Annotated in this window: 51 protein-coding genes, 1 tRNA gene and 1 other RNA gene (1 of these 53 running past the window's edge); 25 read left to right on the top strand and 28 right to left on the bottom strand. The window is 72.4% G+C overall.

What is annotated here, in order from left to right; all coding sequences use genetic code 11:
* Positions 1-29 carry the 5' portion of a winged helix-turn-helix domain-containing protein gene (locus tag PZ894_RS11575; RefSeq protein WP_275744897.1) on the bottom strand. It extends 583 nt beyond the left edge of the window, so the window shows 29 of its 612 coding nt (coding positions 1-29); the start codon lies at positions 27-29; its stop codon lies off the left edge, out of view.
* A 347-nt stretch (positions 30-376) separates the two neighbouring features.
* Between PZ894_RS11575 and PZ894_RS11570 the strand changes: the two genes are divergently transcribed.
* The 8 genes from PZ894_RS11570 to PZ894_RS11535 all read left to right on the top strand — a co-directional run bounded on the left by PZ894_RS11570 (position 377) and on the right by PZ894_RS11535 (position 11,467).
* Positions 377-4,459 (top strand): S8 family serine peptidase, encoded by a 4,083-nt coding sequence (locus PZ894_RS11570; protein ID WP_275744896.1) that lies wholly within the window; start codon positions 377-379, stop codon positions 4,457-4,459.
* Positions 4,460-4,632: 173 nt separating this feature from the next.
* A complete protein-coding gene (gene panB, locus PZ894_RS11565) occupies positions 4,633-5,487 on the top strand; it encodes a 3-methyl-2-oxobutanoate hydroxymethyltransferase (RefSeq protein ID WP_275744895.1) in 855 nt (284 codons plus the stop codon).
* Positions 5,488-5,566: 79 nt separating this feature from the next.
* Positions 5,567-6,472 carry an ABC transporter ATP-binding protein gene (locus PZ894_RS11560; RefSeq protein ID WP_275744893.1) on the top strand — a complete coding sequence of 302 codons (906 nt, stop codon included), beginning with the start codon at positions 5,567-5,569 and terminating at the stop codon, positions 6,470-6,472.
* Positions 6,469-7,266 carry an ABC transporter permease gene (locus PZ894_RS11555; protein ID WP_275744892.1) on the top strand — a complete coding sequence of 266 codons (798 nt, stop codon included), beginning with the start codon at positions 6,469-6,471 and terminating at the stop codon, positions 7,264-7,266. Before PZ894_RS11560 ends, PZ894_RS11555 begins: the two co-directional genes overlap by 4 nt.
* A gap of 19 nt (positions 7,267-7,285) precedes the next feature.
* Positions 7,286-8,389, top strand: coding sequence for a histidine kinase (locus PZ894_RS11550; protein ID WP_275744890.1), 1,104 nt, complete (start codon positions 7,286-7,288; stop codon positions 8,387-8,389).
* The gene (locus PZ894_RS11545) at positions 8,386-9,006 is read left to right on the top strand and encodes a response regulator transcription factor (protein WP_275744888.1); all 621 of its coding nucleotides are present in this window, start codon (positions 8,386-8,388) and stop codon (positions 9,004-9,006) included. Before PZ894_RS11550 ends, PZ894_RS11545 begins: the two co-directional genes overlap by 4 nt.
* Positions 9,007-9,033: 27 nt before the next feature.
* On the top strand, positions 9,034-10,200 hold the full coding sequence (locus PZ894_RS11540) for a PQQ-dependent sugar dehydrogenase (protein ID WP_275744886.1): 1,167 nt from the start codon (positions 9,034-9,036) through the stop codon (positions 10,198-10,200).
* A gap of 10 nt (positions 10,201-10,210) precedes the next feature.
* Entirely contained in the window at positions 10,211-11,467 is a 1,257-nt protein-coding gene (locus tag PZ894_RS11535) for a hemolysin family protein (RefSeq protein WP_275744884.1), read from the top strand.
* Positions 11,468-11,470: 3 nt separating this feature from the next.
* Here PZ894_RS11535 and PZ894_RS11530 read toward each other — a convergent pair whose 3' ends face one another.
* From PZ894_RS11530 to PZ894_RS11515, 4 genes are read right to left on the bottom strand one after another with little or no spacing between them, the layout of a single operon-like run.
* A complete protein-coding gene (locus tag PZ894_RS11530; protein ID WP_275744882.1) occupies positions 11,471-11,743 on the bottom strand; it encodes a hypothetical protein in 273 nt (90 codons plus the stop codon).
* Positions 11,736-11,909 (bottom strand): hypothetical protein, encoded by a 174-nt coding sequence (locus PZ894_RS11525; protein WP_275744880.1) that lies wholly within the window; start codon positions 11,907-11,909, stop codon positions 11,736-11,738. The genes PZ894_RS11530 and PZ894_RS11525 overlap by 8 nt, the downstream gene beginning before the upstream one ends.
* Before the next feature lie 15 nt (positions 11,910-11,924).
* Complete coding sequence (locus tag PZ894_RS11520) at positions 11,925-12,338, bottom strand: tetratricopeptide repeat protein (RefSeq protein ID WP_275744878.1); 414 nt, start codon at positions 12,336-12,338, stop codon at positions 11,925-11,927.
* Positions 12,339-12,355: 17 nt separating this feature from the next.
* Positions 12,356-12,916 (bottom strand): GNAT family protein, encoded by a 561-nt coding sequence (locus PZ894_RS11515; protein WP_275744877.1) that lies wholly within the window; start codon positions 12,914-12,916, stop codon positions 12,356-12,358.
* 42 nt (positions 12,917-12,958) lie between these two features.
* Here PZ894_RS11515 and rnpB point away from each other — a divergent pair.
* Positions 12,959-13,359: RNase P RNA component class A (gene rnpB / locus PZ894_RS11510), an RNA gene on the top strand.
* Between the two features lie 120 nt (positions 13,360-13,479).
* Here rnpB and PZ894_RS11505 read toward each other — a convergent pair.
* Complete coding sequence (locus tag PZ894_RS11505) at positions 13,480-14,370, bottom strand: RNA polymerase sigma-70 factor (protein ID WP_275744875.1); 891 nt, start codon at positions 14,368-14,370, stop codon at positions 13,480-13,482.
* Entirely contained in the window at positions 14,367-14,951 is a 585-nt protein-coding gene (locus PZ894_RS11500) for a carboxymuconolactone decarboxylase family protein (protein WP_275744874.1), read from the bottom strand. Before PZ894_RS11500 ends, PZ894_RS11505 begins: the two co-directional genes overlap by 4 nt.
* 96 nt (positions 14,952-15,047) lie before the next feature.
* Between PZ894_RS11500 and PZ894_RS11495 the strand changes: the two genes are divergently transcribed.
* The 3 genes from PZ894_RS11495 (at position 15,048) to PZ894_RS11485 (ending at position 20,096) form a co-directional block, all read left to right on the top strand.
* Positions 15,048-16,988: an ATP-binding protein gene (locus PZ894_RS11495; RefSeq protein ID WP_275744873.1), complete on the top strand. Its 1,941-nt coding sequence runs from the start codon at positions 15,048-15,050 to the stop codon at positions 16,986-16,988.
* A 214-nt stretch (positions 16,989-17,202) separates the two neighbouring features.
* Positions 17,203-19,566 (top strand): DUF4157 domain-containing protein, encoded by a 2,364-nt coding sequence (locus tag PZ894_RS11490; RefSeq protein ID WP_275744871.1) that lies wholly within the window; start codon positions 17,203-17,205, stop codon positions 19,564-19,566.
* The gene (locus PZ894_RS11485; RefSeq protein ID WP_275744870.1) at positions 19,563-20,096 is read left to right on the top strand and encodes a hypothetical protein; all 534 of its coding nucleotides are present in this window, start codon (positions 19,563-19,565) and stop codon (positions 20,094-20,096) included. The genes PZ894_RS11490 and PZ894_RS11485 overlap by 4 nt, the downstream gene beginning before the upstream one ends.
* Here PZ894_RS11485 and PZ894_RS11480 read toward each other — a convergent pair.
* Together PZ894_RS11480 and PZ894_RS11475 are read right to left on the bottom strand one after the other, a co-directional pair.
* Positions 20,044-22,116, bottom strand: a complete 2,073-nt coding sequence (locus tag PZ894_RS11480; protein ID WP_275744869.1) for a PhoX family phosphatase — start codon at positions 22,114-22,116, stop codon at positions 20,044-20,046. The genes PZ894_RS11485 and PZ894_RS11480 overlap by 53 nt on opposite strands.
* A gap of 69 nt (positions 22,117-22,185) precedes the next feature.
* Positions 22,186-23,634, bottom strand: coding sequence for an RNB domain-containing ribonuclease (locus PZ894_RS11475; RefSeq protein ID WP_275744866.1), 1,449 nt, complete (start codon positions 23,632-23,634; stop codon positions 22,186-22,188).
* Positions 23,635-23,653: 19 nt separating this feature from the next.
* On the opposite strand from PZ894_RS11475, the gene yaaA reads away from it, so the two are divergent.
* On the top strand, positions 23,654-24,412 hold the full coding sequence (gene yaaA / locus PZ894_RS11470) for a peroxide stress protein YaaA (RefSeq protein ID WP_275744864.1): 759 nt from the start codon (positions 23,654-23,656) through the stop codon (positions 24,410-24,412).
* Here yaaA and PZ894_RS11465 read toward each other — a convergent pair whose 3' ends face one another.
* From PZ894_RS11465 to PZ894_RS11450, 4 genes are all read right to left on the bottom strand, one after another.
* Positions 24,413-25,609, bottom strand: a complete 1,197-nt coding sequence (locus PZ894_RS11465) for a bifunctional RNase H/acid phosphatase (protein WP_275744862.1) — start codon at positions 25,607-25,609, stop codon at positions 24,413-24,415.
* Positions 25,606-26,094 carry a C4-type zinc ribbon domain-containing protein gene (locus PZ894_RS11460; protein ID WP_275744860.1) on the bottom strand — a complete coding sequence of 163 codons (489 nt, stop codon included), beginning with the start codon at positions 26,092-26,094 and terminating at the stop codon, positions 25,606-25,608. The genes PZ894_RS11465 and PZ894_RS11460 overlap by 4 nt, the downstream gene beginning before the upstream one ends.
* 276 nt (positions 26,095-26,370) lie before the next feature.
* Positions 26,371-27,501 carry a Nif3-like dinuclear metal center hexameric protein gene (locus PZ894_RS11455; protein WP_275744859.1) on the bottom strand — a complete coding sequence of 377 codons (1,131 nt, stop codon included), beginning with the start codon at positions 27,499-27,501 and terminating at the stop codon, positions 26,371-26,373.
* Between the two features lie 24 nt (positions 27,502-27,525).
* Positions 27,526-29,109 (bottom strand): AMP-binding protein, encoded by a 1,584-nt coding sequence (locus PZ894_RS11450; RefSeq protein WP_275744857.1) that lies wholly within the window; start codon positions 29,107-29,109, stop codon positions 27,526-27,528.
* A 75-nt stretch (positions 29,110-29,184) separates the two neighbouring features.
* On the opposite strand from PZ894_RS11450, the gene PZ894_RS11445 reads away from it, so the two are divergent.
* The 4 genes from PZ894_RS11445 to PZ894_RS11430 all read left to right on the top strand — a co-directional run bounded on the left by PZ894_RS11445 (position 29,185) and on the right by PZ894_RS11430 (position 32,813).
* Positions 29,185-30,270 (top strand): Vms1/Ankzf1 family peptidyl-tRNA hydrolase, encoded by a 1,086-nt coding sequence (locus PZ894_RS11445; RefSeq protein ID WP_275744855.1) that lies wholly within the window; start codon positions 29,185-29,187, stop codon positions 30,268-30,270.
* 89 nt (positions 30,271-30,359) lie between these two features.
* On the top strand, positions 30,360-30,746 hold the full coding sequence (locus PZ894_RS11440; protein ID WP_275744853.1) for a hypothetical protein: 387 nt from the start codon (positions 30,360-30,362) through the stop codon (positions 30,744-30,746).
* A 31-nt stretch (positions 30,747-30,777) separates the two neighbouring features.
* On the top strand, positions 30,778-32,160 hold the full coding sequence (locus PZ894_RS11435; protein WP_275744851.1) for a HAMP domain-containing sensor histidine kinase: 1,383 nt from the start codon (positions 30,778-30,780) through the stop codon (positions 32,158-32,160).
* A complete protein-coding gene (locus tag PZ894_RS11430; RefSeq protein ID WP_275744849.1) occupies positions 32,145-32,813 on the top strand; it encodes a response regulator transcription factor in 669 nt (222 codons plus the stop codon). Before PZ894_RS11435 ends, PZ894_RS11430 begins: the two co-directional genes overlap by 16 nt.
* A 6-nt stretch (positions 32,814-32,819) precedes the next feature.
* Here the strand turns inward: PZ894_RS11430 and PZ894_RS11425 are convergent, their stop codons facing one another.
* The 11 genes from PZ894_RS11425 to PZ894_RS11375 all read right to left on the bottom strand — a co-directional run bounded on the left by PZ894_RS11425 (position 32,820) and on the right by PZ894_RS11375 (position 43,417).
* Positions 32,820-33,677: a serine/threonine-protein kinase gene (locus PZ894_RS11425; protein ID WP_275744847.1), complete on the bottom strand. Its 858-nt coding sequence runs from the start codon at positions 33,675-33,677 to the stop codon at positions 32,820-32,822.
* Positions 33,677-34,063, bottom strand: coding sequence for a hypothetical protein (locus PZ894_RS11420; RefSeq protein WP_275744845.1), 387 nt, complete (start codon positions 34,061-34,063; stop codon positions 33,677-33,679). The genes PZ894_RS11425 and PZ894_RS11420 overlap by 1 nt, the downstream gene beginning before the upstream one ends.
* A 115-nt stretch (positions 34,064-34,178) precedes the next feature.
* Positions 34,179-35,108, bottom strand: coding sequence for a lysophospholipid acyltransferase family protein (locus tag PZ894_RS11415; protein WP_275744843.1), 930 nt, complete (start codon positions 35,106-35,108; stop codon positions 34,179-34,181).
* On the bottom strand, positions 35,105-36,685 hold the full coding sequence (locus tag PZ894_RS11410) for a lactate racemase domain-containing protein (protein WP_275744841.1): 1,581 nt from the start codon (positions 36,683-36,685) through the stop codon (positions 35,105-35,107). Before PZ894_RS11410 ends, PZ894_RS11415 begins: the two co-directional genes overlap by 4 nt.
* Positions 36,682-37,872: a zinc-binding dehydrogenase gene (locus PZ894_RS11405; protein WP_275744839.1), complete on the bottom strand. Its 1,191-nt coding sequence runs from the start codon at positions 37,870-37,872 to the stop codon at positions 36,682-36,684. Before PZ894_RS11405 ends, PZ894_RS11410 begins: the two co-directional genes overlap by 4 nt.
* A gap of 10 nt (positions 37,873-37,882) precedes the next feature.
* The gene (locus PZ894_RS11400) at positions 37,883-40,159 is read right to left on the bottom strand and encodes an HAD-IB family hydrolase (protein ID WP_275744838.1); all 2,277 of its coding nucleotides are present in this window, start codon (positions 40,157-40,159) and stop codon (positions 37,883-37,885) included.
* Positions 40,159-40,545: a phage holin family protein gene (locus tag PZ894_RS11395; protein ID WP_275744836.1), complete on the bottom strand. Its 387-nt coding sequence runs from the start codon at positions 40,543-40,545 to the stop codon at positions 40,159-40,161. Before PZ894_RS11395 ends, PZ894_RS11400 begins: the two co-directional genes overlap by 1 nt.
* 46 nt (positions 40,546-40,591) lie before the next feature.
* Positions 40,592-40,663, bottom strand: a tRNA-Val gene (locus PZ894_RS11390).
* A 178-nt stretch (positions 40,664-40,841) separates the two neighbouring features.
* Positions 40,842-41,315, bottom strand: coding sequence for a peroxiredoxin (locus tag PZ894_RS11385; RefSeq protein ID WP_275744834.1), 474 nt, complete (start codon positions 41,313-41,315; stop codon positions 40,842-40,844).
* A gap of 34 nt (positions 41,316-41,349) precedes the next feature.
* Complete coding sequence (locus PZ894_RS11380; protein ID WP_275744833.1) at positions 41,350-42,963, bottom strand: AMP-binding protein; 1,614 nt, start codon at positions 42,961-42,963, stop codon at positions 41,350-41,352.
* A 13-nt stretch (positions 42,964-42,976) separates the two neighbouring features.
* Positions 42,977-43,417: a DUF3052 domain-containing protein gene (locus tag PZ894_RS11375; protein WP_275744831.1), complete on the bottom strand. Its 441-nt coding sequence runs from the start codon at positions 43,415-43,417 to the stop codon at positions 42,977-42,979.
* A 242-nt stretch (positions 43,418-43,659) separates the two neighbouring features.
* Between PZ894_RS11375 and aceE the strand changes: the two genes are divergently transcribed.
* Entirely contained in the window at positions 43,660-46,395 is a 2,736-nt protein-coding gene (gene aceE, locus PZ894_RS11370) for a pyruvate dehydrogenase (acetyl-transferring), homodimeric type (protein WP_275744912.1), read from the top strand.
* 60 nt (positions 46,396-46,455) lie between these two features.
* Here the strand turns inward: aceE and PZ894_RS11365 are convergent, their stop codons facing one another.
* Complete coding sequence (locus PZ894_RS11365; RefSeq protein ID WP_275744830.1) at positions 46,456-47,391, bottom strand: alpha/beta fold hydrolase; 936 nt, start codon at positions 47,389-47,391, stop codon at positions 46,456-46,458.
* 136 nt (positions 47,392-47,527) lie between these two features.
* Between PZ894_RS11365 and PZ894_RS11360 the strand changes: the two genes are divergently transcribed.
* The 7 genes from PZ894_RS11360 to PZ894_RS11330 all read left to right on the top strand — a co-directional run bounded on the left by PZ894_RS11360 (position 47,528) and on the right by PZ894_RS11330 (position 54,643).
* Positions 47,528-48,718, top strand: a complete 1,191-nt coding sequence (locus tag PZ894_RS11360; RefSeq protein WP_275744828.1) for a helix-turn-helix domain-containing protein — start codon at positions 47,528-47,530, stop codon at positions 48,716-48,718.
* Positions 48,719-48,822: 104 nt separating this feature from the next.
* Complete coding sequence (locus PZ894_RS11355; RefSeq protein WP_275744826.1) at positions 48,823-50,007, top strand: acyltransferase domain-containing protein; 1,185 nt, start codon at positions 48,823-48,825, stop codon at positions 50,005-50,007.
* Positions 50,007-51,014 (top strand): beta-ketoacyl-ACP synthase III, encoded by a 1,008-nt coding sequence (locus PZ894_RS11350; protein ID WP_275744825.1) that lies wholly within the window; start codon positions 50,007-50,009, stop codon positions 51,012-51,014. Before PZ894_RS11355 ends, PZ894_RS11350 begins: the two co-directional genes overlap by 1 nt.
* A 66-nt stretch (positions 51,015-51,080) precedes the next feature.
* Positions 51,081-51,329, top strand: coding sequence for an acyl carrier protein (locus PZ894_RS11345; protein WP_082575284.1), 249 nt, complete (start codon positions 51,081-51,083; stop codon positions 51,327-51,329).
* Positions 51,330-51,362: 33 nt separating this feature from the next.
* Complete coding sequence (locus PZ894_RS11340; RefSeq protein WP_275744822.1) at positions 51,363-52,628, top strand: beta-ketoacyl-[acyl-carrier-protein] synthase II; 1,266 nt, start codon at positions 51,363-51,365, stop codon at positions 52,626-52,628.
* The gene (locus tag PZ894_RS11335; RefSeq protein ID WP_275744820.1) at positions 52,628-54,064 is read left to right on the top strand and encodes a carboxyl transferase domain-containing protein; all 1,437 of its coding nucleotides are present in this window, start codon (positions 52,628-52,630) and stop codon (positions 54,062-54,064) included. Before PZ894_RS11340 ends, PZ894_RS11335 begins: the two co-directional genes overlap by 1 nt.
* A gap of 57 nt (positions 54,065-54,121) precedes the next feature.
* The gene (locus PZ894_RS11330; RefSeq protein ID WP_275744818.1) at positions 54,122-54,643 is read left to right on the top strand and encodes a hypothetical protein; all 522 of its coding nucleotides are present in this window, start codon (positions 54,122-54,124) and stop codon (positions 54,641-54,643) included.
* A gap of 10 nt (positions 54,644-54,653) precedes the next feature.
* Here the strand turns inward: PZ894_RS11330 and PZ894_RS11325 are convergent, their stop codons facing one another.
* From PZ894_RS11325 to PZ894_RS11315, 3 genes are all read right to left on the bottom strand, one after another.
* Positions 54,654-55,187 (bottom strand): DUF3145 domain-containing protein, encoded by a 534-nt coding sequence (locus PZ894_RS11325; protein WP_275744911.1) that lies wholly within the window; start codon positions 55,185-55,187, stop codon positions 54,654-54,656.
* Positions 55,188-55,332: 145 nt separating this feature from the next.
* A complete protein-coding gene (locus tag PZ894_RS11320; protein ID WP_275744817.1) occupies positions 55,333-56,133 on the bottom strand; it encodes a protein phosphatase 2C domain-containing protein in 801 nt (266 codons plus the stop codon).
* A gap of 58 nt (positions 56,134-56,191) precedes the next feature.
* On the bottom strand, positions 56,192-57,154 hold the full coding sequence (locus tag PZ894_RS11315; RefSeq protein ID WP_275744815.1) for a tetratricopeptide repeat protein: 963 nt from the start codon (positions 57,152-57,154) through the stop codon (positions 56,192-56,194).
* Positions 57,155-57,296 lie beyond the last annotated feature (142 nt).

Here is a 57,296-nt window from a genome sequence, read left to right as displayed (position 1 = left end):
CCGGGCAGCGACGAGCGCTCCTCCGACACCACACGGACCGGTCTTTCTCCCCGAGCGAGAGACACACCCCGTCCTTTCGAAGGTAAAGACACCTTCGTGCATCGATTCCGGGGTCGTCAAGGAATGTCGACCGCAAGGATTCCCCGCGGCTGCCCCGAAGTCGCCGCAGGTTTGCCCGCGTTGCCCGCGGATCGCCCGCAAGTTGCCCACAAGATCCCGTTGTCGCCCGCGCGTCCCGCTCCCTAGCGTCATCGCTCCGGCCCGGGGACAACCCCGTCTCCGGGGTCCGATCTCGGGAGGACCAACACGCATGTCACCACGCCTGCCTGTACCCCGCTCGCGGGGCCGGGGCGCCGGACGATCCCGGCGCCACCTCGTGGCTCTGGCCAGTCTGCTGCTCGTCACGAGCGTCCTGGCACTCGCCGCACCCACCACCGCCGCCGCAGCACCGGGTGATCCGGAGCTCGGCAAGATCAAGCCGAAGCTCGCCCAGCAGCTGGACGAGAAGGGCTCCGCCTCGTTCTGGATCCGGTTCGCCGACCGTGCGGACCTGTCGAAGGCGCCCACCATCAAGGACCGCACCGCGCGCGGCCAGTTCGTCTACGACCGGCTGTCGAAGGTCGCCCGGGACAGCCAGGCCGACATCAAGGCGCTGCTCGACGGCGAAGGCACCTCGTACCACGCCTTCTGGGCCACCAACGCGATCCGCGTGCAGGGCGGCAGCCAGCAGCTGGCCGAGGAGCTCACCACCCACGCCGAGGTCGAGGCGCTCTACCCGACCTTCAGCTACAAGCTCCCCCAGCCGAAGAAGGGTGAGAACGTCCACTCCCCCAACGCGGTCGAGTGGGGCGTCGCGAACATCAACGCCGACGACGTCTGGAGCGAGTTCGGCGACACCGGCGAGGGCATCGTCGTCGGCAGCATCGACTCCGGCACGCAGTTCGACCACCCCGCACTGGTCAACCAGTACCGGGGCAACAACGGCGACGGCACGTTCGACCACAACTACAACTGGTTCGACGCAGCCGGCTCGTGCGGCGACGCTCCCTGCGACAACGACGGCCACGGCACCCACACGATGGGCACCATGGTCGGCAGCGACGGCGGGGCCAACCAGATCGGTGTCGCGCCCGGCGCGACGTGGATCACCGCCAACGGGTGCTGCCCCTCCGACCAGGCCCTGATCGACTCCGGGCAGTGGATGCTCGCGCCGACCGACCTCGAGGGCGAGAACGCCGACGTCAGCAAGCGGCCCGACATCATCAACAACTCGTGGGGCACCGAGCTCCCGAGCAACGACCCATTCATGGAGGACATCGAGGAGGACTGGGCGGCGTCCGGCATCTTCGGCAGCTGGTCCAACGGCAACAACGGACCGTCCTGTGAGACCAGCGGTTCACCTGGAAGCCGGATCCTCAACTACTCGGTCGGTGCCTACGACGTGAACAACGCCATCGCGGGCTTCTCCTCGCGCGGCGCCGGCCAGGACGGTGAGATCAAGCCGAACATCTCCGCTCCCGGCGTCAACGTGCGCTCCAGCGTGCCCGGCAACGGCTACGGCAGCGCCAGCGGTACGTCGATGGCCGCGCCGCACCTGGCGGGCACGATCGCACTGCTGTGGTCCGCCGCTCCGTCACTGCGCGGCGACATCGAGGGGACGCGCGCGCTCCTCGACGGCACGGCGGTCGACGTCGACAGCACGACCTGTGGCGGCACCGCCGACGACAACAACGTCTTCGGTGAGGGCCGGCTCGACGCGCTCGCCCTGATCGAGGCGGCTCCCGTCGGCGACACCGGCACCCTCGCGGGCACCGTGACCGACGCCGGGACCGGCGACCCGCTGGCGGGTGCGACCGTCGACGTGGACGGAGAGTTCGACCGCTCCACCACCACCGACGCCGACGGCAGCTACTCGCTGCGGCTCCCGACCGGCGACTACGCCGTGTCGGCCTCGGCGTTCGGCTACGGCTCGGAGGGCGCCGACGCCTCCGTCACGACCGGCACGACCACCACGCAGGACTTCGCCCTGACGGCGGCGCCCCTGGTGACCGTGCGCGGCACCGTGACCGACGGCGGTGGCCACGGCTGGCCGCTCTACGCGAAGGTCACCGTCGACGGACCGGCCCCGGACACCTGGACGGACCCGTCGACCGGCGACTACAGCCTCGAGCTGCCGAGCGGCTCGACGTACTCGGTGAGTGTCGACGCCGACCTGCCCGGCTACCTGCCGGCGACCTCGGACGTCGAGGTCGGCGGCGGCGACGTCACCCACGACGTCGCGGTGCCGGTCGACGCCAGCACCTGCATCGCCGCTGGCTACCGCTACAACACCGACGGCGTCACCGAGGACTTCTCCGGCGGGGCGCTCCCCGACGGCTGGAGCGTGACCGACGAGGCCGGCGCCGGCCAGGTCTGGGCCTTCGACAACCCGGGAGCCCGGGACAACCTGACCGGCGGCGAGGACGGCTTCGCGATCGTCGACAGCGACGAGTACGGCTCCGGTGGTGAGCAGGACACCTCGCTCGTCTCGCCGGTCGTCGACATGTCCGACCTGACCGCACCGGTCGTCGGGTTCGCGCAGGACTACAACAACCTGGGCGACTCCGCCGACGTCGACGTGAGCGTCGACGGCGGGGCGACCTGGGAGACGGTGCTGCACCAGACGACCGACGTGCGCGGCCCGCGCACCGACGTGCTCGAGCTGCCGATGGCGGCCGGCGAGTCCGCGGTGCAGGTCCGCTTCCGCTACTACGACGCGTCGTACGCGTGGTGGTGGGAGGTCGACGACGTCTTCATCGGCAACCGCACCTGCGACCCCGTCGAGGGCGGTCTCGTGGTCGGCAACGTCCGCGGGTCGACCGGTCGAGCCGGTGTCGACGACGCCACGGTCACCAGCCTCGACAACCCCGACGACACGGCCACGACGAAGGCGACTCCGGACGACCCTGCGCTCGACGACGGCTTCTACCAGCTGTTCTCGTCGCAGACCGGACGACACCCGTTCGAGGCCAGCGCCGAGCAGTACACGTCGCAGACCAAGACCGTGAACGTGCCGCGCAACCGCACGGCCACGGCCAACTTCCGCCTGGCGGCCGGTCAGCTGACCGTCGACAAGTCGAGCATCTCCGTCACGAGGCGGTTGGGCAACGGCACGGTCAACCGCACCCTCACGCTCACCAACTCGGGTACGGCGCCGCTGACTGTGGACCTGTCCACGGGCGGTGGCGACTTCGAGATGCTCGGTGGCGGCACGGGCACGGCGACCAGCCTGCGTCAGATGGACAACGTCGGCGCGGCGGCGACGGCGGCCCGGAGCAGCGACTCCGCGAAGTCGTCCGGGTCGAAGCTCGGCGGGTCCGCGTTGGGCACGTCGAAGGAGACGGGTCCACGGCTCGGCACCTCCGGGCTCGAGCCCGGGCGCTCGAAGACGCCGAGCCTGCCGAAGCGGCAGAACGACGAGGTGACCATCACCGAGTCGGTGTCGCAGGAGATCGCCTCGGCCAACTCGATCGCCTGCTCCAACTCGGCGACCGGCGAGACCCGGGACACCGGCTGGCTGCGGGTCTTCCCGCTGGAGGACTTCGACATCACCACGGACTTCAACGTGACCAACGTGTCCTTCGGGGTCGAGACCGTCCGCGGCGGCGACGTGGCGATGAACGTCAACCTCTACACGCTCGACGGTCCACTCGAGTACGCGAACATGACGCTGATCGGGAGCACCCAGGAGACGCTGAGCCCGCAGGACCTCACCCTGGTGACGGTCCCGGTGGAGGGCACGGCACCGGCCGGCTCCAGCCTGGTCGTCGAGATCGACGCACCCGACCAGGCGGGCACCGGACGGGCGTTCTTCGTCGGGTCGAACGACCAGGGCCAGACCGCTCCGACGTACCTGCGCTCGGAGACCTGCGGCACGCCCGAGCCGGTCGACGTCGCGGAGCTCGGGTTCCCCGACTTCCACATGGTGCTGAACGTGACCGGCGAGACGGGCAGCAGCGTTCCGTGGCTGACCGTCGAGCCGACCACGCTGACGCTCGAGCCGGGTGACAGCGCCGAGGTGATCGCGACGTTCGACTCCGCGGTCGAGCAGCCGGGCACCTACACGGCGCGGATCAGCTTCGCGACCGACTCGCCCGTCGACACGGAGCCGGTGGCGGCAACGATGAACATCACGCCGCCGCGCAGCTGGGGCAAGGTCCAGGGCACCGTCAACGGCACCGACTGTGCCGGCGCCGTGGCCCCGATCGACGAGGCGACGGTCCAGCTCGACTGGTGGTCCGGGGACCTCAGCCTCTTCACCGACGAGGACGGCGAGTACGCGTGGTGGCTCGACACGAGAGGCAACCCCTACTCGGTGATCGTGGCCAAGGACGGCTTCAAGCCGACCAGCCGCACCGTGCGCATCCTCAAGGGCCGCACCATCACCTCCGACTACAGCCTGAAGGAGGCGAGGTGCTGACCATCCAGTAGCCCGGGGGGACCCGCGGCGGGACCCGCTCCGATCCACGGAGCGGGTCCCTTCGCGTCCCGGGGTGACCAGGCACACAGCGTCACGGGCGCATCGCGGGGCTAGCCTGACAAGCGGTCCGTGGACTCCATCAGGGAGCCGCGAGATGACAGTCAGGGGAACCCATGAGCGAGGAGACCGCGCCGTACGGCACCGGTCCGGCGAAGGCCGAGGGAGCCGCCGCGATCAAGCGGGTCCGCACCCACCACCTGCGCGAGATGAAGCAGCGCGGCGAGCGGTTCGCGATGCTCACCGCCTACGAGCAGTACGCCGCCGAGACCTTCGACGAGGCCGGCATCGAGGTGCTGCTCGTCGGTGACAGTGCCTCCAACAACGTCTTCGGCAACGAGACCTCGCTCCCGGTGACGGTCGACGAGCTGATCCCGCTGGCCCGCGCCGTCACGCGGTCGGTCCGACGCGCGCTGGTCGTCGCCGACCTGCCGTTCGGCTCCTACCAGGCCTCGCCCGAGCAGGCCTACCTGACCGCCGTGCGGTTCATGAAGGAGGCCCACGCGCACGCCGTGAAGCTCGAGGGCGGCGTCGCGATGGCGCCCCAGGTGCGCAAGCTCACCGAGGGCGGCATCCCGGTGATGGCGCACATCGGCTTCACGCCGCAGTCGGAGCACAACCTCGGCGGCTACCGCGTCCAGGGCCGCGGCGACGCTGCCAAGCGGGTCGTCGAGGAGGCGCAGGCGATGGAGGACGCCGGCGCGTTCGCCGTCGTCATGGAGATGGTGCCCGGCGACGTCGCGGCCGAGGTCACCGCCTCGGTCGGCATCCCCACCATCGGCATCGGCGCCGGCGCCGGCTGCGACGGCCAGGTGCTGGTCTGGCAGGACGCCTTCGGCCTGCGCACCGGCCGGATGCCCCGCTTCGTGCGGCAGTACGCCGACCTCCACGGCGTACTCCTCTCGGCCGCGCAGCAGTACGCCGCCGACGTGCGGGCCGGCACGTTCCCCGCCGAGGAGCACACCTTCTAGCCGACCCGTGACAGCTGTCATGGTCAGGTCGTGACGGCCGTGTGAGGGTCATGGCGTCGGCCGCCGCGAGGCTGGAGCCATGACCACGAGCACCCTCACCCGGACCGCGGCCGTGCGGCTCTCCGGGGTGACCAAGACCTTCGGCGACGTGCCGGCCGTGCGCGGCATCGACCTCACCCTCGAGCAGGGCGAGATCGTGGCGTTCCTGGGCCCCAACGGCGCCGGCAAGACCACCACCATCGACATGGTCCTGGGGCTCTCGCAGCCCACCACCGGCAGCGCACAGGTGCTCGGCCTCGCGCCCCGCGAGGCGATCGCCCGCGGCCTGGTCTCGGCGGTGATGCAGACCGGCGGCCTGCTCAAGGACCTCACGGTCCGGGAGACCGTCGAGTACACCGCGAGCCTCTTCGCCGACACTCGCCCGGTCGACGAGGTCCTCGCCGACGCCGGCATCACCGCGATCGCCGACCGGCGGGTCGCCAAGTGCTCCGGCGGCGAGCAGCAGCGCCTCCGCTTCGCGATGGCGCTCCTCTCCGACCCCGCGCTGCTGCTGCTCGACGAGCCGACGACCGGCATGGACGTCGAGGGTCGCCGGGCCTTCTGGTCCGCGATCCGCCGCGACGCCGACCGGGGCCGCACGGTCCTCTTCGCGACCCACTACCTCGAGGAGGCCGACCAGTACGCCGACCGCATCGTGCTCATCAGCCACGGACGCATCGTCGCCGACGGCACCGGCGCCGAGATCAAGGCGCTCGCGTCCGGCCGCACGGTGCGGGCCACCCTCCCCGCCGCCGACACCGACGCGCTCGCGGCGCTCGCGGGCGTCACCGGGGTCGAGGTCCGCGGCGACACCGTGCTCGTCCACACCCGCGACAGCGACTCGATCGCCCGCCACCTGCTCACCCGGACCGCCGCCCGCGACCTGGAGATCACCGCCCACGGCCTCGAGGACGCATTCATCAGCCTGACAGGAGACGCCCGATGAGCTCACCCGCGACGAGCACCGCCACCATCGACCCGACCGCCCGGAGGGTCCCGCCCCTGGGCGGCTTCAACCTGACCGTCCTGCGCATCGAGCTGCGGCGGATGCTGCGCAACCGCCGTACCGTCATCTTCACCCTGGTCTTCCCCGCCGTGCTGTTCCTGTCCTTCGGCTCCACCGAGGGCTGGTCGGACGACGTCGGCAACGGCAACGTGGCGGCGTACATCATGGTGTCGATGGCGCTCTACGGGGCCGCGCTGACCGCCGCGTCCGGCGGCACCGCCGTCGCCCTGGAGCGGTCGCTGGGCTGGTCGCGTCAGCTCCGGCTGACGCCGCTCGACCCGACGGTCTACATCGTCATGAAGGCGCTCCTCGCCCTGGTCCTCGGCGCCATCGCGATCACCGTGGTCAACGTCGTCGGCGTCTTCCAGGGCAAGCCGGAGATGCCGGTGGACGTCTGGGTGGAGTGCGCGCTGCTCACGCTGGTCTGCACGCTCGTGTTCGCGGCGCTCGGCGTGTTCGTCGGCTACCTGGTGCCCGGCGAGAACGCCATGCAGATCCTCGGGCCCGGCCTCGCGGTCCTGTCCTTCCTCGGCAACGTCTTCATCCCGATCGACGAGGGCACGCTGATCTACTCGATCGCCCAGTGGACACCGATGTACGGCGTCGCCGAGATCAGCCGCTACCCGCTCACCGGCGACCTGGCGTGGACGGCCGTGCTCAACGCCGTCGCCTGGCTCGCGATCTTCGTCGCCGGCGCGGCCTGGCGGATGAGCAAGGACACCAGCCGGGTCTGAGATGGCTACCCTCAGGCCCATGAGCGAGACCGAGCCGGCCCGGGCGCACCGGCTGGACCGGCTCGGCCCGGTCTTCGCCTCGGTCTGGCTCTTCTTCCTGGTCGATCCGCTCCTCGAGGGTTGGGCCCATCGCGACGAGGCGCGCGGCATCGTCGGCATGGTCGCCACCGTCGCCTTCGCCGGCGTCTACATGACGCTGTGGCTCCAGGTCCGGTCGAACCGGCTCCGCCTCATCGACAACCCGTCGCCACGCGTCGCCCTGTCCTACCTGGGCGGACTGGTCGCGCTCGCCGCCGTCATGGTGGCCTGCCTCGGCGAGCAGGGGCTCGCCAGCCTGGTCTACATCGCGGTCGGCTGCGTGATGGTGCTGCCGCTCCGGGTCTCCGCGCCGGTCGTCGCCGTCCTGGCCCTCGGCGCGATCGCCCTCAGCGCCGTCGAGGACTGGGGCAGCCAGGCGGGCCTGGCCTTCGCGATCCTCGCGGCGTCGTTCGCGATCCTGGGGATGCGCACCGTGCTGCGCCGCAACGCCGACCTGCTGCGCGCGGAGCAGGAGAACGCCGGCCTCGCCGTCGAGAACGAGCGCACCCGCTTCGCCCGCGACCTGCACGACATCCTCGGCCACTCCCTCACGGTGATCACCGTGAAGGCCGAGCTCGCGCAGCGGCTCCTCGACGTCGACCAGGAGCGGGTGCGAGCCGAGCTCGCAGACCTCGAGCGGCTCAGCCGAGACGCGCTCTCCGACGTGCGACGCGCCGTCGAGGGCTACCGCGAGCTCACCCTCCCCGGAGAGCTCGCCCGGGCCCGCGCCGCGCTGGCGGCCGCGGAGATCGACGGCCGGCTCCCCAACTCCGCCGACGAGGTGCCCACGGAGCTGCGGGAGCTCTTCGCGTGGACGGTGCGCGAGGGCGTCACCAACGTGATCCGCCACTCCGGCGCGCGCCGCTGCGTCGTCAGCCTGTCGCCGACGAGCGCCGAGGTGCGCGACGACGGCGCCGGGAGTCCCGTCGAGTCCGCGGCCGGCTCGGGCCTGGTCGGTCTGCGCGAGCGCGCGTCCGCCGTCGGCGCGACCGTGGTCACCCGCGACCTCTCCCCCGGCTTCTCCCTCCAGGTGGTCCGGGCATGACCGACACCCCGGTGATCCGGCTGCTGCTCGCCGACGACCAGGCGCTCGTGCGCGGCGCGCTGTCGGCGCTGCTCGGCCTCGAGCCCGACCTCGAGGTCGTGGCCGAGGTCGGCTCCGGTGACGCCGTGGTGCCCGCCGTGCTCGAGCACCGTCCCGACGTCGCGCTGCTCGACGTCGAGATGCCCGGGATCGACGGCATCGCCGCGACGGCGGAGGTACGCCGTGCCGCGCCCGACACGCGCGTCCTCATCGTCACCACCTTCGGCCGGCCCGGCTACCTGCGCCGGGCCCTGCAGGCCGGCGCCGCGGGCTTCGTCGTCAAGGACACCCCGGCCGCGCAGCTCGCCGACGCCGTGCGCCGCGTGCATCGGGGCCTGCGCGTCGTCGACCCCACCCTCGCCGCCGACAGCCTGGTGGCCGGAGAGTCACCGCTGACCGCGCGTGAGACCGACGTGCTCCGGGCCGCCCGAGACGGCTCCTCGGTCGCCACGATCGCCGGCCGGCTCTTCCTCTCTGAGGGCACCGTCCGCAACCACCTGTCCTCGGCCATCGGCAAGACCGGCGCCACCAACCGCGCCGAGGCCGTGCTGACCGCCGAGGGCAACGGCTGGCTGTAGGACCTCGGGAAGCCTACGGTGGCTGGCATGCGCACCGTCGTACTCGGGCTGACCGCCGCACTGCTCCTCTCGCTGCCCGCCGCGCCGGCGGCCGCCACGACCCCGGACCATCGCCCGTCCGCGGCCGCCGACCGCGCGGCGTACCCCTCGCTGGCCGTCAAGCGCGTGGTGCGCGGCCTCGACCACCCGTGGGACGTGCGCGTGCTCGACCGGGGCGTCCTGATCTACACCCAGCGTGACCGCGCCCGGCTGAGCATCTGGGACCACGGCCACAAGCGCGCCGTCCGCTTCCCGAGCGACTCGGTGTGGGTGAGCGGCGAGACCGGCCTGACCGGGCTGGCGCTCGACCCGGAGTTCGCCCAGAACCGCCGCCTCTACACCTGCCAGGGCGGCTTCCGGTCGGGCGGGCGCCACGACGTGCGGGTGATGGCGTGGAGGCTCAACGCCAAGGCCACCCGCGTGACGCGGATCCGGCAGCTCGTCGGCGGCTTCCCCACCACCACGGGACGCCACGCCGGCTGCCGGCTGCTCATCGACAGCGAGGGCTCGCTCTTCGTCGGCACCGGTGACGCCGTCATCGGGACCTCCCCCCAGAACCTGAGGTCCTTCGGCGGCAAGACGCTGCGGCTCGACCGGTTCACCGGCAGGCCGTGGCCGACCAACCCGTACGTCGACGCGCGGGCCCGGGCCAAGCGCTACGTCTTCACCTACGGCCACCGCAACGTGCAGGGTCTGGCCCAGCGGTCGGACGGCACGCTCTGGTCGATCGAGCAGGGCACCGACTGCGACGACGAGGTCAACCGGCTGCTCAAGGGCGGCAACTACGGCTGGGACCCGGCTCCCGGCTACGGCGAGTACACCCCGATGACCGACCGGTCGCTGCCGGGACGCCAGATCGGGGCGGTGTGGAGCTCGGGCGACCCGACGCTCGCCACCTCCGGCGGGGGCTTCGTCCACGGGCCGGCGCTCGGCGCGTACGACGGCACCCTCGCCGTCGCGGCGCTCAAGGCCGCGCGGGTGCTCTTCCTGACCCTGTCCGCCGACGGCGACCTGCGGCGGGTGCACGTGCCTCGCGAGCTGCGCCGCTACGGCCGGATCCGCACCGTGGTCGACGGCCCGGGCTCGACCTTCTACGTCACCACCGACAACGGCAACGGCGCCGACTCCGTCCTGCGGGTGCGGCCACGCCGCTAACCTCGCACGCGTGGACGCCCACACGCTGACCAACCTGCTCCTCGTCCTGGCCTTCATCCTCGTCGGCGGTGTCTTCGCCGGCACGGAGCTCGCGCTGGTCTCGTTGCGCGAGGGGCAGATCAAGGCCCTCGCCGAGCGCGGCAGCCGCGGCGAGCGCGTCGCCCGCGTCGCGCGCGACCCCAACCGCTTCCTCGCGGCCGTCCAGATCGGCGTCACCGTGGCCGGATTCTTCTCCGCGGCGTACGGCGCCTCCACCCTCGCGCCCGACTTCGCGCCGGCGCTCGAGGACCTCGGGCTCGGTGAGCGCACCGCCGACACCCTGGCGCTGATCCTGCTGACGCTCTTCATCGCCTACCTGTCGCTGGTGCTCGGCGAGCTGGTGCCCAAGCGGCTCGCGCTGCAGCGCGCCGCCGGCGTCTCGTACGTCGTGGGCGGGCCGCTCGACCGGTTCGCCGTCCTGATGCGCCCGGTGGTGTGGCTGCTGTCGGTCTCGACCAACGCCGTGGTGCGCCTCTTCGGCGGCGACCCCGCCGCGACGTCGGAGCAGCTCAGCGACGAGGAGCTGCGCTTCCTGGTCGACCAGCACGAGGGACTGGCCGAGGACGAGCGCAAGATCCTCACCGACGTCTTCGACGCGGGCGATCGCTCGCTGAGCGAGGTGATGCGACCGCGCGGCGACGTCGCCTTCCTGTCGGTCGACAGCACGGTCGCCGAGGCGGTCGAGGCGGCGATGTCGCACCCCTACTCGCGCTTCCCCGTGACCGGCGCCGGCCAGGACGACGTGCGGGGCTTCCTCCACGTGCGCGACCTGCTCGGCGCCGACCCGAAGCGCCGCATCAAGGGCCTGACCCGCGACATCCTGCACCTGCCCGCCACCAACCACGTGCTGCCGTCGCTGGCCCGGATGCGCGACGAGGGCCGGCACATCGCCGTGGTCGTCGACGAGTACGGCGGCACCGACGGCATCGTGACGCTCGAAGACCTGGTCGAGGAGCTGGTCGGCGACATCCGCGACGAGTACGACGAGGTCGCGCCCGAGACCGCACCCGACGTCGTCGACGCGGGCCTGACGATCGAGGAGTTCGCCCGCGACACCGGCGTGCCGCTCGAGGACGGTCCCTACGAGACCGTCGCCGGCTACGTCATGCATCGCCTCGGTCGAGTCGCCGTCGTCGGCGACGTCGTCGCGGTCGACGGCCACGAGCTCGTGGTCTCCGGCGTCGAGCGGCACCGCATCACCCGGGTCACGGTGCGCCCGGTCGGCTGATGCTCAGGCGGTCCAGCCCAGCCACGCCCCTCCGGCGGTGACGACGACGAACCACAGCGCCACCGCGAACACCGCCACCGCGGGCACCCGGCGCGGGTGCGGGGTCCACCAGGCGCAGGCGACGACCAGCAGGCCGACCCACACCACGAGCAGCAGGACCACCGCCCACCACGGCGCGACCAGCCCGCTCGCGGCGTACAGGAAGAACGCGCACGCCATGCCGGCCATCCCCACGAAGGGCCATGGAGACGCCTTGGCCAGGCGCGCCTCAGTCATTCCAGTTGGGATCGTTGTCCCACTCCTCGTTGCGCTCCTCGGCCTTCTCGAGCGCGCCCGCGGCCTCCTCGCGCGTGGCGTAGGGTCCGAGCCGGTCGATCGGCGGGCACATGTCCTCGCCCTGCTCCACGCGGTGGTGCTTGACGCAGAACCAGTAGTCGCTCATGCCCGGAACGTACCCCTACGCGTCGTCCCTGAGACGCTCCTCGACGCGCAGCGCGGCCAGGCCGTGGTCGGGGTCGCCGCTCATCGCGGCCGCGAGCCGCAGATGCGGGAGCGCCTCGGCGTACCTGCTCTGTCGCTCCAGGCAGCGCCCGAGCGCGTGCTGCGCCCAGTCGTCGGATGGGTTCTCCTCCACGAGCCGCTCGAGGTCGGTCTCGGCGCGCTGCAGCTGCGCGCGCATCAGGTAGGCCCATGCGCGGAGCGTGCGCAGGCCGGTGTTGTCGGGCTCCTGCTCGAGCGCCGGCTCCAGCACGCCCAGCGCCTCCTTGGGCGCGCGGTCCGCCAGCAGGTCGAACGCGGTGCGGTACGCCGACTCCGGCGCCGCCTGGTCCGGGAAGATGATCCGCGGCGTGGGCAGCATGTCGTCGTTCATGCCTCTACAACCCTTGCTCAGGGCACGGGATTCCCGGGAGGGTCGTCGTGCAGGATCCGCTGGAAGAGCACGTGGTCCTGCCACGCGCCACGGATGTAGAGGAACCGCTCGGCCACGCCGTACTCACTGAATGCGCTGCGCCGCAGCACCGCCTGCGACGCGGTGTTGTCGACCATCGTCCCCGCCTCCAGCCGGTGCAGCCCGAGCTCCTGCGCGTGCTCGACGACGTGGGCGACCATCTCCGTCGCGAGGCCCCGGCCGAGGTGCTCGTGGTCGAGCCAGTAGCCGATCGTCGCGCTCTGCAGCACCCCGCGCACCACGTTGTCGATCGAGACCTGCCCGACCACGCTCGCCCCGTCGCCGGCGCCGTACCAGAGCAGGAACGCGTGCCGCTTCCCCTTCTCCCGCTCCAGCAGCTGGCGGGCGATGTCGTCGGCCTGCCCGCGCTCGGTGTAGTAGCTCTCCGGGCGCACCGGGTCCCACGGCTCCAGGTGCTCGCGGTTGCGCACGTACGCCGCCGCCCGCGCCCCCGCGTCCGCCCGCGCCAAGGGCCTGATCTCGTACCCGTCAGCCAGCACCGCGCCAGCCTAGGGCCCGCTGCCCTATCCTTCTGGTGCGGATGGGCTGGCCGGGCGACCGCGTCACCGACCTCACGAGGGAGGTGCCGAGGAAGGTCCGGGCTCCACAGGGCAGGGTGGTGGGTAACACCCACCCGGGGAAACCCGCGGGACAGTGCCACAGAAAACAGACCGCCTCCCGGCCGCTCCGGCGGCAGGGAGGTAAGGGTGAAACGGTGGTGTAAGAGACCACCAGCGACCGGGGCGACCCGGCCGGCTCGGTAAACCCCACCTGGAGCAAGGTCAAGAAGTCCGGGGCCCTCGGGCCCCGGACGCGCGCACGACCGAGGGCGGCCCGCCCGAGTGCGCGGGTAGACCGCTGGAGGCGGCCGGCAACGGCCGTCGTAGATGGATGGTCGCCACGCTTCGGCGTACAGAACCCGGCCTACAGGCCAGCCCGTCCGCATCAACGGTTCACATACGGCGGAGGTCAGCGATCGTGACGCCGAGCGCCGTCCAACGCAAGGAGAGATGCACGACTCGCCGCCGGTGGCACCTTCCGGGCACGGCGCCCACGCCGGCGCCTACCGCGTCAGCTCGGCCGCGGTGTCGAGCCAGTGCAGCTTGTGTGGGTTGCGGACGGCGTAGATCCGGCTGATCCGGCCGTCCTCGACCACGAAGCTGACCGCGGTGTCGAGGACGCCGTCGACGTCGATGCGGGCCGCGGGCGCGCCGTTGACCGACGTCGGCGCCACGGTCGCTCCCCGCGGGCCCCGGGTCGCGAACATGCCGAGCAGTCGGCTGACCGTCTCGGCGCCGGCGATCGGAATGCGGGCCGCGTCGACCACGCCACCGCCGTCGGCGAGCAGGGTCACGTCGGGCGCGAGCACGTCGAGCAGGCCCTGCACGTCGCCGGTCAGGAGTGCCCGCACGAACCGCTCGATCACCGCCTCCTGCTCCGCCCGGCTCACCTGCATCCGCGGCCGCCGGGCGGCGACGTGGTCGCGGGCGCGGTGTGCGACCTGCCGCACCGCGGCGACCGACTTCCCGACCGCCTCGGCGATCTCGGCGTACGGCGTGTCGAACACCTCGCGCAGGACGAACACCGCGCGCTCGGTGGGCGTGAGGGTCTCGAGCACGGTGAGCATCGCCATCGAGACGCTCTCGGCGAGCTCGACGTCCTCGGCCACGTCGGGCGCGGTGAGCAGCGGCTCGGGCAGCCACTCGCCGACGTACTCCTCGCGCCTGCGCGCCATCGTGCGCAGCCGGTTGAGCGCCTGCCGGGTGACGATCCGCACCAGGTAGGCCCGCGGATCCTGCACCGCGCCGCGGTCGACGTCCGCCCACCGCAGCCAGGTCTCCTGCACGACGTCCTCGGCGTCGGCGGCCGAGCCGAGCATCTCGTACGCCACCGTGAAGAGCAGGCGGCGGTGCTCGAGGAACGGGTCGCCCTCGGCGCCGGTCGAGGCGGTCATGCCGACGACGGTACGACGCGCTCGGCCATCGGCTTCAGCCCGCACGACGAGGCGAAGCCCTCGGACTCGATGCCCAGTGCGGTGTTGGAGCGGGTCGTCAGGTTGGCGAACCCGATCACGGTCGTGAGCTCGATGACGCCGGCGGAGCCGAGCTGCTCGTGAAGGCTCGCGACCATCTCGTCGGTCACGGTGGGCGGGGTCTGGCTCATCGCCTCGGCGTACGCGAGCACCTCCCGCTCCAGCGGCTCGAAGACGTCCGACTCACGCCAGCGCGGGATCTCGCGGGCCTTCTCCACGTCGAGCCCGTTGTTGTAGGCCATGAAGTAGTTGTAGTCCAGGCACCACGAGCACCCCACCAGCGATGCCACCGCCATGTGGGCGAACGACTTGAGGTTCTCGTCGCACTCGTCCCACTTCTGGATCTTCTGGCCGAACCCCATGCTGGCCTTGAGCGCCGGCAGGTGGTGCCACATCACCCCGATGGACTCGGGGACCTGGCCGAACATCCTGCCCGCGAACTTCTTCACCATCGCGCCGTAGAGCCCGGAGATCTCCGTCGGCGGGATCCTGGTCGTGGTCATCTCTTCTCCTCGTGTCGATGTGGGGTCGCACATCCAGACACCGGCCGCCTTCCGGATGTGACACCCGCGGGAGATCTGCTCCCCTAGGGTGGGCGCATGCCTTCGTGGTTCGGCGGCGTGATCGCCGGGATCGACGTCGCCCAGCAGGGCCGCGCACGTGTCGGCTCGCCGCTGGCCGAGCAGTGCGCCGAGGTCGTCAAGGTCCTGTACGCCGACCACCACGACGCGCAGCCGGACGAGTTCGCCGGATGGCCGGACCTCACCGCGGTCTTCGGGCTGGAGGCCGCGGACGTGATGATCCTGCAGGCGGCGGCGGCCGCCGAGCTCGACGGCAACGTCGCGGCGGCCTTCGGGCTGTTGCGCGGGCTGACCCACGCCTCGCGGGCGACGGTCGGGCTGGCGCTCGAGCTCGCGGGCGTCGGCACGACCACGCCGGACGCGTTCGGCCGTCTCGGTCCGGCCGGACCGCTCCGCCGCGCGCGCCTGCTCGACGTGCCGGGTGACGGCCCGTGGCTGACCCGCGCGCTCGTCGTACCCGACCCGGTGCTCGCGGTGCTCGCCGGTGCCCGACCGGCGGAGCCCACGCTGGACGGGCTGCGCACCGTCGCGGTCGCGTTGGAGACGGAAGGGTCCGCGGACCTGGCCGCGGCCATCGGCCTCGACGCGCCGCTGGCCTGGGTGCGCTGCCCACCGGGCGCAGCCGGCACCGCGATGGCCGCCGACGCGCTGCGCTCGCTGGGGCTGGACTGGGTCGCCGTCGACGTGGGTCGCCGGTCGATCGAGCGCGGGTGGAGCGAGCTCGCCGGGCACGCGGTCCGCGAGGCGGCCCTGCGGGGGCGGGCACTGATCGTCACCGGCGCCGAGACCATCCCGGAGGACCAGGCCCCGGCCGTCTTCGAGATCCTCGCCGACGCGGTCGTGCCCGTCGTCGCCGTCGGCAACCGCGCCTGGGACCCGGCCTGGCTGCACGACCTCCCCTACCTCGCCGAGGCCGCCCCGCTGCCGGTCGACGCCCGGGAGCAGATGTGGAGCACCGGACTCGGTGCGCTGGTCGACGACGACTCGGAGCTGCGCCGCACGCTGCTCGGGCTGCGGCTCGTCCCGGAGTCCGTTCCCCGGGTGACCCGACATGCCCAGCTCCTCGCCGACACCCGGGACGAGCCGGTGTCGGCCCACCACGTCCGCGAGGCGGCGCGGCGGGTCAGCGGCAGCGGCGGCGCGAGCGGCAACGTCCGCGCGGGCGGGGCGGCCGGATCACGACCCACCCTCGACGACCTGGTCCTGCCCGAGACCGCGACCACCGCGCTGCAGGAGCTGGTGAGCTGGGCACGCCACCGCGACGAGGTCGCCCGGCAGGGCCTGCTCGCCCGGCGCGGGTGCGGGATCGCGGCGCTCTTCGCGGGCGGGCCCGGCACCGGCAAGACGCTGGCCGCCCACGTCGTCGCCGCCGAGCTGTCCGTCGACCTCTTCCAGGTGGACCTCTCGAGCGTCGTGGACAAGTACATCGGCGAGACCGAGAAGAACCTCGAGCGGATCTTCCACGCCGCCGAGACGATGGACGTCGTGCTGTTCTTCGACGAGGCGGACGCGCTCTTCGGCAGCCGCTCCGAGGTCAAGGACGCGCGCGACCGCTACGCCAACCAGGAGATCTCCTACCTCCTGCAGCGGATGGAGCACTTCGACGGCGTGACCATCCTGGCCACCAACCTGCGGGGCAACCTCGACCGGGCCTTCTCGCGACGGATGAGCTTCATCGTGAGCTTCCCCGACCCCGACCAGGACACCAGGCGCCGCCTGTGGGACCACCACCTCGCCCAGCTCGACGGCCTCGACGCCGCCGACCCGGTCGACCTCGAGACGCTCAGCGCGCGGGCCGAGCTGACCGGCGGCGAGATCCGCAACGTGGTGCTCGCCGCGGCGTACCAGGCCGTCGGCGAGGGCACTCCGGTCGGCATGCGGCACCTCGCCGACGCCGTCCTCCGCGAGTATCGCAAGCTCGGCAGGCTCCTTCCCGAGAACGGCTTCGCGACGCGCTGACGACGCTAGTAGCGCGTCGCAGCCAATTCACGGCCTACCGCCACGCCCTGGCACGCACCTCGCGGCGTTGCCGTCGCTTGCTGGACGAGCAAGTAGAGCGGCGCTCCGGCGCCTTGCGATGCACGCACCCCGACGTCGCCCTAAACCGCACTTTGGCCACGACGAGCTACTAGGCTGAACCCATCCAACGCCGCAGGCGACGAGGAGACTCGCCATGCCCGAGCACCAGACCGACAGGCGCCCCGAGCAGGCCCGGCCCACGCCGGAGTCACCGGTCGCGCAGACCCCGGCCTCCGAGACCGACGTGACGGTGGGTGCCGCCGTCGGGGGCATCGCCGTAAGACGTCGCGGCGCAGACACCCGCGACCCGCTGGGCGGCGCGCCGATGACCCAGGACCTCTCCGCGACCCTGGCACGCCGCTCGGGCGGTGGCCGCCCGCTGCCCGCGGACATCGCGTCGTCCTTCGGCGAGGCCTTCGGCACGGACCTGTCGGGCGTGCGAGTCCACGACGACGGCGAGGCCGACGGCATCGCGCGCTCGGTGCAGTCCGTGGCCTTCACCCACGGCGACGACCTCTACTTCACGCACGGGTCCTACTCTCCGGGCGGCGACGACCACGTGCTGGCCCACGAGCTGGCGCACGTGGTGCAGCAGCGCGCCGGCCGGCACACCTCGCCCGCGACGGCCGGCACCATCGGTCGTGCCGACGACCCGGCCGAGGCCGAGGCCGACCGGATGGCCGGCGAGGCGCTCAGCGGGCTTCGGCGCCTGGCCACGCACACCGAGGCCGCGAGCGCGGCGCCGGGATCGGCTTCGATCCGCCGCAAGCGCTCCCGCTCGCAGTCCATCGGCGTGGGCCCGATGTTCGACGACGAGGAGAAGCGCGCCGAACGCGCCGAGCGCAAGAGCGGCGGGCTCACCGACGACTCCGTCGCCGGCGTGGGCGCGATGTTCGACGCCGAGGAGAAGATCGCGGAGAAGCGCGACGAGCGGCGCAAGCGCAAGCAACGTCCCGGCGGCATCACGCTCGGCACGGCCGGCGACGTGGCCGAGTTCTTCGACCTCCAGGACCGGGACTGGTTCACCGACCAGGTCGAGGCGAACCCCGAGACGCCGAAGAAGTACCTGCCGGTCGGCACCGAGATCTTCACGCTCAACGCGGGCGCACCGGTCTCCGCCGGCAACCTGACCAACGGCTTCCTCGCGGAGATCAAGAAGACCAACCAGGCCCAGTGGTCGATGTTCGAGGCCGGCGGTACGACGTACGTCGTCAAGACGGCCGACCTGCAGGAGGACCCCGCCCTCTCCCACGTGCGCGACGACGCGCCGGTCTTCCCCCTCGACGCCAAGGGCGACCCGATCCCGCCGAAGCCCGAGGACGTCAAGCAGTACGGACTCGGCGACTGCTACCTCGAGGCCGCGCTCGCGAGCGTCGCGGCCACCAGCCCGGGCCAGATCATGGAGATGGTCAAGGACTACGGCAACACTGCCACGGTCCGGCTCTACGAGGTCCAGCGCGACAAGGTCAAGAAGGACCAGGCCGACCCCGGCGAGTACAAGGCGAACACCGCGGCCACGTTCACGCCGAAGCTGATCCGCGTCGAGAAGTCGCGGGTGCGCAAGGGCGACAAGCTCCAGTACGACGCCGGCGCGCTGTGGGTCGGCATCATCGAGAAGGCCTACACCGCCGGCAGGTTCGGCGGCACCGAGGAGGACACCGACAAGGCGCGCCAGCCGGGGCAGAACGCCAACTACGGCTCGATCGAGGGCGGCTTCTCGCGGTACGCCTGGGAGGTGCTGCTCGGCCGTCCCAGCCTGCAGTTCGACGTCACCCAGGGCGAGGAGCAGGGTGCGCTGGGTCGCAAGGACATGCCGTGGTCGCCCGCCGAGGTCGCCGAGCACAAGAGGTCGGCGACCAGGTTCTTCGGCGCGTCCTACACGGGTCTGGTCAGCTACCAGATCTACGAGATGAACAAGAAGAAGGTCGACGCCTGGATGAAGTGGCTCCGGGGCAAGGGCCAGCCGGCGATCGCCAAGCTCTTCACCGACCTCGCGGCCGAGAAGGCCGGCGGCTACGAGCACGGCACGATCCGGCTGGAGGACTTCGAGCTCGTCTTCGCCGACAACGGTCTGTCGACCGAGCTGGCGACCCCGATGCTGGCCTACCTGGAGGGCTACTTCCCCGGCAAGCGCGGCAGCGGCAAGTACACCCGCGACCAGCTGCGACTCTGGCACCAGATCCAGAAGGCGATGAACGACGGGATCCTGGTCGGCGTCGACACCCACCAGAAGGTCGGGCGGTCCGCCAGTGGTGTGGGCGCCAGCGGCGGCGAGGCCATGACGAAGGGCCTGGCCGGCGGCCACGCCTACTCGTTGGTGGGCACCGCGACCGTCGGCGACCTCAAGTTCGTCAAGATCCGCAACCCGTGGGGCCAGTACTCGCGCGACTACGACGTCACCGGGGGGCCGGACGGCTCGACGAAGCTCTCGCCGAAGGAGGTCCAGAACGGCGACGGTGTCTCGATGCTCGAGCTCAGCGACCTGACCAAGCGGTTCTTCAAGATCAACTTCTCGTGACGTGGCCGGTCGCGCCCGCGGCACACGCGGACGTGCGGTTCTCGGGAGTGGTCGGCGAGGGCTGGACGCCGCTCGGCTCCGAGACGCTCGGCCGGCAGACCACCGCACGGTGGGCCGGCGCGGTGTCCGGCGAGGGGCTGGTCGTCACTCTGCTGACCGGCGCGACAGCTGACGGCGACCTGGCCGGCTGGCTCGACCTGCCCATGGCGGTCACCGGCGTCGACCCGCAGACCGTGCCGGTGTCCGGGGCCGGCGAGGTGGTGACCTGGGGCGAGGCGCCGGACTTCCTCACCGTCCCCGACGCCGATCAGCAGCTCGCCCGCAGCGGCCTCGTCCGCTTCGTCCCCCACGAGCGGGCTCGCCCGGAGCTCCTGCGCGGCTACGTCCTGCTCGCGCGCCGCGGCGACGTCGCCTGGAAGGTCGCCTACTCCCTGTCCTCTGCGGTCCTCCCCGGCGCCTCGGCGGACGAGGTCGACCTCAACGACCACGCCCGCGCACGGGAGCTCTTCGGTCCCCTCCGCCTCGGCTGACCTGCACCACCGCCGGCCGCGGTCCGGCGAAGGCGCCCCGCCTCGTTCTGCCGCCGGCCGGCACGAAGTCGGGGAAGCGCGACTGGGGCGCCTCCCACGTGCCGTCCTCACCGGGGTGCTGCACGGCGACGAAGACCGACCCGTCCCGGTCGTGGATCACCGGCCCGCACGTCTCGGCGCCGGCGGGTACGGCGAGGAACTGCTGGACGTGGCCCCGTTCGCGACCCGACACGGGCACCTTGAAGAGCCCGTCCGCGAGCGTCAGCGCCGACGGCTGCCCGTCGGTCGAGATCCAGAGGTTGCCCTCGCTGTCGAAGGCGACGTTGTCGGGGCAGGAGATCGGCGACACCTCGCCCTCCCAGCCGCCGAAGTAGGTGCCGGCGGTCGCGGGGTCACCACAGACCAGCAGCAGGCTCCAGGTGAAGGTGCGCGCCGTGTGGTCGCCGCGCGCGGGCGTGATCTCCACGACGTGGCCGTCCTTGTTGGCGGCGCGGGGGTTCGACTCGGTCGGCCCCTCCTTGCCCGCCTTGCCGCGATCGGTGTTGTTGGTGCAGGCGACGTAGACCTTGCCGTTGACCGGGTTGGGCTCGACGTCCTCCGGCCGGTCCATCTTGGTCGGCTGCACGGCGTCCGCCGCCAGACGCGTGTAGACGAGGACCTCGTCGAGGCTGAAGCCCGGCACCATCGAACGCCCGTCACGGGTCAGCGGGAGCCACTCGCCCGAGCCGTCGCTGACGCCGTCCTCGAGGCCGTCGCCGGAGAACCTGGCCACCGACAGGTCGCCCTCGCTGAGCAGCCGCAGGTTGTGCCGGTGGTCGCGCCGGCTGCCACCGCGGCGGATCCGCTCCTTGGACACGAACCTGTAGAGGTAGTCGAACCGCTCGTCGTCGCCCAGGTAGGTCACGACCCGTCCGTCGCGGTTGACGGTCACGTTCGCGCCTTCGTGCTTGAAGCGCCCCATCGCCGTGTGCTTGACGGGCGTCGAGCGAGGATCCGCCGGGTCGATCTCGACGACCCAGCCGAAGCGGTTCGGCTCGTGGGCGTACGCCGCGGTCGTGGCGTCCCACCGCGGGTCGACGGAGCGCCAGTTGCGCGAGTCCTGGCTGCTGCTCAGGCCGTACCGCGCCTCCTTCGGGTCGGTCCCGGCCGCCCGGAAGTACTGGTTGAAGTTCTCCTCGCCGGAGAGGACCGTGCCCCAGGGCGTGGTGCCGCCGGCGCAGTTGTTCATCGTGCCGCGCACCCGGCGCCCGGTCGGGTCGGCGGCCGTCCTCAGCAGCGCCGACCCGGCCGCCGGCCCGTCGAGCTCGAACTCGGTGTCGAGCGTGATGCGCCGGTTGAGCCGGGCACCACGGACGTAGCTCCAGGTGTCCCCGCGCCGCGTGCGCCCGAGCTCGACCACCGAGAGGCCGTGAGCCGCCCACGCCGTACGGATGACGGTCTCGGCGTCGGTGCCCGGCGGGAACATGATGTTCTCGTTGGTGTACTCGTGGTTGCACACCAGGATCGCCCGGGTGCCCGAGCGGTTGGTCTCGATGACGTCGAGGTAGTCGTTGTTGTAGCCGAACTGGCCGGCCTGCGCCTCCGGGGTCTGCGCGGCGGGGTCGAAGTCCGGCGCGTGGCGCAGGATCGGATCTCCCCAGCGGATGATCGCGTCCCAGCGATAGCCGGTCGGCACCGAGACGTCGTCGACGGTGGCCGCCACCGGCGCGATGGCGGCGAACTCGAGCGGGTGGCGCCGGCCCTTGCCGTGCCCGCCCCGAGGTCGGCCCGCGGCGGCAGGCGAGACGAGCGCGCCGCCCGCGAGCAGGCCCGCGGCGACGGCGCCGGTCCCCAGGACCCGCCGGCGGCTCAGCGCCTGGCCGGCGACCTCACGGAAGTAGGTCGTGTCGGTCGTGTTGGGCGCCGCGACCGCGCAGGCGTCGCCGCACCGCAGGTGGCAGGTGACCGCGCTCCGGTTGCCGTGCGTCAGGTGGGCCATGGGGAGCTGGACGTGGCGGGAGGGGTCGAAGGTCTCGGTCATGCCCCGAACCTGTCGGAGCCGGGTGAGCGGCCCGCGAATGCCGGATGACCGGACGGTGAAGCGACGGACTCAGGCTGGGGCGAACTCCACCCGTCGCGCCTCGACGTCGGCCACCGTCAGCCGCACCTGCAGGTCGGTGCCGAGCGGCAGCGGCGTCGACGACACCACGCGCGCCTCGACGTCGGGATCGTGGAGCACCACGACGCCGCGGCGTGCGTCGTCCTCGTCGACGTCGACCACGACACCCGGGAAGACGTCGCCGACCCGGTCGGCGAGCACCCCGGCCTCGACCAGGTCGAGCACGGCGCGCTCGTAGGCACGCGACCGCGAGCCCGACGACTGGAGCGTCTTCGGCAGCGCGGGCAGCGCCGCGCGCACCCACTCGGGCACGTCGGTGCCCGCGCACAGCGCGAGGCAGACCTCGCCGGCGTAGCGGTCGCCCAGCCTGCGCAGCGGGGCGGTGACGTGGGCGTACTCCTCGGCCAGCGCGGAGTGCAGCGGCTGGGCGGGCGTCTCGCCGTCGAACGCGACGTACCCGCTCCCCCGCAGCAGCCGGGCGCTCGCGTTGACCATCGCCGCGTGCGCGGGGACCGACGGGTCCAGCGCGCGCACGAAGTCGGGGTAGAGCACCTCGGCGGGCCAGTCGATGCCGAGCGCGCGGGCGGTGCGGTGCAGCCGCTGCACGTCGCGCGGGTCCGGCGGGGGCAGGGTGCGCAGCAGACCGACCCGGGCATAGAGCATCAGGTCGGCGGCGGCGAACCCGGTGAGGAGGGAGATCTGCGCGTTCCACCGCTCCGCCGGCAGCTGCTGGCGGAACTCCAGGTGCCAGCGCTCTCCTGCGACGTCGACCTCCTGCTCGGGCAGCGGCAGGTCGACGCCGCCGCGGGCGGCCTCGCGCGCGAGCCGCAGCTCGCCGATCTCGCGCAGCAGCGCGAGCGAGCCGTCGGCGGTCCCCGCGTCGACCTGCGCCTGCACCTCCTCGTAGGTGAGCTGGGCCGTGGACCGCACCCGCGCCCGCTCCACGCGTACGTCGGTGCGGGTGCCCTCCTCGTCGAGGCGGGTCGTCCAGAGCAGCACCGGGCGCTCCTCGCCGGGCAGCAGCGACGCGGCGCCCTCGCTCAGCACGGCCGGGTGCAGCGGCACCTTGGAGTCGGCGCCGTAGAGCGTCTCACCGCGTCGGTGCGCCTCGACGTCGACCGGGTCGCCCGGCGAGACGAAGGCGGCGACGTCGGCGATCGCGTACTGCACTACGTACCCCGAGCCGTCGCGCGACAGGTGCATCGCCTGGTCGAGGTCACGGGCCCCGGGCGGATCGATGGTCACGAACGGCACGTCGGTGCGGTCGAGGTCCGGCAGCCGGGGCGCGGCCGCCGCCGCGGCGGCGGCCGCCTCGACCTCGGCAGGGAAGTCCGGTGCGGCGTCGAGATCGGACCTGATGCGCTCGATGCCGGCGCGCAGCGTGGCCGCCGCCACGCCGTGATCGGCGGAGCGGACCCGGACGACGCGGCTGCTCGGCATACCGGCACGATAGGGCACCGTGCTCATCCTGCTGCCTCCCAGCGAGGGCAAGGCCGCGCCGCGTCGCGGCAAGGCCCTCGACCTGGCGACCCTCGACTTCCCCACGTTGACCGCTGCGCGCGAGCGCGTGCTCGACGCCCTCGTCGAGCTCTGCGAGGGCGACCCCGACGTCGCCGCGAAGACCCTGGGCGTCGGCGGCACCCAGCTCGACCTCGTCGAGCTGGACCGCGGGCTGCGCGCCAACCCGACGGCGCGCGCCGACCGGGTCTACACCGGTGTCCTGTACGACGCACTCGACGTCGCCACGCTGTCCGCGGCCGCCCGACGGCGGGCGACGAGGCGGCTGGCCGTCACCTCCAGCCTGTTCGGCCTGGTGCGCCCGAGCGACCGGATCCCGGCGTACCGGCTCTCCGGCGACGCCACGCTGCCCGGCCTCGGCCCGGTGGCCGGCGTGTGGCGAGAGTGCCTCGGCGACGCGGCCGTCGAGGCACTGGGCCGCGGGCTGCTCGTCGACCTGCGCAGCAGCACCTACGCCGCCTTCTGGCGGCCGGGGCCCGATCTGAAGGTCGCGACCGTGCGGGTCCTGCACGAGCACCAGGGGCAGCGCAAGGTGGTCAGTCACTTCAACAAGGCCACCAAGGGGCGGATCGTCCGCGCGCTGCTCGAGGACGGCGCCGACCCGCGCACGCCGGTCCGGCTCGCCGAGGCGCTGCGCGACCTCGGCTGGGTCGTCGAGGTCGACGGCACGCGCCTCGACGTCGTCGTCAGCGAGCTGTAGCTACCACTTCGTCGGGCCCGCGGCGAACACGTCGTTGCCCGGCGGCAGCGCGTTGTACATCCGCATCGACGGACGGCCGTCGAACCACGCCAGCACCGTCACCGACGCCGGGCTGAGCTCCATCCGGAACACCGACTCCAGCGGCGCGTCGACGGCATCGGCGACCAGCGTCTTGATCGGCGTCACGTGGCTGACGACGACCACGGTGCGCCCCGCGTGCTCGTCGAGCAGCCGCTCCAGGCCCGCCCGCACGCGCTGCTGGACGGCGCGGAACGACTCTCCGCCCGTCGGAGCCCGGTCGACCGAGCCCAGCCACTCCTCGAGCTCCTCGGGGTGACGCTCCCCCACCTCGGCGAAGGTCAGCCCGTCCCACCGGCCGAACTCCATCTCGGCGAAGCCGGCCTCGATCCCGACCTCGCGCCCCAGCGCGGTCGCGATGATCTCCGCAGACTCCAGCGTGCGGCGTACCGGCGAGGCGACGACGGCGTCGATGCGGGCGGCGATCGGGGCCAGCCAGTCGGCCACGGCGCGGATCTGGTCGCGGCCCTCGTCGCTGAGCCCGGGGTTCGCGCTGGCCAGGCCGCCGGAGAACCGCTTCTCCACGGTGTGCGCGGTGACACCGTGGCGCACCAGCACCACCGTGGTCGGCACGCCGCCGCCGGCCCAGCCTCGAGCCTCGGTCTGGATCGAGACCGGCTGGGTGTCGGGATCCTGCACCAGCTCGGCGAGCGACTCCGGCTCGTCCTCCCACGGGCCCGTCCCCGCCGCCACGACGGTCACCCCGTCGCGCCCCCCGTCGAGCGCCTCGTTGACGAGCCGGTCGGCGTGGCCGTTCTCGGCCCGCGGCACCCAGGTGTACGTCGTGCCGGTGGGTGCCAGCCGCTTCGCCTCCGCAGCCAGCGGCAGCATGTCGGGGTGCTTGATCTTCCAACGTCCCGACATCTGCTCGACGACGAGCTTGGAGTCCATGCGCACCTCGACCGCCGAGCCCGGCGCCAGCTCGGTGGCGAGCTCGAGGCCGGCGATCAGGCCGGAGTACTCGGCGACGTTGTTGGTCGCCACCCCGATCGTGCGGCCGTCCTCGGCGATGACCGCGCCGGTCTCGGCGTCCCGCAGCACCGCGCCGTACGCCGCCGGTCCGGGGTTGCCCCGCGAGCCGCCGTCGGCCTCGATGACGACGGCGCGGGGACCGGTCACAGCCCGGACTCGGGGGTGCGCACCAGGATCCGCTGGCACTCCTCGCAGCGGACCACCTCGTCGTCGGGCAGACCCTTGATCCGGGTCAGCTCGACCGAGTCGAGGGTCAGCCGGCAGCCGCCGCACGCCCGCGCGCGCAGCGCCGCGGCGCCCACGCCGCCCTTCTGCTCCCGCAGCCGGTCGTAGAGCGCGATCAGGTCGGCCGGCAGGCCGTCGGCCGCCGGTCCGCGGTCGGCCTGCACCTGCTGGAGCCGCGCGTCGATCGCGGCGAGCTTCTCGTCGCGGGTCGCCCCCACCACGCGCAGGCGCTCGTCGGTCTCGGCCACCAGCTGCTGCAGCTGGTCGAGCTCGCGCTGGGCCTCCTCCAGCTTCTCCATCACCTCGAGCTCGTCGTCCTCGAGCGAGGAGATGCGGCGCTCGAGCGACACCAGCTCGTGCTGCATCCGCTCGAGGTCCTTGGGATTGGTGACCAGGCCCTGGTCCATCCGGTCGCGGTCGCGCGTGCGGCGCGCCTTGACCGCCTCGACGTCCTGGTCGACCTTCTTCTGCTCGGCGGCCAGGTCGTCGACCGAGATCCGCGCGTCCCGCGCGAGGTTGTCGACGTCGGTGCGCTTGGCGGCCAGCTCGGTGAGCTCCGCGAGCTCGGGGAGCTTCGCCCGCTGGTGACGGAGCTGGTCGCCGCGGGAGTCCAGCTCCTGCAGCTCGAGGAGCTTCAGTTGGGCGGCGGGGTCGGCTTTCAGCGGGGTCTCCTCGGACTCAGGTCAGATGCGGAACTGCCAGGGATCGGTGCACGTGGTGCTCACGCGGGTGTCCACCGTATCGCCCCCGCGCCTGCCCAGGGCCGCCCGCAGCCGTGCCTCCACCGCCGGCAGCCAGGTCCACTCGGCCGCCCAGTGCGCGACGTCGACCAGGGCCGGCCCGCCCAGCTCGTTGAACTCGCTCGCCGGGTGGTGCTTCAGGTCGCTCGTCACGTAGACGTCTACGCCGGTGCCGGCGACGGTGTCGAGCAGGAAGTCGCCCGCCCCGCCGCACACCGCGACGCGGCGTACCTCGCGGTCCGGGTCCCCGGCCACCCGTACGCCGTGTGCGGTCTGCGGCAGGGCGCGCGAGACGGCCGCGGCGAAGTCCCGCAGCGTCGTCGGCGGGATCGTCCCCACCCGGCCAGTGCCGGTCGCGGCGACCCCCGGGTCGGCGAGCTCGACGACGTCGAACGCCGGCTCCTCGTAGGGGTGTGCGGCGAGCAGAGCCCCGACCACCGCGGCGCGCCGCGGCCTGGGCAGCACGACCTCGACGCGCTCCTCCTCGACCGTCTCGATGGCGCCGACCGAGCCGATCGTGGGGTGCGCGCCCTCCAGCGGACGGAAGCGGCCCTGCCCCGGCGAGGAGAACGACGCGTGGTCGTAGTCGCCGATCCGGCCCGCTCCGGCGTCGGCCAGCGCAGCGCGCAGGGCGTCGGCGTCCGCGACCGGCACGTAGGTCGTGAGCTTGTCCAGCGGCCCGGCCGGCGCCGCGACGATCGGGGCGAGGTCGGTGAGGCCGAGAGCGAGAGCCAGGGACTCCGAGACGCCACCGCGCGCCTGGTCGGCGTTCGTGTGCGCGGTGAGCAGCGCGCAGCCGGCGCCGACCAGCGTGGCGAGGGTGCGCCCCTTGGGAGTCGTGGCCGCGAATCCGTGCACGGGCTTGAGGAAGAGCGGGTGGTGCACCACCAGCAGGTCGGCGCCCCACTCGGCCGCCTCCCGGGCCACCGGCAGCACCGGGTCGACCGCGAACATCACCTTGCGCACCGGCTGCTCCGGGTCGCCGGCGACCAGTCCGACGGCGTCCCAGGAGTCCGCGGTGCCGGGTGGATACCAGCCGTGCAGCAGGGCGACGACGTCCTCGAGCGCGGGCATGCGTGGAGATTATCGGTGCGTCGCTCAGTTGACCTGCCGACCCCGGCCCTCCCAGTAGGGCGCGCGCAGCTTGAACTTCTGCAGCTTGCCGGTCGCGGTCCGGGCCAGCTCGTCGCGGAACTCCACGGACGTCGGGGCCTTGTAGCCGGCGGCCCTGTCCTTGCACCAGGCGATCAGGTCCGCCTCGGTCGCCTCCTGTCCCTCGGCCAGCACCACGAGCGCCTTGATCGTCTCGCCCCACTTCTCGCTCGGCACCCCGATCACGCAGACCTCGGCCACGGCGGGGTGGCTGAACAGCACGTCCTCGACCTCGATCGAGGAGACGTTCTCGCCGCCGGTGATGATCACGTCCTTCTTGCGGTCGGAGATCGTGAGGTAGCCGTCGTCGCCGATCGAGCCACCGTCGCCGGTGTGGAACCAGCCGTCCTCCAGCGCCCGCGCGCTCTCCTCGGGCTGCTCCCAGTAGCCTTCGAGCACGACGTTGGAGCGCGCCAGGACCTCTCCCCCTCCCCCGGAGTCGGCGGAGTCCCCGGGGTCGCCCTCCGAGATCCTCAGCCGTACGCCGAGCGCGGGCGCGCCCGCCCGGGTGAGCAGCGACGCCCGCTCCTCGGCGTCGAGGCCGTCCCACTCCTCGCGGGTCCGGTTGAAGGTGAGCAGCGGAGAGGTCTCGGTGAGCCCGTAGATCTGGATGAACTCCCACCCGAGCTCCTCCTGCACCCGCGCGACTGTCTTCGTCGGCGGCGGCGCGCCCGCCATGATGATGCGCACCCGGTCGCGACCCGGGATCTCGCCCTCCCAGGTCTGCGCGGCCTCGAGCACCGCTGCGGCGACCGCCGGTGCCGCGCACATGACCGTCACGCCGTGGTCGCGCACCCGGCGCAGGATCTCGGCGCCGTCGACCTTGCGCAGCACGACGTGCTTCACGCCGAGCCCGGTCATCGCGTAGGGCATGCCCCAGCCGTTGGCGTGGAACATCGGCAGCGTGTGCAGGTAGACGTCTCGGTCCGAGACCGTCGCGTGCATCGCGAACGTCACGGCGTTGACCCAGATGTTGCGGTGGGTGATCTGCACGCCCTTCGGTCGCGCGGTGGTGCCGGAGGTGTAGTTGATGCACGCCGTCGCGTTCTCGTCGGGCTCCCACGGCCGCGGCGCGCTGCCGGCGGCGGCGTACAGCTCGTCGTCGTTGCCGAGCACGAACTTGAACTCCGCGTCGACGCCCTTGAGCGACTCCTCGAGCTCGGGGTCGACCAGCAGCACGCGCGCACCGGAGTGCTCGACGATGTAGCGGACCTCGTCGGGCCGGAGCCGGAAGTTCACCGGCACCAGCACCCTGCCCCAGCCGCTGACGCCGAAGAACGCCGTGAGCAGCCGCGCGCTGTTGTGGCTGACGATCGCGACCCGGTCGCCCACCTCGAGACCGAGCTCGTCGAGCTTCGCGGCCTGCCGGGCGGCCAGCGCGCCGATCTCGGCGTAGGTCAGCTCGCCTCCCGCCGAGGAGCCAGGGAGGAGCGGAGCGGGCTGGTCGGGCTCGTCGACGACACCCACGCGTTCGCCGTAGACCTGCACGGCCCGATCGATGAAGTCGGAGACGCTGAACGGGACGATCATGCAGCCACTGTAGTGACCCCACGTTGTCGGGAGGTTGCCTCGTTTTTCGTCCGCCCGATCGGGAACCGGGCCGGCATGGACACCGCAGTGCTGACTCCCGTCTTCCAGTCCTCCGGCCCGTTCGCGACCGTGGTCGCCGACGTCGGGCGCGACACCGAGAGCGGCGGCCAGGCACACGAGCTCCGCGTCCGGGCCGCCTGCGAGCAGCTCCGCAAGCAGGGAGCCGACCAGTCCGTCGTCGATCTCGTGGCCGACCGCCTCGGCGAGGTCGTCCCCGAGCCCGCACCGGTCGCCCGCGTCGTCGTCGCCAACGCCGACGGCATCGCGTACGACGAGGTCGCCCACGCCCGGCTCGACCAGCCGGTCGCCACCTGGGGTCCGCTTCCCGACCTGGCGCGCTGGATCGAGCAGCGCGACGCGACCGTGTCCTTCGTGCTCGCGCTCGTCGACCACGAGGGCGGCGACGTCTCCGTCCACAGCTCCGACCTGCCGACGCCGGAGGAGAGCGAGAGCGTCAGCGGCAGCACCGAGAACGTCCACCAGAAGGGCGCCGACGACTGGGGCGCGCTGAAGTTCCAGCACCGCACCGAGAACGTCTGGAAGCAGAACGCCGCCGAGGTCGCCGACCACGTCATGTCCCACGTGCGCACCGGCACCCGGCTGGTGCTGCTCGGCGGCGACCCGAGGTCGAAGTCGCTGGTGCGCGAGCGTCTCAACGAGTCCGAGGCCGAGGTGGTCGAGCTCGACCACGGCACCCGGGCGGCCGACGGCGGCGACGAGGCCCTGCAGCGGGCGATCCGCGACGCGCTCGTCGACCAGGTCGTCCGCCGCCGGCTCGACCGCGTCCACGAGCTGCGCGACCGGCTCGGTCGCGGCGAGGCGGTCGCGACCGGCACCTCGGACGTCGCCGACGCATTCGTGCGCGGACAGGTCGAGACGCTGCTGCTCGACCCCGCCCCCGCCGCGGACATCGACCTCGACGTCTCCGCGCACCCGGACCTCTCGCTGGGCGAGGCGCACCCCGAGGCGCCGGTGCCGGCCGACCAGGCGCTCGTGGCGGCCGCCGTGCTCACCGACGCCGAGGTCGGCGTCGCGCCCGCCGCGGCGATGGGCGGCGCCCCGGTCGCGGCGCTGCTGCGCTGGAACCAGCCACCCGCCTGACGCCCCCGGCCTCCGGACCGCGGACCTCGGTGAGAGTGCTCTCATCGGGCTCTCACCCGCCGCCCACGATCGGCGACAATGATGCGGTCATGAACGTGGTCTGGAAGGTCCTCCTGGGACTCGCCGTCGTCGTCCCCATGGGCGCGTACGTCGCGGGCTCCCTGGCGGCCTCCGCGTCGAACGACCCGGAGCCTCGGCAGACCATCCAGATCCGGGAGGCCGACCCGGCCTCGACTCCCCCGACGAGCTCGCCCGGCGCGAAGCCCACTCGCACGCCGAGCCAGCCGCCGGCGCCGAGCCGCACCCCGGGCCGGGACGACGATGACGACGACGTCGAGGTGATCGTTCCGGACTACGACGACGACGACCACGATGACGACGACGGCGACGACGACGACCACGGCGGCGACCACGGCGGCGAGGACCGGGACGACCGGGGCGACGACCACAGCGGGCCCGGTGGCGGTGAGGACTAGCGTCTCGGTCCGCGTTCGCATCACGGCGACCGTGGCCCTTCTCGTGCTCGCGGGCCTCGTCGTGGCCGGCGTCGTCGTCTACTCGATCGAGTCGCGTCGGCTCGACCAGCAGATCGCGTCGTCGGTCGACCAGGAGTTCGCCGAGTTCACCAAGCTCCAGCGGCGGGGCGTCAACCCCGAGACCGGGCGCCCGTTCGCGACGCCGGAGGCGATGGTGCGCCTGTTCTTCCAGCGCAACGTCCCCGACGACAACGAGCTGCTGATCGGATGGTGGGACGACGGCGTGCGGGCCCAGTCGCCCGAGTGGGATGCGATCAGCGGGAGCACCTGGATCGCGGACGCGGTGCGTCCGCTGATCGCCGACAACGGCAGCACGACCGTCGGCTCCGAGTTCGGTGACCTCGAGGTCGACGTGCAGGGCGTCACCCAGGGTGACCAGACGGGGGCGCTGGTCGTCGTCACGTTCCTCGACCGGGCACGGTCCGGGCTCGTGGACACCCTGCGCACCTACGCCATCGTCGCGGGCCTCGCGCTCCTCATCGTGACGGCCGTCGCGTTCTGGGTCTCGGGGCGGCTGCTGTCCCCGCTGCGGTCGCTTCGCGAGACGGCCGACGAGATCACCGAGACCGACCTCTCCCAGCGGCTGCCCGTCGTCGGCAACGACGACATCACGGCGCTGACCCGCACCTTCAACGGGATGCTCGACCGGCTCGAGGCCGCCTTCGTCGGGCAGCGGCAGTTCCTCGACGACGCCGGCCACGAGCTGAAGACGCCGCTCACCGTCCTGCGCGGCCACCTGGAGCTGCTCGACACCGACAACCCGGAGGACGTCTCCGAGACCCGGCTCCTGCTGCTCGACGAGATCGACCGGATGTCGCGGCTGGTCGGCGACCTGATCCTGCTCGCGAAGAGCGACCGACCCGACTTCCTCCAGCTCCGGCAGGTCGACCTGGACGGGCTCACCAGCGACCTGTTCGCCAAGGCACGTGGCCTCGGCGACCGCGACTGGGCGGTCGACGAGGTCTCGGACGTCAAGGTCGTCGCCGACGAGCAGCGGCTCACGCAGGCGGTGCTCCAGCTCTGCGACAACGCGGTCAAGCACACGCGCGCCGGCGACCGGATCGCGATCGGGTCCGCGGCCACGCCAACGCTGGCACAGATCTGGGTCCGGGACACCGGCCCCGGCGTCTCGGCGGAAGATCGCGACGTGATCTTTGAACGATTCGGCCGCTCGGCCGTACCTCCCGGTGACGAGGGCTTCGGTCTCGGCCTCTCCATCGTCGGTGCCATCGTGCGGGCGCACGGCGGCTCCGTCCTCGTGGAGGACGCGGCGCCGCCCCACCCGGCGGGCGCGCGGTTCGTCGTCACGCTGCCGCGGATGAGGAAGGTGGAGGACGAGTGGCCCGGATCCTGATCGTGGAGGACGAGCAGCGCATCGCGTCGTTCGTCGCGAAGGGCCTGCGCGCCGACGGCCACCAGACGACGATCGTCGCCGACGGCCACGCGGGGCTCGACCGGGCTCTCGGCGGCGACTTCGACCTCGTCGTCCTCGACATCGGCCTCCCGGGCCTCGACGGCTTCGAGGTCCTCGACCAGCTGCGCGCCCAGGGCTCGCAGGTCCCGGTCATCGTGCTCACCGCCCGCGACTCCGTCGGCGACACGGTCTCCGCGCTCGAGGGGGGCGCGGACGACTACATGCCGAAGCCGTTCCGCTTCGCCGAGCTGCTCGCCCGGGTCCGCCTCCGGCTGCGCCAGGAGCACTCGAACGGCGCCGGCCGCGAGGACGTCCTCGAGTGCGGCGGCGTGCGTCTCGACGTCCGCACCCGCCGCGCCGACGTCGGCGACAGGCAGGTGGAGCTCTCCGCGCGTGAATTCGCCCTCGCCGAGATGTTCATGGTCAACGCCGGCCAGGTCCTTTCGCGCGAGCAGCTTCTCGACCACGTCTGGGGTCTCGACTTCGACCCCGGCTCCAACGTCGTCGACGTCTACGTCGGCTACCTGCGCAAGAAGCTCGGCCCGGAGGCGATCGCCACCGTGCGCGGGATGGGCTACCGGTTCAACCGCTGAGCGCAGTCACCGCGTCCGCAGCGCGCCGCCCAGGCGCACGGGCGGCTGGCGGGCGAGCACGGGCTCGAGGGCCTCGGCCACCTCACGCGGGAGCGGCCGGTTGGCCGGGTCGCGGTCGAGCCCGGCGTACAGGACCTTCGCGACCTCGGGTGCCACGCCGTCGGGCAGCCGGTAGGGGTCGTCGTGGGTCTGCGGGAGCTGGTCCTCCGAGGCGCGGTCGAAGGCGCGGTAGCCCGCGACGGCCTCGAAGAGCGTCGCCGAGAGTCCCCACACGTCGGAGGCCGGGGAGGGCGTGCCGAAGCGATCGGGGTCGGCCTGCTCGGGCGACATGTAGGCGTCGGTGCCGATCCGCCTGGTGCCGGCCGCGTCGACCACCGGCCGCGCGACGGAGAGGTCGATGAGGCGGGCAGGGGCGCCCATGATCACGTTGCTCGGCTTCACGTCGAGGTGCACCCAGCCGAGGCGCGCGAGGTAGTGCAACGCGCTCGCGACCTCGATCGCCAGCGGGAGGTACTGCTGCTCCTGCAGCGGCCCGTAGCGCCGGATCAGCGTGGAGAGCCGCGGCCCGTCGATCTGCTCGAGCACGACGTGCGGTCGGTCGCCCGACAGCACGTGCCTCAGCCCGCGCACGACGACGGGGTGGTTGATCGTGGCGAGCGCGTCGACCTCGCGCGCCAGGCCGCGCAGGCTGTGCGGGTCCCCGACCAGCTCGGGGCGCACCACCTTCACCACGACCGGTGCGTAGGTGATCTCGTCGAAGGCGAGGTACGCCTCGTAGGCGGACCCACCGCCGAGCCGACGGACGGCCGTCAGCTCGGCGGTGATCGGGTCGCCCTCCTCGAGGCCCCACGAGGAGGAAGGCATCAGCCGCGGGTGTTGTGGCGGGTGCCGTCATTGGTGTCGTGCCGGGAGTGGTCGACGTTCCCGCTGCCCGGCCCGTCGCTGGTGAGATCACGGACCCGGGTGTGCCGGCTGTCGTCGCCGTCACCGCGACCGGTGCGGGTGTTGGTGCCCGTGTTGTCGCCACCGGTGCGGGTGCGGGTCTGCGTGCGGGTCTGGTCGTTGAGACCGGTGTCGTCGTCATCGTCGTCGTCGACGGTCGTGACCAGCACCTGGCTGTCGTCGTCGCGCTTGAACGCCTTGTCGTGGTCCGAGCCGTGGGCGGCGAACGCCGGCGCCTGCCACGCGACCAGCCCGGTCGTCACCATCGCGGCGAGCCCGAGGGTCCCGGTGGTCATCAGCTTGTTCATCGTCGTCTCCTCGTGTCGATTGCTTCGAGGACGACACAACCGTGCGCCGGTGAGGCGACCATGAGCCGCCGATGAGACCCCTCTCATGCCGACCCGCCGGAAACTTTCGGGCGGGTCAGCGCCGCCAGGCGGTCAGCTTCCGCGCCGGCGCCTGCGGGACCGGCGACTCGGACTGCTCCCACACCCGGCGCCACTGCGCGACCTGCGGTCCGGACGGGTCGGGTACGGCGCCCGCCGCGGCGCGCCGGCGCGCCTCCCACCAGGTGGTGCGGTCCTCGTCGAGCAGCGCCGCGACGGCGTCCTTGATCCGGGGCGCGAACTCGCGCACGGACTCGTCGGCGCCGGCCACCAGCGGCTCGCCGAAGCGGATCGTGAGCTGCCGGCGACCGGGCGACGGCCAGCCCTGCCCGCGGGGCATCGCCGCGAACGTGCCGCGGTGGGCGACCGGCACCACCGGCACGCCGTGCTCCTTGGCGAGGAACGCCGCACCGAGCCGGAACTTGCCCATCCAGCCGTCGACCGACCGGGTCCCCTCGGGGTAGATCACCAGGCTCCAGCCGTCGGCCAGCACCTCCGCCGGCGTCGCCGCCATGGTGCCGCCACGGCGGTCGATCGGGAAGGTGTTGAAGAGCAGCACCGACCCGACCGCGCGCCACCAGGTGTCGAAGAAGTAGTCGGCCGCGGCCGCCACCGCCGTACGCCGCCGCCACTCGTCGGGCAGCGACAGCAGGATCAGCGGTGTGTCGAGGTGCGAGGCGTGGTTGGCCACGAAGATCACCGGGCCGTCGACGCGGTCGAGCACGTCCAGGCCCTCGACGTGCGTGCGCACCTGGGAGCGGAAGAGCGGCTCGAGGCCGGCCTTCTGCGCCACCTCGCGCGCTGCCATCGCCGGGCGCCGGCGCGACCAGTCGGTGCGGAACACCGTCGACCGGGTCGCCGGCACCCACTCCTCCGCCGATCGCGGCACCTGCGGCCGCCGCCCCCAGCGCCAGCCGCGCGCCACGGTGCGGACGTCGTCGACGGACTCCCTGAGGAAGTTGTTCATCGTACGTCCGCCAACAGGTGGGGCGGGTTGTGCAGGTAGGTGATCGACGGCGAGGACCCGACGGTGCCCGACGCCATCTCGAGCGCGTCCTGCAGGGTCGTGGCCGCCCGGAAGCCGAGGCGGGAGGCCGCTCGGCGGTCGGCACCGACCCAGATCACCTCGTCGACGTGGTCCATGGCGTGCGCCGCCCAGTACCACATGTAGAACGGGTGGACGCCGTGGTAGGCGTGCGAGGTCCGGTAGAGGTGGATGTACCACGGGTCCTGGGCGAACTGCTGCTCGTACTTCTCCCCTACGACCGCGGGGTCGGTCGACTCGGCGAGCACCTCCTCGTAGAAGTCGACGTACGACGGGTGGTGCAGCTGGTTGAAGCCCTCGTTGAGCGGGTGGTAGAGGATGACCGCGCCGCCCTTCCGGACGACGGGCTGGCCCCGGTAGGAGTTGAAGTAGTAGCCGAGCCCCATGCAGGTGGCGAGGATCGGGTTCATCGACGAGTTCACGTTGTAGGGGCCGAGGTAGGGCACTCCCATCACGAGGACGTCGCTCTGCCCCTGCACCTCGACGAGGTGCTGCTGGTGCACCTTCGCCAGCGTCCGCTCGTGGACGGCCTCGACCTCGCCGGCGTTGACCCCGGTCAGCCCGTAGACCGACCGCAGGTCGTGGAACATCTTGTGCCGCAACTTCTGCGGCGCGACCGCGAGCCCCCGGCGTACGCCGAGCATCGAGGCCTGGTCCTTCACCGACCACTCCCACTCGCGCTTCTGCAGGAAGTCGAAGGGCTTCGGGAACACGTCGTTGTTGAGGGTGGTCTCGATCTGGAAGACCTTGACGTGGTCCTTGATGACCCGGCCCATCCGCCACGCGGAGTGGTGCATCGCGGAGTGCTTGTGGTCCATGAACGACCGAGAGTGCACCATCGTGCGGGCGTTGTGGTGGTGGCGCAGGGAGTTGTACGACGCCAGCCCGATGCCCACCGACTTGTGGCCGCCGTCCATGGCGACCAGGTTGACGTTGACGTAGACCAGCAGGTCGGACTCGGCGGCCCGCTTGCTGATCTCGATGTCCTCGCCCTTGTCGGTCGTGCCGAGGTGGGCCAGCTCGGCGCGGTCCTCGGCGTCGAAGTTGTAGAGGTCGCCCTGGGGGTAGAACGAGCGGAACACCCGCTCCCCGACGATGTGCTTGAGCTCGGCGGCGGTCATCCGCCGGTGCAGCGCGTTGGCGGCGATCAGCTTGACGTCGTCGACACCCGCCTCGGCCGCCATCGTCAGCACGTGCTCGATGATCCGGCCCCGGATGTCGGGCGCCTTCATCGTCGGCAGCGGCAGCGAGAGGTCGTCGAAGGCGATCGTCAGCCGCATGCCCGCGAAGAGCAGCTCCGGGAGCGGGTCGGAGCCGACGGGGTGCAGCAGTGCCGCGCGGATCGCCTCGTCGACGTCGGGGACGGCGGGGAGCGACTCGGGCGGGTAGACGACCCGCGTGCCGAGCGGGAATTCCTCGAGCCGGAAGCCGAGCCCCTCGTGGACGACGAGCGGCGGGGTGCGGTCGTCCACCTCGAGGACGAATCCGGGGCGACTCATGCTGAACTCCTGGGATCGAATGCGACTTTGACCGTGCCGAGGCGGCCGGCCGAGTGGGCGTGGTCGAGCGCTTCCCGCCAGCGGTGCAGCGGGTAGCTGGCGACGCTCTTCGCCAGCTGCTGGACGGCGTCGGTGGCGGCCAGCTCGATCGCCTTGTCGAAGGCGTCGTCGGCCTGCGCCGACGCGTAGGTGCCGACGATCTCGAGCTCGCGGAACCACGCGGCCGAGAGGTCCGCGGCCGCCGGCATCCCGGAGAGCACGACCCGGCCTCCCGCTCGGGTCGCCTGCAGCGACGTCTCGAGGGACTGCTTGCTGCCGACGGCGTCGACCGCGACGTCGACGCCTCCGAGCAGGTACGGCGAGGAGAACTGCGGCTCGAGCTGGAAGGCACCCGTGGCGCGGCGCACCCGCCGCAGCACCTCGCCGGGCGCGACCACCTCGGTCGCGCCGAACTCGCGGGCGAGCTCGCGCTGGTGGGCGTGCTTGGCCACGACGATGATCTCGCCGGCGTCGGTCAGCTCGCGCAGCGCCAGCGTCGCGAGCAGTCCCACCGAGCCGGCCCCGCTGACCAGCACCCGGTCGCCGGCGGCGACTCCCGAGCGCAGGGCCGTGTGCACGGCGCACGCCACCGGCTCGATCAGGATCGCCTGCTCGTCGGAGAAGCCCTCGGGCACGGGATGCAGCTGGCTGCGGTGCGCGGCGAGCTGCTGCCCCCATCCTCCGCCGGTGTCCTTGCAGAACCCGGTCTGCAGGCCCGGCGAGAGGTGGCCGACGGTGATCCGCTCGCAGCGGTTGGTCCGCCCGGCCGCGCAGGCCGCGCACGGCTCGACGCCGCGCGCGGCACAGGTGAGCACCGGGTCGACGACGACGCGCGTCCCCTTCGGCAGGTCCTCGCAGTCGTCGAGCAGCTCGGCGACCACCTCGTGGCCGGGCACGAACGGCATCGAGACGACGGCCGAGAAGTAGAGGCTGGTGCGACCCGAGAGCGCACCGAGGTCGGATCCGCAGATGCCCGAGAGGCGGGTGCGCAGCCGCGCCCAGCCGGGGCGGTCGACCTTCGGCTCCTGGATCGTGACCAGCCGTAGCGGCGCGGCGTACCCCGAGAGGATGCCCGGCATCCGACCGCCGATCGCCTTGCCGGCGACCGTGCGCGGCACGGAGCGGAACATCTCCAGCGCGAGCATCATCGCGGGCTCCTCATGCTCGGGGGGCTGCCGGGTTCAGCGTCCGGGTGCTCGACGCCGAGCTCGCCCAGTCGACGATCGTCCACCGGTGTCGGCGCGCGTGCCGGAAGAGCGACACGTCCGGCTTGACCGCGACCGGCCGGCCGACCGCCTCGAGCAGCGGCAGGTCGGAGTGGGAGTCGGCATAGCCGTACGACGCGGCCAGGTCGATGTCGTGCTCGGTGGCGTACTGCCGCATCCAGGCCGCCCGCGACTCCCCGACCAGCGGCGAGCTGGCCAGGAACCCCGTGCACACCCCGCGGTCGTCGACGGCGAGCTCCGCCGCCTCGATGTGGTCGAAGAGCGGATCGAGCGACCGGGTGAGCGGCCGGATCGCGCCGGTGATGAGCACGGTGCGGTGACCCGCGGCGCGGTGCTCGCGGATCCGGCGTACGGCGTCGGGCGAGAGCCGCGAGAGGACATGGTCGGCCAGGTGCTCGTCGGCGATCGCGTCGAGGTCGGCGAGGCGCGCGCCTTCGTACTGCCGGTAGACCGCGCGCAGGAACGCACTGCGCTCGCGGCGCTCGGCCCGCACCAGCGCCGGCACCTTCGCGGCCACCCGGCCGAGCTCGCCCCACCGCTCCGCGCCGTTCTGCTCGCGCAGCCGCAGCCACAGGTAGGTCTCGATGACGTTGGAGGACAGCAGCGTGCCGTCCATGTCGAAGAAGGCGGCGACGCCGTCGGCCCCGGCCACCGGCTTGAGCGTCGGATCGGTCGCCGCGCGCCGCTTGCGGCGCGCCTCGTCCATCCGCCGCACCGGCGCGGTGACCGCCGGGCAGTGCACCTCGCGCAGGTAGTGCGGCCAGTCGACGACGGCGGTGTCGAAGGCGAAGACCTCTTGGTCCTCGGGCGACAGCGACCGGTAGAGCGAGAGCGTGCGCGCGTCGGAGAAGCGCAGCTCGGCCTGGGCGTACTCGCGGTAGAGGTCCAGGTAGCGCCGCAGGAACTCCAGGCGCCGGCCCTGCTGGTCGAGCTTGCGGGCGAGGTCGCGAGTGCGGTCGCCGCGCGGCGAGTGGCCGATGACGTAGTCGGCGACCTGGTGCGCCCGCTCGCTGGTCGCGAGCAGTCGCTCGACCGACGTGGCGCCGGGGAACCGCCAGTCCGGCAGCCGCGCCGCGCCGCGGTCGCCGGCGACGAACGGGTGCTGGTCGAAGTACTCGCGCACGTTGGCGTAGAGCATCCGGAAGGTCAGCGGGTTGCGGTCGCCGGAGGAGACGTGGAAGTACCCCGGCGCGCCGACCTCCGGCGGGTGCGCCAGCACCGCGACGATCGCCGCGACGACGTGGTCGACGGGCACGATGTCGACGATGGTGTCGGCGGCCGCGGGGAACTCCGGCAGCTCGCCGCGGCCGTAGGCCAGGATCAGCGGCTCGGCCATCTTGAAACCCTCGATCCAGCCCGGGTGCGGCACCCGCAGGGCGGACTCGATGATGCTCGGCCGGACGATCGACACCCGGTGGTCGCGCGCGTGCTGCTCCACCACGCGTTCGCCCAGCGCCTTGGTGAACGTGTAGCAGTCGGTCCAGCCGAGACTGCGTGCGCGCTCGGAGCCGATCCGCACCAGCTCGGTCTTGACCCACGCCTTGCGGGCGTCCTCGGTCGCGGTCGCCGCGGTGAGCAGACCGGCCCGGCTGTGGGTCTTCTCGGCCTTCTTGCGCTCGCGCTCCAGCACGGTCGCGCTGCGGCTCTGGTGCTCGACGATCTGCCGCTGCGCGAGCCCCCACGCGAGCTCGGCCTCGAGGTCGACGCCGTGGTCGACCGGGCCCTCGGGGATGCTGCCGCGTCGCCGACCAGCGACGTACGCCGTGGAGATGTGCACGTAGTGGATGTCCGGCCCCGCCTCGCGGACCCGCGCGAGCAGCTCGCGGGTGCCCTGCACGTTGGTCCGGAAGCCCTCGTCGACCGGCGGGTCGAACGAGACGTCGCCGGCACAGTGGACCACGGCGTCGAGGTTCGCGGGCAGCTCGGGCGCGTCGGCCAGGTCGCCCTCGAGCACGCCGACCCGCGCCGCGATCAGCGCCTCGACCCCGCCGGCCGCCTCGACGACGTCGGCGAAGATCGGCTTGCGCAGCAGCGCCGCCGTCCTGGCCGCGGCGCTCGTCGAGCCCTTCGGCCGCACGAGCACCGTGACGCGCACGCCCGGCACCTCCGCCAGCATCAGCTGGAGCAGGGCCTCACCGACGAAACCCGTGACACCGGTGAGCAGGACGTGCTGCCCGTCGAGCCGCTCCGCGATTGCGCTTCGAGGCATCAGGCGCGCTTCTCCTCTACCTTCTTCTTGATCAGGATCGCGGGGAGCAGCCACGCCCCGAGGAGCGAGACTATCCAGACGATCACGGTGGCTTCGATCCACGTCAGGGCTCCCGAGATCGACAGGTCGTCGGTGAGAAGCGTCGTGACGACCAGCGCGACCAGCGTGGCGATGAGGGCGACCCCACCGCGCAGCGCCGGCGCCTTGCTGAGCGCCATCTGGGTCAGGAAGGGCTGGGCGAGGGCGTAGACGACCGTGAAGATCACGACCGCCACCACGAGAGCGCCCACCGTGAGCGTCATGTCGTCGAGCACTGCCGCCGCCACGATCAGGCCGAGCGCGTTGCCCAACAGCGTGATGCCCACGCCGATCAGCATCCGGATCATGTCCGAGAACCTACTACTCCCTGCCGTCGGAGGTGCTCGCGTGCTGTGGGCGCAGAGGGGATCGAACCCCCGACCACCTCCTTGTAAGGGAGGTGCTCTACCGCTGAGCTATACGCCCGTGACCGGAGCCCGAGGCCCGGAGCGCGCACAGACTACGCAGGAATCGGCGCGGGCACGAACTCCGGCCGCACAGGCCCGAAATGACGTCGAACCGCAGGCGTCTCGGGTCACCTGCGGCTCAACGGGTCAGAGAGTAGGACGTCACCCCGGGGATTGTCTGCAGATCGCCGACCGGTCTAGACCGGCTCCACGGCCGCCGCGAGCTGCCGCAGGTGCTCGTCGAGGTCACGACCCTCGGGCATCGCGTTGTGCACCGCCCAGCGCAGCAGCCCCTCCTTGTCGACGACGTACGACGACCGGCGCGGGCAGCCCTTGGCCTGGTCGAAGACCTCGTAGGCGCGCGTCACCTCGCCGTGCGGCCAGAAGTCGGAGAGCAGCGCGAAGTTCAGCCCGTCCTGGTCGGCGAACGCCCGCAGTGAGTAGACCGGGTCGCACGAGATCGCGAGCACCTCGGTCTCGAACGTCAGGAACTCGGCGAGCCGGTCGCGCACCCCCGCCATCTCGCCGGTGCACACGCCGGAGAACGCGTAGGGGTAGAAGAGGATCGCGACCGCCTTCTTGTCGCGGTACGACGACAGCGAGACGTCCTGGCCGAACTGGTCGCGCAGCGTGAAGTCGGGGGCGGGCGCGCCGAGCTCGAGACCTGTCATGAGGTCAATCCTGTCACCCGGCGGCGACGGCGCCTCAACCGGTGGACAGCTCCCGCTTGAGCACCTTGCCGGTCGCGTTGCGCGGCAGCTCCTCGATGAAGACGATCTCGCGCGGCACCTTGTAGCGGGCGAGGTTGTCCTTCACGTGCGCCTTGAGCGCCTCCTCGGTGACGTCGGCGCTGGCCACGACGTACGCCCGGAGCCTCGTGCCGAAGTCGGGATCGGGCACACCGACGGCCGCGACCTCGGCGACGGCGTCGTGGCGCATCAGGCAGTCCTCGACCTCGCGCGGGAAGACGTTCTCACCACCGGAGACGATCATCTCGTCGTCGCGACCCTCGACGTGCAGCCGGCCGTCGGGGTCGAAGCGGCCCACGTCGCCGGTCGACATCAACCCGTCGACGACCTCCTTCCCGCCGCCACCGGTGTAGCCCTCGAAGAGCAGCCCGTTGCCGACGAAGATCCGACCGGTCCCGCCGCGCGGCACCTCACGCCCGTCGGGGTCGAGGATCTTCACGACGGTGGCGTGCGGCGGCTTCCCGGCCGCCGACGGCGCGACCCGCAGGTCCTCGGGCGTGGCGATGGAGGCGTAGGCCACCTCCGTCGAGCCGTAGATGTTGTAGAGGTGGTCGCCGAAGCGGTCCATCCACTCGAGGGCGAGGTCGCCCGGCAGTGCCGACCCGGAGGATGCGACGACGCGGACCCGGGACAGGTCGTGGCCGGCCAACTCCGATTCGGAGAGCGCGAGCGTCCGCTGCAGCATCACGGGGATCACCACGAGCGAGTCGCAGCGCTCGGCCTCCGCGACCGCGAGGAACGCCGCCGGGTCGAACCTCCGGCGCAGGACCATCGTCGAGCCGAGCAGCATCGCCAGCGCGAAGTGGGCGAAGCCCCAGGTGTGGAAGAGGGGCGCCGCGATGTGCGTGCGCCAGCCGTAGCGCAGCGGCATCCGCGAGAGCAGCGACACCGCCGCGTCGACCCCGGCCTCCGACCGGGGCGCGCCCTTCGGCGTGCCGGTGGTGCCGGAGGTGAGGATCACGATGCGCCCGTGGCGGCCCGCCGGCTCGAGCTCGTCGTCGGAGTGCCGGGCGATCAGGCCGTCGAGGGTGTCGGCCTCCACCGACCGGTCGGTCCACGCCACCACCCGCGCGGGCACCTCCGCGGCCGCCAGCAGGTCGGTGAACTCCTCGTCGTGGACCACGACCGCCGGCCGCTCGCGCTCGATCACGTCGACCAGCTGCGGTCCCGCGAACGCGGTGTTGAGGTAGAGGAGGTCGGCCCCGAGCTTGGCCGCCGCGATCGTGACGTCGACGAATCCGCGGTGGTTGCGGCACATCACGGCGACCCCGTCGCCGCTCGAGACGCCCAGCTCGGCGAGGGCCCGGGCGAGCGCGTTCGACCGCCGGCGCAGCTCGTCGTAGGTCAGCGAGCCGCGCTCGTCGACGACCGCGACCCGCTGCGGGTCGAGGAGCGCGGCGGCGGTGAATCCGCCGGCCGGCCCGACGCCCCAGTCCCTGAGCGCCCGGGCCGTGCGGGCGAGCGCGACCGGGCTGTGGGGCCGGATCACGCCGGACTTCCCGAGGATCCGCAGGGTGGTGCCGGCGCCGGCGGCGCCGGCGAAGGCCTTCTCGAGGGCAGTGCTCTTCAACGGCCGGCCGGTGCTACGCCGGCGTGCGCGGCGCCACCAGGCGGGTGGCGGACCAGTCCTTGCTGACCGCGGCGGTCGTGGTCTGGGACAGACCGGCGATCGGCGCCGCCTCGGCGATGTCGGCGGGATCCACGGCGTTGGACCGCCCGACCTTCGGCGTGAGCAGCCAGATCGCGCCGCCACCGACCAGGTCGGTCAGCGCGTCGACGAGACCGTCCACGAGGTCACCGTCCTCGTCGCGCCACCACAGCAGCACGGCGTCGACGACGTTGCCGTAGTCGGAGTCGACCAGGTCGGCGTCGATCCGGTCCTCGATCGCGACCCGGAGCTCGTCGTCGGTGTCGGTGTCCCACCCCAGCTCCTGGACCACCATGCCTGCCTTGAAACCGAGTCGCTCGGCAGGGCCCGGTGCGGGGTCTGTCTGGGTGGACCCACCACCCGGGGTCGAGCTCAACGGTCGCCTCCTTCGGTCGTCCCGCCGCGGCGTGTCCCGCAGCGGTCGAGGTGGGGAGTAGTCCACCGGAGTTCCACCGGGGGCGCAACCCGTTCCCACAACCAGAGGGGTCCGGTGCCGATACCCATGGGTAAATTTCGTGCCGTGGGAGCGCGTGCAACGATGAGCAGGTGACCGAAGACGCAGTAACCACTTCTGACCCCGGCACGGACGCCAAGCGGAGCGGCACCACCCCGACCGTCATCCACGAAGGCCTGCCCACCCAGCTGCCCGACATCGACCCGGACGAGACCGTCGACTGGCTCGACTCCTTCGACTCGCTCGTCCGCGAGCGCGGCCGCGAGCGCGCCCGCTACGTGATGCTGCGCCTCCTCGAGCGCGCGCGCGAGTCGAACGTCGGCGTGCCGGCCCTGCGCAGCACCGACTACATCAACACCATCCCGCCCGAGCGCGAGCCGTGGTTCCCCGGCGACGAGGAGACCGAGCGCCGGATCCGCGCCTTCATCCGCTGGAACGCCGCCGTGATGGTGTCGTCCGCGAACCGCAAGGGCCTCGAGGTCGGCGGCCACATCGCGACGTACCAGTCTTCGGCCAGCCTCTACGAGGTCGGCTTCAACCACTTCTTCCGCGGCAAGGACCACCCCGGCGGCGGCGACCAGATCTACTTCCAGGGCCACGCCTCCCCGGGCTTCTACGCCCGCGCGTTCCTCGAGGGCCGGCTCACCGAGGAGCAGCTCTACAACTTCCGGCAGGAGGTCCAGCACGGCGCGCACGCCGGCCTCTCGTCGTACCCGCACCCCCGGCTGATGCCGGACTTCTGGGAGTTCCCGACGGTCTCCATGGGCCTGACCGGCCTCAACTCGATCTACCAGGCGCGGTTCAACCGCTACCTGCACAACCGCGGCGTCAAGGACACCAGCGACCAGCGCGTGTGGGCCTTCCTCGGCGACGGCGAGATGGCGGAGCCCGAGTCGCTGGGCGCGATCCGCGTCGCCGCGCGCGAGGAGCTCGACAACCTCGTCTGGGTGGTCAACTGCAACCTGCAGCAGCTCGACGGCCCGGTCACCGGCAACGGCAAGATCATCCAGGAGCTCGAGGCCAACTTCCGCGGTGCCGGCTGGAACGTCATCAAGGTCGTGTGGGGCCGGGAGTGGGACCAGCTGCTGGCGAGCGACGTCGACGGCGTCCTGGTCAACCGGATGAACACCACGCCCGACGGCGCGTTCCAGACCTACTCGGTCGAGAGCGGCGACTACATCCGCGAGCACTTCTTCGGCACCGACTCGCGGCTGCGCTCGATGGTCGAGCACATGACCGACGACCAGATCCGCAAGCTGCCGCGCGGCGGCCACGACTACCGCAAGGTCTACGCCGCCTTCGACGCGGCGACCAAGCACGTCGGCCAGCCGACGGTGATCCTGGCGAAGACCATCAAGGGCTGGACGATCGACGCCCTCGAGGGCAAGAACGCCACCCACCAGATGAAGAAGCTGACCCAGGACGACCTGAAGAGGTTCCGCGACCGCCTCTACCTGCCGATCTCCGACAACGACCTCGAGCGGGCCTACGAGGAGACCGGCGCGGCGCCGTTCTTCCACCCGGGGCCGGACTCCCCCGAGATCCAGTACATGATGGAGCGGCGCAAGCAGCTCGGCGGGTCGCTGCCCCGACGCGTGCTGCGCGCCAAGCCGCTCACGCTGCCCGGCGACGACATGTACGCCGAGCTCAAGCAGGGCGGCGGCAAGCACAAGATCGCCACCACGATGGCCACGGTCCGGCTCCTCAAGGACTGGATGAAGGACCCCGAGATCGGCAAGCGCATCGTGCCGATCGCGCCGGACGAGTACCGCACGTTCGGCATGGACTCGATGTTCCCGAGCGCGAAGGTCTACAACCCCGGCGGGCAGCAGTACGAGTCGGTCGACCGGAAGTTGTTGCTCTCCTACAAGGAGTCCGCGCAGGGGCAGATGCTCCACGAGGGCATCTCCGAGGCCGGCGGCCTCGCGTCGGCGACGGCCGCGGGCACGGCGTACGCCACCCACGGCGAGCACATGATCCCGTTCTTCATCTTCTACTCGATGTTCGGGTTCCAGCGCGTCGGCGACGAGATCTGGGCGATGACCGACCAGATGGCGCGCGGCTTCCTGATCGGCGCCACCGCGGGTCGCACCACGCTCACCGGCGAGGGCCTCCAGCACGCCGACGGGCACTCCCCGCTGCTCGCGGCGAGCAACCCCGCGGTCGTGCACTACGACCCCGCGTTCGCCTACGAGATCAGCCACATCATGCAGTCGGGCCTCGAGCGCATGTACGGCGAGACCGGGCCCAGCGGGCAGGGCGAGGACGTCGTCTTCTACCTGACCGTCTACAACGAGCCCGTCGAACAGCCCGCCGAGCCCGACGGCGTCGACGTCGAGGGGATCCTCAAGGGCATCCACCACGTCGCGGTCGGCGAGGGCGAGGGCCCCCGGGTCCAGCTGCTCGCCTCGGGCGTGGCGTTCCCGTGGGTCAAGGAGGCTCAGCGCCTGCTCCGCGAGGAGTGGGGCGTGCGCGCCGACACGTGGTCGGTCACGTCGTGGAACGAGCTCGCCCGCGACGGCGCCGCCGCCGAGGAGTGGAACCTGCTCCACCCGGGCGAGTCCCCGCGCACGCCGTACGTCGCGGACAAGCTCCAGGCCGTCGAAGGCCCCGTCGTCGCGGTGTCCGACTACATGCGTGCGGTGCCGCTGCAGATCGCGCGCTGGGTGCCCGGCGACTACCGCGTCCTCGGTGCCGACGGCTTCGGCTTCGCCGACACCCGCCCGGCCGCCCGACGCTTCTTCCACATCGACGCGCAGTCGGTCGTGGTCCAGGCCCTCCAGGCACTCGCCGACGCCGGCCAGGTCGACCGGGCCAAGGTCGAGGAGGCGTTCGCGAAGTACCGCATCGACGACCCCACCGCCGTCGCCGGCGTCCAGCAGGAGGGCGGCGACGCGTAGTCGACCCGCCGGAAACTGAACGCTGACCCGCCCGAAAGTTTCGGGCGGGTCAGCGTGATTTCAGCCCGCCTCGCCGACCGGTTCGACCGGCACCGACGCGCCGTTCCGCAGCAGGGCGCGGAAGCGGGCGCGGGAGTACGCCGCGGGCTCGGTGGTCCGGACGAACTCCTCGAGGACCTGGCAGAAGCGCTCGGGGTGGTCCTGGTGCGGGAAGTGGCCCGAGTCGGGGATCACCTCGACCCACGCCCCGGGCGCGAGCGCCGACACGGAGTCGGCGTGGCGGACCGGGATGACCCGGTCGTCGTCGCCCCACACCACCGCCAGCGGCATGGCCTCGGTGAGATAGGCGCGGTCGGCCATGGTGACGATCTGACCCTTCCAGTCGACCACCGCGCGGACGACGTGCCGGGTCGCGTGCCGGGCGTCGGGATCCTTGAAGGAGTCGAAGATGCGCGCGGCCTCGCCGAAGTCGCGGGTCTGCTTGCCACCGACCGCGGCGAGCGCGCGCAGCCCGGCGACGCCGAGGTGGCGCAGGCCGGGGAGGGTGAGCACGCCCATGAGCTCGTGGAAGCCGGGTATCGTGATCGCCCTGATCCCCGGGTGCACCTCGGGGCCGAGGCCGCCCGAGGCGACGATCATCAGGCGCTCGGTGCGCTCGGGGAACTGGTAGGCGAACTGCATCGCCACGCCGCCCCCGAAGCTGTGCCCGACCACGGTGGCCCTGTCGATGCCGAGGACGGTCAGCAGGTCGCGCATGCCGTTGGCGTAGCCGCCCACGCTGTAGTCGGCGCGCGGCTTGTCCGACTGCCCGCCCCCGAGCAGGTCGGGGGCGATCACGGTGTGCCGGCGGCTGAGCCGCTCGACCACCGCGTCCCAGGTGGTGTGGTCGCACGCGAGGCCGTGCAGGAGCAGCACGGCCGGTCCCGTCCCGGTCCTGACGAAGGCGCGCCGGTGACCGTGGATGGTCACGTGCTGCACGTCGTACCGGCCGGTCACTGGGCCTCTCCCTGGCTGCCTGCCCGCCTACGGGCGTAGACCGACGATTGAACCAGACGGGCACCCCGTCGCCGGCGCCGGATCCCCGTGTTCACCACTGTTTTGCGAGGAATCGCGGGTGCAATAGCCTCGCCACGTGGCCACCCCTCCCGGCGCCTTCCCGCACGAGCGGGCAGTCGAGGCGCTGCAGCGGGCGACGGGCGCACTCGCCACGGCCGCGATGACGCGGATGGACCAGGACATGGCCTGGTTCCGGTCGCTGAGCGCGGAGGACCGGTCCTGGGTGTCGACGATCGTCCAGGCCGGCATCCGCGGGTTCGTCGACTGGTACCGCCTCGCGGGCGACAAGCCCGCCCCCGCCGGGGAGGAGATGGTGGCCTCGGTGTTCGGCGCCGCGCCGCGCGCCCTCGCTGGCGTCATCACGCTGCAGCAGACGGTGGCGCTGGTGCGGCTCTCGATCGAGGTCGTCGAGGCCAACGTCGAGGAGCTGCTCGACCCGGAGGACGCCACCGACGTGATGGCGGCCGTGCTGCGCTACGCCCGCGAGGTCGCGTTCGCGACCGCCGAGGTCTACGCGCGGGCCGCGGAGGTCCGGGGCGCGTGGGACGCCCGCCTCGAGGCCCTGGTCGTCGACGCCGTGCTCCGCTCCGACCCCGACGAGGCGCTGCTCTCGCGGGCGAGCGCGCTGGGCTGGGCCGGGCGCGGCGAGGTCGCGGTCGTGCTCGGCAGCATCAGCTCCGAGCGTCGTGAGAGCGACACCTTCGACGACGTACGCCGGGTGGCCCGGGCCGCGGGCATGGACGCCCTCTGCGCGGTCCAGGGCGACCGGCTGGTGGTGGTCCTCGGTGGCGTCGCCGAGTCGCGGGCAGCGGCGGCGGTCGTCGTCGACCACTTCGGCCCGGGGCCGGTCGTCGTCGGACCGGTCGCCGGCGGCCTCGCCACGGCGCACGTCTCGGCCCGGGCCGCGCTGGCCGCGCACCGGTCGGCGCCCGGCTGGCCGGACGCGCCCCGCCCGGTGCGCAGCGCCGACCTGCTGCCCGAGCGCGCGCTCGCCGGCGACGGCCACGCGCGGCGTCACCTGGTCGAGGAGATCTACCTGCCGCTCGCCCAGGCCCGGGGCACGCTCATCGAGACGCTCTCGACGTACTTCCAGGAGGGCTCCTCGATCGAGGCGACCGGCCGCGCGCTCTTCGTGCACGCCAACACGGTGCGCTACCGGCTGCGCCAGGTCGCGGAGCTCACCGGCTTCTCCCCCGCCGACCCGCGCGAGGCGCTGACCCTGCAGATCGCCCTCGTGCTGGGCCGCCTCTCCGGCCGCACCCACTAGCACGCGCGTCAAGCGATCTTTGTAGGAGTCCTACAAAGACTCGCGGAGTGTTTTCGTGCGGGCCGCAGGCGAGGTCGGGGCCACCGGCGCGGCACAGTGGAGGGGTGCTCGTGATCGTCGCTCCCGGCCAAGGCGCCCAGACCCCCGGTTTCCTCGAACCCTGGCTGGAGGATCCCACCTTCGCCTCGCGCTTCGAGTGGCTCTCGACGGTCGCGGGCATCGACCTCGCCCACTACGGCACCGAGGCGGACGCCGACACGATCCGCGACACCCAGATCGCGCAGCCGCTGCTCGTCGCGACCGGCCTGGTCGCCGCGCTCGAGCTCTTCCCGCACCCGACCGACGCCTTCGGCAAGGTCAGCGCGGTCGCCGGGCACAGCGTCGGCGAGATCGCCGCGGCGGCCGGAGCCCGCGTCATCACCGCCGAGCAGGCGATGGTCCTGGTCCGTGAGCGTGGCAAGGCGATGGCGCAGGCGGCGGGCACGACGCCGACCGGCATGACCGCCGTGCTCGGTGGCGACCGCGAGGAGGTCCTCGCCGCGATCGAGAAGCACGGCCTCACCGCCGCCAACGACAACGGCCCGGGCCAGCTCGTGGCCGCCGGCACGATGGAGCAGCTCGCTGCCTTCGCCGACGAGCCGCCCGCCAAGGCCCGCCTGATGCCGCTCAGCGTCGCCGGCGCCTTCCACACCCACCACATGGAGCCCGCGGTCGGCCACCTCGCCTCCCTGGCCCGCTCGGTGTCGGTGCACGACCCGCGGACCCGCGTCATCTCCAACCGGGACGGCCGGGTCGTCCACGACGGCCGCGAGGTGCTGGCCCGCATCGTCGGCCAGATCGCCAGCCCGGTCCGCTGGGACCTGTGCATGGACACGATGCTCGACCTCGGCGTGACCGGCTTCCTGGAGATGCCTCCGGCCGGCACCCTCACCGGCATCGCCAGGCGCGCCCTCAAGGGCGTCGAGACCTTCGCGCTCAAGACGCCCGACCAGCTCGACGAGGCCCGCGCGTTCTGCGAGAAGCACGGCGAGTTCTCCGAGATCGAGACCACGCCGACCTGGCGGATGGTCGTCTCCCCCGCCAAGGGCACGTTCCACATCGCCCCCGAGGCCGCGGACGCCGACGTCCTCGCCGCGGGTACGACGATCGGCGAGATCGCCAGCCTCCGTGACCGCTCCGCGGTCGCCGCGCCGCACGGCGGCCAGGTCGTCGAGTGGCTCGTCGAGGACGGCGACCTCGTCTCCCCCGGTCAACCCCTGCTCCGTCTGCACCCCGAAGGAGGCCAGTGATGGCCGGTACCCCCCTCGCCCAGGTCGAGGGCGCCCGCCACGCCGCCATCCTCGGTCTCGGCTCCTACCGACCCAGCCTGGTGATCCCCAACGCCGACGTCGTCGAGGCGATCGACTCCAGCGACGAGTGGATCCAGCAACGCTCCGGCATCAGGCAGCGCCGCTGGGCCACCCCGGAGGAGACGGTGCAGATGATGTCGGTCGCCGCCGCGCGGACGGCCATCGAGCGCGCCGGCGTCGACCCCAAGCAGATCGACTGCGTGATCGTCGCGACGGTGACCCACATGTTCCAGACCCCGGCCGTCGCCACGGCCATCGCCCACGAGCTCGGCACCGACCAGGCCGCCGCGTTCGACATCTCGGCCGCGTGCGCCGGGTTCTGCCACGGCGTCGCGCTCGCCGCCGACCTGGTGCGCGGCGGCTCCGCCGGCCACGCGCTGGTCATCGGCGTCGAGCGCCTCTCCGACCTCACCGACGTGGGTGACCGCGGCACCGCCTTCATCTTCGCGGACGGCGCCGGCGCCGCGGTGGTCGGCCCGAGCGACACACCCGGCATCGGCCCGGTCGTCTGGGGCTCCGACGGCGAGCAGTTCGACCTCATCCGCCAGCGCGAGGACTGGCGCGAGGTCGTGGCCAGCGACCAGCCGGTCATGCCGCACCTGGTCATGCAGGGCAACGCGGTCTTCCGGTGGGCGTCGTACCAGATGGCGAAGACCGGGCAGCAGGCACTCGACCGCGCCGGCATCAGCATCGACGACCTCGACGTGTTCGTGCCCCACCAGGCCAACATGCGCATCACCGACGCGATGGCCCGCGCAATGAAGATGCCCGAGCGGGTGAAGATCGCCCGCGACATCGCCGAGCAGGGCAACACCTCCGCCGCGTCGATCCCGCTCGCGCTCGACCGGATGATCGAGGAGGGCGAGGCGCGCAGCGGCGACACCGCCCTGCTAATCGCCTTCGGCGCCGGGCTCGCGTACGCCGCGCAGGTCGTCACCGTCCCCTGACCGCCACCGCCCGAGATTCCACACGATTTTCCGCACCACCCACCGAACCCGACGAAAGGGAACAGCCTGATGGCCACCACCGAGGAGATCCGCGCCGACCTCGCCGAGATCGTCAACGAGGTCGCCGGCATCGACGCCGACGACGTCCAGCTCGACAAGTCCTTCGTCGACGACCTGGACGTGGACTCGCTGTCCATGGTCGAGGTCGTCGTCGCCGCGGAGGAGAAGTTCGGCGTCTCGATCCCCGACGACGAGGTCAAGAACCTCAAGACCGTGGGCGACGCCGTCGCCTTCATCGAGCGCGCCCAGGCCTGAGCCCGCCTGCGCGTCACACCCTTCAGGAGCAGCATGTCTTCCAAGCGAGTCGTCGTCACCGGCCTCGGGGTCACCTCCCCCGTCGGCGGTGACGTTCCCAGCACCTGGGACGCCCTGGTCAGCGGACGCTCGGGCGTCCGGCACCTGACCGACGACTGGGCCGAGGAGATGCCGGTCAAGATCGCCGGTCGCATCGCCGTGGAGCCCACCGAGGTCCTCGAGCGGGTCAAGGCCCGCCGCCTCGACCGCAGTTCGCAGTTCGCGATGGTCGCCGCCATGGAGGCGTGGGCCGACTCCGGCCTCGCCGCTCTGCAGGAGGCCGGCTCGCTCGACCACGACCGGCTCGGCGTCGCGATGGCCTCCGGCATCGGCGGCGTGACCACGCTCCTGGACAACTACGACGCGCTGAAGGAGAAGGGCCCGCGGCGGGTCTCCCCCTTGGCCGTGCCCATGCTGATGCCCAATGCGCCCGCGGCGCAGATCAGCCTCTACGTCGGAGCGCGCGCGGCGGTCAACACGCCGGTCTCGGCGTGCGCGTCCGGCAACGAGGCGATCGCCCTGGCGGTCGACCAGATCCGGCTCGGTCGGGCCGACGTGGTCCTCGCCGGCGGCACCGAGGCCGCCATCCACCCGCTGCCGATGGCGGCCTTCGCCAACATGATGGCGCTGTCGAAGACCGCCAGCGGCGAGGGGGGCGGGGACCCGACGAAGGTCTCCCGTCCCTGGGACACCGGGCGCGACGGCTTCGTCCTCGGTGAGGGCGCCGGCGTGCTGGTGCTCGAGTCCGAGGAGCACGCCAAGGCCCGGGGCGCCCGGATCTACGCGACCGTCCTCGGCGCCGGCGTCACGGCCGACGCCCACGACATCGCCCAACCGGATCCCGAGGGCCGCGGCGGCTCCCGCGCGATCCTGCGGGCACTCGCCGAGGCCGAGATCGGCCCGGGCGACATAGCGCACGTCAACGCCCACGCGACGTCGACGCCGCAGGGCGACATCGCGGAGGGCCTGATGCTGCACGCGACCCTCGGCGCCCACGCGACCGAGGTCGTCGTGACCAGCACGAAGTCGATGACCGGGCACCTGCTCGGGGGCGCCGGGGCGCTCGAGGGAGTTGCGACGGTGCTCGCGCTCCACCACCGCACCGCCCCGCCGACGATCAACCTGGACAACCAGGACCCGGCGGTCGACCTCGACATCGCGACCAAGGCCCGCGACCTGCCGCTCGGCGACATCGCGGCCCTCAACAACTCCTTCGGGTTCGGCGGCGCCAACGTGGCCGTCGCCTTCGGGTCGATCTGATGACGGCCACCGCCACGCCGAGGAAGCCGGCCAAGCTGCCCCGCGAGGAGGACCCCCGCAACCCGGTCCACCGGCTCACCGCCCTCCTCGACGAGGGCACGCTCGAGCTGATCACCCCCGACGACGACTCCGGCATGCTCGCGGCGGTCGGCAGCATCGACGGCACCCGCGTGGTCGCGTTCTGCTCCGACGCGACCGTGATGGGCGGCGCGATGGGCGACCTCGGCTGCCGCGTCGTCGTCGACGCCTACCACCGGGCGATGACCGACGGTGTCCCGATCATCGGCCTCTGGCACTCGGGCGGCGCCCGCCTCGCCGAGGGCGTGCTCTCGCTGCACGCGGTCGGGCGGATCTTCCACGCGATGACGCAGGCGTCCGGCAAGATCCCGCAGATCTCCGTCGTGCTCGGCCCCGCCGCCGGCGGCGCGGCGTACGGCCCGGCGCTGACCGACGTCGTGATCCTCGGCCCCGAGGGCCGCATCTTCGTCACCGGTCCCGACGTCGTCCGCTCGGTCACCGGCGAGGACGTCGACATGCTGCGCCTCGGCGGGCCGGAGCCCCACGGACGCCGCTCCGGCGTCGTGCACATCCTCGCCGAGTCCGAGCGGGAGGCGCTCGACCGCGCCCGCAACGTGGCCGGTCTGCTCGGCGCGCAGGGCAGCATGAACGTCGACGCGGTCGAGGACCGCGACCTCGCCGCCCTGCTGCCGGAGTCCAGGAAGCGCGCGTACGACGTGCACCCGCTCGTCGAGTCGGTGCTCGACGAGGGCACCGCCCAGGAGCTGCACGCCCGCTGGGCACCCAACATCGTCACCGCCCTCGGCCGCCTCGGCGGCCGCACGGTCGGCGTGATCGCCAACAACCCGCTCCGCCTCGGCGGCTGCCTCGACTCGCTCTCGGCGGAGAAGGCCTCCCGCTTCGTGCGGATGTGCGACGCCTTCGGCGTACCCCTCGTCGTGCTCGTCGACGTGCCCGGCTACCTCCCCGGCGTCGGCCAGGAGTGGGACGGCGTCGTGCGTCGCGGCGCCAAGCTGCTGCACGCGTTCGGCGAGTGCGTGGTCCCGCGGGTCACGCTGGTCACGCGCAAGACGTACGGCGGCGCCTACATCGCCATGAACGCCCGCTCCCTCGGCGCGACCAGGGTCTTCGCCTGGCCGGGGGCCGAGGTCGCGGTCATGGGCGCGGTCGCCGCCATCCGGATCCTGCACCGACGCCGGCTGGCGGAGGTCGCACCGGACATCCGCCCCCAGGTCGAGGCCGAGCTCGCGGCCGAGCACGAGCGCATCGCCGGCGGGGTCGAGAAGGCCGTCGAGATCGGCGTCGTCGACGAGGTCGTCGAGCCCGCCGGCACGCGCTCGGCGATCGCACGCGCGATCGAGGACGCGGTCCAGTCCGTCGGCGTACGCCGCGGCGCCCACGGCAACATCCCGCTGTAGGCGTCGCTCGCGCGACTCGGGCCGTAACGGCGGACGCGGGGCCGCGTTGGACCCGATATGGCGACCGTCACACGCATCGTCGCGTGTCTCGCGGCCGCCGGCGTCACCACCGGGCTGATCGCCGGCGTCCCGGCCCACGCGGAGCCGCGACGCAGCCCCGTCGACGCGCTCGCACCGCTCCTCGGACCCCTGATCGGTCCGCTGATCGGTCCGGCGCCCGAGCCCGCGCCGGAGCCCAGCCCGCCGCGCACCCGCGACTCCTACGGCAACACCGACGCACCGGACGGCGTGCTGCGCAGGGGATGTCGCAACTACCGCTACAGCTACACGGTCACCGCACCGACCGGCGAGTGGACCCTCGAGACCTTCCTGCGCGACCCGACCGGCGACTCGATCGCGTCGGGAGCCTTCATCTCCGACGCAGACCCGTCGACCGCCGGCGCCCGCTTCCGGTTCTGTCGCAGCGGCACCAGGCCAGGCCGGTTCACGATCCGCGCGAAGCTGATCTGGTTCGACCACGAGGGCGAGCACCCGGTCTGGCTCGAGCCCTCCCGCTTCCGCCTCACGCGGAAGCGCTGACGCGGACCGCTCAGACGACCTGGTGCAGCCAGCGCACCGGTGCGCCGTCACCGGCGTGGCGGAACGTCTCGAGCTCGTCGTCCCACGGCTTCCCGAGCAGCTTGTCGATCTCGACGAGCAGGGTGGTGTCGCCGAGAGCGGCCTTCACGACCGCGGCCTTCAGTCGGTCCTCGGGGATCATGATGTCGCCGTGCAGCCCGGTGACGGCGTGGAAGACACCGAGCTCGGGGGTGTAGGAGTAGCGCGCGCCCTCGGAGGACGCCGTCGGCTCCTCGGTGATCTCGAACCGCAGGTGGTTCCAGCCGCGCAGCGCGGACGCCACGGCGGCGGCCGAACCGGTCGCGCCGGCCCACGAGAGCTCGGCGCGGTAGGCGCCCGGCTGCGCCGCCTGGGGCGTCCAGTCCAGGCTCACGGGCACGCCGAGGACACCGCCGACGGCCCACTCGATGTGAGGGCACAGCGCGGACGGCGCTGAGTGGACGTAGAGGACGCCCCTCGTCGCGGTGCGGGTGGCAGTGCGTGCGGTCACCGTGACCTCCTTCATCTCCGGCGCGAGATGCGCCTTCCCCAGCGGTCTCACCGAAGATGTCTGCAGGCGTGAGTGACACGCATGTAGTTGTGTGGCCCATTGTGACAAATGGGGCTTGAGAACGCCAGCGTTACCGGCGCAACCGCCGGTGTCGGCTCGCTCAGACGTGGACGGAGGCGGGGTCCACGATGTTCGCCGGGTCCGTGAGCGCCCCGAGCACGGTGCCGTCCCCGACGACCTCGGGTCCGTCCTGGGCGTCCATCACCAGGCAGGTGACGTTGTCCTTGCCGCCGGCGGCGTTCGCGGCGTGGACCAGCACCCCCGCGGCGGCGTACGGGTCCGCCAGCGCCTTGAGCGCCTCCGCGATCTCCAGGTCGGGCACCAGGTCGGTCAGCCCGTCGCTGCAGAGCAGGAAGCGGTCGCCGACCCGCACGTGCAGCTCGGTCAGGTCGAGGCTGGGGTCGGCGCCGCCGTCGAGCGAGCGCAGCACGACGTTGCTCCACGGATGTCCGGCTCGCGCGTCCGCGTCGAGCTGGCCGCTGTCGACGAGATGCTGCACGTAGGTGTGATCGTGCGAGAGCTGGCTGAGGTCGCCGTCGCGCAGGAGATAGGCCCGGCTGTCGCCGACGTGCGCGAGCACGACGCGACGACCGTCGGTCGCGAGGGCGGTCAGGGTCGTGGCCATGCCCGTGCGCTCCGGGTCGGCCGTCACCCCGGCGCGCACGCTCGCGTGTGCGTCCTCGACTCCGCGCACCAGGACCGCGGCCGGATCCTCCCCGAACCGCGCCAGCGCGGTGGCCGCGACGACGTACGCCGACGTCGCCGAGGCGACCTCTCCCGCCGCCGCGCCACCGACCCCGTCGGCGACCACCGCGACGTACGGCCCCAGGAACGCGGCGTCCTCGTTGTGCGGGCGAACCCGCCCGACATCGCTGACGCCTCCGCCCGAAAATCGCAGCATGGATCGCCTCCTCGCCCGAGACTGCTGCGATCCTGCCCCGGGCGGCACGGCGGAAACCTCAGCCCAGTCGATTCTCGAGCGACGCGGCACGCTCCGCTGCGTCGGTGATCTCGTCGCCGTCGATCGCGTCGGTGCGGTGGAACCACGTCAGCGCGTCCTGGTCGCGGCCGGCCGCCTCGAGCGTGTCGGCGTACGCGTATCGCAGCCGCACGACCCAGGAGCCGCGGCTCTTGGACTGCAGCGGAGCGAGCTCGAGCGTGCGGAGGGCCGCGTCGAGCTGGCCCAGATCACGCCGGGCGCCGGCCTCGACGATCGTCATCTCGGCCTTGGCCTCCGGCGAGAAGTTCGCGACCCCGGGGCTCTTGGCGAGCTTGAGCGCGTCCTGCGGCTTCCCGAGCGCTCGGTGGCAGTCCGCCATGATCGGCAGGTACGCCGTGGCGCCGTTCATCCGCTTCGCGGCCCGCAGCTCGGCGAGCGCCTCGGCGTAGTGGCCGGCCGCGTAAGCCGCCTCGCCCGTCGCCTCCCGGACCACCGCGATCCGCGAGGCGCGCGCCCGTGCGGCCAGCGCGTGCTGGTAGGCCAGCTCGGGGTCCTGGTCGATGAACAGGCCAGCGGCCGCGAGGTGGCGTGCCACCCGCGCGGCCAGCTTCTCAGGCATGCCCTTGAGCTGCGCGGACACCGACCGGTCGAGCTCGCCTCCGGTGATGCCCTCGGGCAGCTCCGGGCCGTCGTAGGCGGCCTGATCGGCACTTCGCGTCGGCTTGTCCACCGGCTTGCCGCGCCCGGCCGGCTGCCGCGCGCTCGCGGGCTTCCCGCCGCGGCGCGGCGCGTCCTTGCCACCCCCTCGGCGGTCGTCCGGGCTCCAGCGCGTCGACCGCTCCGCAGACTTCCCGGACTGGCCTCGCTGCTGGCCCGACTTCTGGCCCGACCTCTGACCCGGCTTGCCCGAACGCCCGGCCGCAGGCTTGCCGCCCGTGGGCCTGCCGCCCGACGGACGCTGGCTTCGACGCTCCTCGGCCACGACTGTGTGCTCCCGGTTCTCGATGATCGCAAGGTGCTGAAATGAGTAGAGGCCACCTTACGGTGGCCTCTACTTGAGTGTATGTCCGGCGGCGTCCTACTCTCCCACAGCCTCTCGGTTGCAGTACCATCGGCGCTGAAAG

It is taken from the genome of Nocardioides sp. YIM 152315 (assembly GCF_029210375.1).
Lineage (GTDB): Bacteria > Actinomycetota > Actinomycetes > Propionibacteriales > Nocardioidaceae > Nocardioides.
This window is presented reverse-complemented; position numbering and strand designations above follow the sequence as displayed.

Coding starts and splice junctions, on each gene's coding strand:
- PZ894_RS11425 (WP_275744847.1), bottom strand. CDS start 33,677: ATGCCTTCCTCCTCGTGGGGCCTCGAGGAGGGCGACCCGATCACCGCC.
- PZ894_RS11550 (WP_275744890.1), top strand. CDS start 7,286: ATGAGCGAGACCGAGCCGGCCCGGGCGCACCGGCTGGACCGGCTCGGC.
- PZ894_RS11385 (WP_275744834.1), bottom strand. CDS start 41,315: ATGACAGGTCTCGAGCTCGGCGCGCCCGCCCCCGACTTCACGCTGCGC.
- PZ894_RS11480 (WP_275744869.1), bottom strand. CDS start 22,116: ATGACCGAGACCTTCGACCCCTCCCGCCACGTCCAGCTCCCCATGGCC.
- PZ894_RS11450 (WP_275744857.1), bottom strand. CDS start 29,109: ATGATCGTCCCGTTCAGCGTCTCCGACTTCATCGATCGGGCCGTGCAG.
- PZ894_RS11460 (WP_275744860.1), bottom strand. CDS start 26,094: ATGGACCAGGGCCTGGTCACCAATCCCAAGGACCTCGAGCGGATGCAG.
- PZ894_RS11350 (WP_275744825.1), top strand. CDS start 50,007: ATGGCCGGTACCCCCCTCGCCCAGGTCGAGGGCGCCCGCCACGCCGCC.
- PZ894_RS11455 (WP_275744859.1), bottom strand. CDS start 27,501: ATGCCCGCGCTCGAGGACGTCGTCGCCCTGCTGCACGGCTGGTATCCA.
- PZ894_RS11545 (WP_275744888.1), top strand. CDS start 8,386: ATGACCGACACCCCGGTGATCCGGCTGCTGCTCGCCGACGACCAGGCG.
- PZ894_RS11335 (WP_275744820.1), top strand. CDS start 52,628: ATGACGGCCACCGCCACGCCGAGGAAGCCGGCCAAGCTGCCCCGCGAG.
- PZ894_RS11520 (WP_275744878.1), bottom strand. CDS start 12,338: ATGAACGACGACATGCTGCCCACGCCGCGGATCATCTTCCCGGACCAG.
- PZ894_RS11440 (WP_275744853.1), top strand. CDS start 30,360: ATGAACGTGGTCTGGAAGGTCCTCCTGGGACTCGCCGTCGTCGTCCCC.
- PZ894_RS11505 (WP_275744875.1), bottom strand. CDS start 14,370: ATGACCGCCTCGACCGGCGCCGAGGGCGACCCGTTCCTCGAGCACCGC.
- PZ894_RS11490 (WP_275744871.1), top strand. CDS start 17,203: ATGCCCGAGCACCAGACCGACAGGCGCCCCGAGCAGGCCCGGCCCACG.
- PZ894_RS11560 (WP_275744893.1), top strand. CDS start 5,567: ATGACCACGAGCACCCTCACCCGGACCGCGGCCGTGCGGCTCTCCGGG.
- PZ894_RS11555 (WP_275744892.1), top strand. CDS start 6,469: ATGAGCTCACCCGCGACGAGCACCGCCACCATCGACCCGACCGCCCGG.
- PZ894_RS11340 (WP_275744822.1), top strand. CDS start 51,363: ATGTCTTCCAAGCGAGTCGTCGTCACCGGCCTCGGGGTCACCTCCCCC.
- PZ894_RS11500 (WP_275744874.1), bottom strand. CDS start 14,951: ATGACCACGACCAGGATCCCGCCGACGGAGATCTCCGGGCTCTACGGC.
- PZ894_RS11405 (WP_275744839.1), bottom strand. CDS start 37,872: ATGATGCTCGCGCTGGAGATGTTCCGCTCCGTGCCGCGCACGGTCGCC.
- PZ894_RS11400 (WP_275744838.1), bottom strand. CDS start 40,159: ATGCCTCGAAGCGCAATCGCGGAGCGGCTCGACGGGCAGCACGTCCTG.
- PZ894_RS11495 (WP_275744873.1), top strand. CDS start 15,048: ATGCCTTCGTGGTTCGGCGGCGTGATCGCCGGGATCGACGTCGCCCAG.
- PZ894_RS11325 (WP_275744911.1), bottom strand. CDS start 55,187: ATGAAGGAGGTCACGGTGACCGCACGCACTGCCACCCGCACCGCGACG.
- PZ894_RS11320 (WP_275744817.1), bottom strand. CDS start 56,133: ATGCTGCGATTTTCGGGCGGAGGCGTCAGCGATGTCGGGCGGGTTCGC.
- PZ894_RS11530 (WP_275744882.1), bottom strand. CDS start 11,743: ATGACTGAGGCGCGCCTGGCCAAGGCGTCTCCATGGCCCTTCGTGGGG.
- PZ894_RS11525 (WP_275744880.1), bottom strand. CDS start 11,909: ATGAGCGACTACTGGTTCTGCGTCAAGCACCACCGCGTGGAGCAGGGC.
- PZ894_RS11420 (WP_275744845.1), bottom strand. CDS start 34,063: ATGAACAAGCTGATGACCACCGGGACCCTCGGGCTCGCCGCGATGGTG.
- PZ894_RS11410 (WP_275744841.1), bottom strand. CDS start 36,685: ATGAGTCGCCCCGGATTCGTCCTCGAGGTGGACGACCGCACCCCGCCG.
- PZ894_RS11395 (WP_275744836.1), bottom strand. CDS start 40,545: ATGATCCGGATGCTGATCGGCGTGGGCATCACGCTGTTGGGCAACGCG.
- PZ894_RS11415 (WP_275744843.1), bottom strand. CDS start 35,108: ATGAACAACTTCCTCAGGGAGTCCGTCGACGACGTCCGCACCGTGGCG.
- PZ894_RS11330 (WP_275744818.1), top strand. CDS start 54,122: ATGGCGACCGTCACACGCATCGTCGCGTGTCTCGCGGCCGCCGGCGTC.
- panB (WP_275744895.1), top strand. CDS start 4,633: ATGAGCGAGGAGACCGCGCCGTACGGCACCGGTCCGGCGAAGGCCGAG.
- PZ894_RS11475 (WP_275744866.1), bottom strand. CDS start 23,634: ATGCCGAGCAGCCGCGTCGTCCGGGTCCGCTCCGCCGATCACGGCGTG.
- PZ894_RS11540 (WP_275744886.1), top strand. CDS start 9,034: ATGCGCACCGTCGTACTCGGGCTGACCGCCGCACTGCTCCTCTCGCTG.
- PZ894_RS11445 (WP_275744855.1), top strand. CDS start 29,185: ATGGACACCGCAGTGCTGACTCCCGTCTTCCAGTCCTCCGGCCCGTTC.